The sequence below is a fragment of the Mycobacterium sp. Root265 genome (assembly GCF_001428895.1).
Lineage (GTDB): Bacteria > Actinomycetota > Actinomycetes > Mycobacteriales > Mycobacteriaceae > Mycobacterium.
The window spans coordinates 55,500-113,170 of record NZ_LMJA01000007.1; the positions used below are offsets into that span (position 1 = coordinate 55,500).

At 66.7% G+C, this 57,671-nt stretch carries 48 protein-coding genes and 1 tRNA gene (1 of these 49 only partly in view); 35 read left to right on the forward strand and 14 right to left on the reverse strand.

Annotated elements, in window-relative coordinates; translation table 11 throughout:
* Window positions 1–11: 11 nt before the first annotated feature.
* From ASE48_RS09120 to ASE48_RS09165, 10 genes are all read left to right on the forward strand, one after another.
* Window positions 12–998: an ABC transporter substrate-binding protein gene (locus tag ASE48_RS09120; protein ID WP_057166752.1), complete on the forward strand. Its 987-nt coding sequence runs from the start codon at window positions 12–14 to the stop codon at window positions 996–998.
* 103 nt (window positions 999–1,101) lie between these two features.
* The gene (locus ASE48_RS09125; RefSeq protein ID WP_235570968.1) at window positions 1,102–1,872 is read left to right on the forward strand and encodes an ABC transporter ATP-binding protein; all 771 of its coding nucleotides are present in this window, start codon (window positions 1,102–1,104) and stop codon (window positions 1,870–1,872) included.
* Window positions 1,869–2,720 (forward strand): ABC transporter permease, encoded by an 852-nt coding sequence (locus ASE48_RS09130; protein ID WP_057166754.1) that lies wholly within the window; start codon window positions 1,869–1,871, stop codon window positions 2,718–2,720. Before ASE48_RS09125 ends, ASE48_RS09130 begins: the two co-directional genes overlap by 4 nt.
* The gene (locus ASE48_RS09135; protein ID WP_057166755.1) at window positions 2,720–3,514 is read left to right on the forward strand and encodes an ABC transporter permease; all 795 of its coding nucleotides are present in this window, start codon (window positions 2,720–2,722) and stop codon (window positions 3,512–3,514) included. The genes ASE48_RS09130 and ASE48_RS09135 overlap by 1 nt, the downstream gene beginning before the upstream one ends.
* A 62-nt stretch (window positions 3,515–3,576) precedes the next feature.
* Window positions 3,577–5,817, forward strand: coding sequence for a xanthine dehydrogenase family protein molybdopterin-binding subunit (locus tag ASE48_RS09140; RefSeq protein ID WP_082614080.1), 2,241 nt, complete (start codon window positions 3,577–3,579; stop codon window positions 5,815–5,817).
* Window positions 5,814–6,698, forward strand: coding sequence for an FAD binding domain-containing protein (locus ASE48_RS09145; protein WP_057166757.1), 885 nt, complete (start codon window positions 5,814–5,816; stop codon window positions 6,696–6,698). The genes ASE48_RS09140 and ASE48_RS09145 overlap by 4 nt, the downstream gene beginning before the upstream one ends.
* Complete coding sequence (locus tag ASE48_RS09150) at window positions 6,688–7,212, forward strand: (2Fe-2S)-binding protein (protein ID WP_057166758.1); 525 nt, start codon at window positions 6,688–6,690, stop codon at window positions 7,210–7,212. Before ASE48_RS09145 ends, ASE48_RS09150 begins: the two co-directional genes overlap by 11 nt.
* A gap of 26 nt (window positions 7,213–7,238) precedes the next feature.
* Window positions 7,239–8,297 carry an FUSC family protein gene (locus ASE48_RS09155; RefSeq protein WP_057166759.1) on the forward strand — a complete coding sequence of 353 codons (1,059 nt, stop codon included), beginning with the start codon at window positions 7,239–7,241 and terminating at the stop codon, window positions 8,295–8,297.
* Window positions 8,275–9,510 carry an amidohydrolase family protein gene (locus tag ASE48_RS09160; RefSeq protein ID WP_057166760.1) on the forward strand — a complete coding sequence of 412 codons (1,236 nt, stop codon included), beginning with the start codon at window positions 8,275–8,277 and terminating at the stop codon, window positions 9,508–9,510. The genes ASE48_RS09155 and ASE48_RS09160 overlap by 23 nt, the downstream gene beginning before the upstream one ends.
* 178 nt (window positions 9,511–9,688) lie before the next feature.
* Entirely contained in the window at window positions 9,689–11,863 is a 2,175-nt protein-coding gene (locus tag ASE48_RS09165; RefSeq protein WP_057166761.1) for a thiamine pyrophosphate-dependent enzyme, read from the forward strand.
* Window positions 11,864–11,887: 24 nt separating this feature from the next.
* On the opposite strand, the gene ASE48_RS09170 is transcribed toward ASE48_RS09165, so the two are convergent.
* The 3 genes from ASE48_RS09170 to ASE48_RS09180 form a co-directional block, all read right to left on the reverse strand.
* The gene (locus tag ASE48_RS09170; RefSeq protein WP_057166762.1) at window positions 11,888–14,752 is read right to left on the reverse strand and encodes an FAD-binding and (Fe-S)-binding domain-containing protein; all 2,865 of its coding nucleotides are present in this window, start codon (window positions 14,750–14,752) and stop codon (window positions 11,888–11,890) included.
* Window positions 14,753–14,844: 92 nt separating this feature from the next.
* Window positions 14,845–16,269, reverse strand: coding sequence for a 2-oxoadipate dioxygenase/decarboxylase (hglS, locus tag ASE48_RS09175; RefSeq protein WP_057166763.1), 1,425 nt, complete (start codon window positions 16,267–16,269; stop codon window positions 14,845–14,847).
* 124 nt (window positions 16,270–16,393) lie between these two features.
* On the reverse strand, window positions 16,394–16,858 hold the full coding sequence (locus ASE48_RS09180; RefSeq protein ID WP_235570970.1) for a RidA family protein: 465 nt from the start codon (window positions 16,856–16,858) through the stop codon (window positions 16,394–16,396).
* Window positions 16,859–17,060: 202 nt separating this feature from the next.
* On the opposite strand from ASE48_RS09180, the gene ASE48_RS09185 reads away from it, so the two are divergent.
* The 5 genes from ASE48_RS09185 to ASE48_RS09205 all read left to right on the forward strand — a co-directional run bounded on the left by ASE48_RS09185 (window position 17,061) and on the right by ASE48_RS09205 (window position 26,353).
* Window positions 17,061–18,101: a YlbL family protein gene (locus ASE48_RS09185; protein ID WP_057166804.1), complete on the forward strand. Its 1,041-nt coding sequence runs from the start codon at window positions 17,061–17,063 to the stop codon at window positions 18,099–18,101.
* Between the two features lie 102 nt (window positions 18,102–18,203).
* Window positions 18,204–21,209 (forward strand): UPF0182 family protein, encoded by a 3,006-nt coding sequence (locus tag ASE48_RS09190; protein ID WP_057166765.1) that lies wholly within the window; start codon window positions 18,204–18,206, stop codon window positions 21,207–21,209.
* 107 nt (window positions 21,210–21,316) lie between these two features.
* Window positions 21,317–24,748 carry a BTAD domain-containing putative transcriptional regulator gene (locus ASE48_RS09195; RefSeq protein ID WP_235570973.1) on the forward strand — a complete coding sequence of 1,144 codons (3,432 nt, stop codon included), beginning with the start codon at window positions 21,317–21,319 and terminating at the stop codon, window positions 24,746–24,748.
* Window positions 24,749–24,831: 83 nt separating this feature from the next.
* Window positions 24,832–26,217, forward strand: a complete 1,386-nt coding sequence (locus ASE48_RS09200; protein WP_057166766.1) for an FAD-binding oxidoreductase — start codon at window positions 24,832–24,834, stop codon at window positions 26,215–26,217.
* Window positions 26,218–26,279: 62 nt separating this feature from the next.
* Window positions 26,280–26,353: transfer RNA gene (locus ASE48_RS09205), tRNA-Met, on the forward strand.
* 72 nt (window positions 26,354–26,425) lie between these two features.
* Here ASE48_RS09205 and ASE48_RS09210 read toward each other — a convergent pair.
* Complete coding sequence (locus tag ASE48_RS09210) at window positions 26,426–26,854, reverse strand: PPOX class F420-dependent oxidoreductase (RefSeq protein ID WP_057166767.1); 429 nt, start codon at window positions 26,852–26,854, stop codon at window positions 26,426–26,428.
* 333 nt (window positions 26,855–27,187) lie between these two features.
* Between ASE48_RS09210 and ASE48_RS09215 the strand changes: the two genes are divergently transcribed.
* A complete protein-coding gene (locus ASE48_RS09215) occupies window positions 27,188–27,634 on the forward strand; it encodes an MmpS family transport accessory protein (RefSeq protein ID WP_156409123.1) in 447 nt (148 codons plus the stop codon).
* Entirely contained in the window at window positions 27,631–30,567 is a 2,937-nt protein-coding gene (locus ASE48_RS09220) for an MMPL/RND family transporter (protein WP_057166769.1), read from the forward strand. The genes ASE48_RS09215 and ASE48_RS09220 overlap by 4 nt, the downstream gene beginning before the upstream one ends.
* Before the next feature lie 7 nt (window positions 30,568–30,574).
* Here ASE48_RS09220 and ASE48_RS09225 read toward each other — a convergent pair whose 3' ends face one another.
* A complete protein-coding gene (locus ASE48_RS09225) occupies window positions 30,575–31,054 on the reverse strand; it encodes a hypothetical protein (RefSeq protein WP_057166770.1) in 480 nt (159 codons plus the stop codon).
* Between the two features lie 153 nt (window positions 31,055–31,207).
* Between ASE48_RS09225 and ASE48_RS09230 the strand changes: the two genes are divergently transcribed.
* Both ASE48_RS09230 and ASE48_RS32640 read left to right on the forward strand, forming a co-directional pair.
* On the forward strand, window positions 31,208–32,350 hold the full coding sequence (locus tag ASE48_RS09230) for an NAD(P)/FAD-dependent oxidoreductase (RefSeq protein ID WP_057166771.1): 1,143 nt from the start codon (window positions 31,208–31,210) through the stop codon (window positions 32,348–32,350).
* A 115-nt stretch (window positions 32,351–32,465) separates the two neighbouring features.
* Window positions 32,466–32,852, forward strand: coding sequence for a hypothetical protein (locus ASE48_RS32640; protein ID WP_156409124.1), 387 nt, complete (start codon window positions 32,466–32,468; stop codon window positions 32,850–32,852).
* Window positions 32,853–32,874: 22 nt separating this feature from the next.
* Here the strand turns inward: ASE48_RS32640 and ASE48_RS09235 are convergent, their stop codons facing one another.
* The gene (locus tag ASE48_RS09235) at window positions 32,875–33,468 is read right to left on the reverse strand and encodes an NAD(P)H-dependent oxidoreductase (protein WP_057166772.1); all 594 of its coding nucleotides are present in this window, start codon (window positions 33,466–33,468) and stop codon (window positions 32,875–32,877) included.
* Window positions 33,469–33,576: 108 nt separating this feature from the next.
* Between ASE48_RS09235 and ASE48_RS09240 the strand changes: the two genes are divergently transcribed.
* Window positions 33,577–34,137: a TetR/AcrR family transcriptional regulator gene (locus ASE48_RS09240; RefSeq protein ID WP_057166806.1), complete on the forward strand. Its 561-nt coding sequence runs from the start codon at window positions 33,577–33,579 to the stop codon at window positions 34,135–34,137.
* Window positions 34,138–34,288: 151 nt separating this feature from the next.
* Here ASE48_RS09240 and ASE48_RS33390 read toward each other — a convergent pair whose 3' ends face one another.
* Window positions 34,289–34,507, reverse strand: coding sequence for a hypothetical protein (locus ASE48_RS33390; RefSeq protein WP_235570975.1), 219 nt, complete (start codon window positions 34,505–34,507; stop codon window positions 34,289–34,291).
* A 133-nt stretch (window positions 34,508–34,640) separates the two neighbouring features.
* Between ASE48_RS33390 and ASE48_RS33095 the strand changes: the two genes are divergently transcribed.
* On the forward strand, window positions 34,641–34,781 hold the full coding sequence (locus ASE48_RS33095) for a hypothetical protein (RefSeq protein ID WP_200962118.1): 141 nt from the start codon (window positions 34,641–34,643) through the stop codon (window positions 34,779–34,781).
* 12 nt (window positions 34,782–34,793) lie between these two features.
* The gene (locus tag ASE48_RS09250; protein ID WP_057166774.1) at window positions 34,794–36,551 is read left to right on the forward strand and encodes a zinc ribbon domain-containing protein; all 1,758 of its coding nucleotides are present in this window, start codon (window positions 34,794–34,796) and stop codon (window positions 36,549–36,551) included.
* Between the two features lie 6 nt (window positions 36,552–36,557).
* Here ASE48_RS09250 and ASE48_RS09255 read toward each other — a convergent pair whose 3' ends face one another.
* The 7 genes from ASE48_RS09255 to chvE are packed head-to-tail and all read right to left on the reverse strand — an operon-like array spanning window position 36,558 to window position 43,806.
* Window positions 36,558–37,535: an aldose 1-epimerase family protein gene (locus ASE48_RS09255; protein ID WP_200962120.1), complete on the reverse strand. Its 978-nt coding sequence runs from the start codon at window positions 37,533–37,535 to the stop codon at window positions 36,558–36,560.
* 4 nt (window positions 37,536–37,539) lie between these two features.
* The gene (locus tag ASE48_RS09260) at window positions 37,540–38,631 is read right to left on the reverse strand and encodes a galactokinase (RefSeq protein WP_057166775.1); all 1,092 of its coding nucleotides are present in this window, start codon (window positions 38,629–38,631) and stop codon (window positions 37,540–37,542) included.
* Window positions 38,628–39,710 (reverse strand): galactose-1-phosphate uridylyltransferase, encoded by a 1,083-nt coding sequence (gene galT / locus ASE48_RS09265; protein ID WP_057166776.1) that lies wholly within the window; start codon window positions 39,708–39,710, stop codon window positions 38,628–38,630. Before galT ends, ASE48_RS09260 begins: the two co-directional genes overlap by 4 nt.
* The gene (locus ASE48_RS09270) at window positions 39,707–39,934 is read right to left on the reverse strand and encodes a DUF3263 domain-containing protein (RefSeq protein ID WP_057166777.1); all 228 of its coding nucleotides are present in this window, start codon (window positions 39,932–39,934) and stop codon (window positions 39,707–39,709) included. The genes galT and ASE48_RS09270 overlap by 4 nt, the downstream gene beginning before the upstream one ends.
* 4 nt (window positions 39,935–39,938) lie before the next feature.
* On the reverse strand, window positions 39,939–41,168 hold the full coding sequence (gene mmsB / locus ASE48_RS09275) for a multiple monosaccharide ABC transporter permease (protein WP_057166778.1): 1,230 nt from the start codon (window positions 41,166–41,168) through the stop codon (window positions 39,939–39,941).
* The gene (gene mmsA / locus ASE48_RS09280) at window positions 41,165–42,676 is read right to left on the reverse strand and encodes a multiple monosaccharide ABC transporter ATP-binding protein (RefSeq protein ID WP_057166807.1); all 1,512 of its coding nucleotides are present in this window, start codon (window positions 42,674–42,676) and stop codon (window positions 41,165–41,167) included. The genes mmsB and mmsA overlap by 4 nt, the downstream gene beginning before the upstream one ends.
* A gap of 29 nt (window positions 42,677–42,705) precedes the next feature.
* Complete coding sequence (gene chvE, locus ASE48_RS09285; protein ID WP_057166779.1) at window positions 42,706–43,806, reverse strand: multiple monosaccharide ABC transporter substrate-binding protein; 1,101 nt, start codon at window positions 43,804–43,806, stop codon at window positions 42,706–42,708.
* A gap of 286 nt (window positions 43,807–44,092) precedes the next feature.
* On the opposite strand from chvE, the gene ASE48_RS09290 reads away from it, so the two are divergent.
* The 13 genes from ASE48_RS09290 to ASE48_RS09350 form a co-directional block, all read left to right on the forward strand.
* A complete protein-coding gene (locus ASE48_RS09290; RefSeq protein WP_057166780.1) occupies window positions 44,093–45,076 on the forward strand; it encodes an ABC transporter substrate-binding protein in 984 nt (327 codons plus the stop codon).
* Window positions 45,076–46,611, forward strand: coding sequence for a sugar ABC transporter ATP-binding protein (locus tag ASE48_RS09295; protein ID WP_156409125.1), 1,536 nt, complete (start codon window positions 45,076–45,078; stop codon window positions 46,609–46,611). The genes ASE48_RS09290 and ASE48_RS09295 overlap by 1 nt, the downstream gene beginning before the upstream one ends.
* Window positions 46,608–47,702 carry an ABC transporter permease gene (locus ASE48_RS09300; RefSeq protein WP_057166781.1) on the forward strand — a complete coding sequence of 365 codons (1,095 nt, stop codon included), beginning with the start codon at window positions 46,608–46,610 and terminating at the stop codon, window positions 47,700–47,702. Before ASE48_RS09295 ends, ASE48_RS09300 begins: the two co-directional genes overlap by 4 nt.
* Window positions 47,699–48,700 carry an ABC transporter permease subunit gene (locus ASE48_RS09305; RefSeq protein WP_057166782.1) on the forward strand — a complete coding sequence of 334 codons (1,002 nt, stop codon included), beginning with the start codon at window positions 47,699–47,701 and terminating at the stop codon, window positions 48,698–48,700. The genes ASE48_RS09300 and ASE48_RS09305 overlap by 4 nt, the downstream gene beginning before the upstream one ends.
* The gene (locus ASE48_RS09310; RefSeq protein WP_057166783.1) at window positions 48,697–49,725 is read left to right on the forward strand and encodes a LacI family DNA-binding transcriptional regulator; all 1,029 of its coding nucleotides are present in this window, start codon (window positions 48,697–48,699) and stop codon (window positions 49,723–49,725) included. The genes ASE48_RS09305 and ASE48_RS09310 overlap by 4 nt, the downstream gene beginning before the upstream one ends.
* Window positions 49,722–51,389, forward strand: coding sequence for a ribulokinase (gene araB, locus ASE48_RS09315; protein WP_057166784.1), 1,668 nt, complete (start codon window positions 49,722–49,724; stop codon window positions 51,387–51,389). Before ASE48_RS09310 ends, araB begins: the two co-directional genes overlap by 4 nt.
* Window positions 51,386–52,096, forward strand: a complete 711-nt coding sequence (locus tag ASE48_RS09320; protein WP_057166785.1) for an L-ribulose-5-phosphate 4-epimerase — start codon at window positions 51,386–51,388, stop codon at window positions 52,094–52,096. Before araB ends, ASE48_RS09320 begins: the two co-directional genes overlap by 4 nt.
* Window positions 52,093–53,604: an L-arabinose isomerase gene (gene araA, locus ASE48_RS09325; protein WP_057166786.1), complete on the forward strand. Its 1,512-nt coding sequence runs from the start codon at window positions 52,093–52,095 to the stop codon at window positions 53,602–53,604. Before ASE48_RS09320 ends, araA begins: the two co-directional genes overlap by 4 nt.
* Window positions 53,601–54,611 (forward strand): zinc-dependent alcohol dehydrogenase, encoded by a 1,011-nt coding sequence (locus ASE48_RS09330; protein ID WP_057166787.1) that lies wholly within the window; start codon window positions 53,601–53,603, stop codon window positions 54,609–54,611. The genes araA and ASE48_RS09330 overlap by 4 nt, the downstream gene beginning before the upstream one ends.
* 59 nt (window positions 54,612–54,670) lie before the next feature.
* Window positions 54,671–55,531 carry an alpha/beta fold hydrolase gene (locus ASE48_RS09335; RefSeq protein WP_057166788.1) on the forward strand — a complete coding sequence of 287 codons (861 nt, stop codon included), beginning with the start codon at window positions 54,671–54,673 and terminating at the stop codon, window positions 55,529–55,531.
* A gap of 85 nt (window positions 55,532–55,616) precedes the next feature.
* Window positions 55,617–56,207: a TetR/AcrR family transcriptional regulator gene (locus tag ASE48_RS09340; RefSeq protein ID WP_057166789.1), complete on the forward strand. Its 591-nt coding sequence runs from the start codon at window positions 55,617–55,619 to the stop codon at window positions 56,205–56,207.
* Window positions 56,204–57,412: a cytochrome P450 gene (locus ASE48_RS09345; RefSeq protein ID WP_057166790.1), complete on the forward strand. Its 1,209-nt coding sequence runs from the start codon at window positions 56,204–56,206 to the stop codon at window positions 57,410–57,412. Before ASE48_RS09340 ends, ASE48_RS09345 begins: the two co-directional genes overlap by 4 nt.
* A gap of 163 nt (window positions 57,413–57,575) precedes the next feature.
* Window positions 57,576–57,671 carry the beginning of an NAD(P)-dependent oxidoreductase gene (locus ASE48_RS09350; RefSeq protein WP_057166791.1) on the forward strand. Its footprint extends 750 nt past the window's final position, so 96 of the gene's 846 nt are visible here — the first part of the coding sequence; its start codon is at window positions 57,576–57,578; the stop codon falls past the right edge of the window.

Consider the following 57,671-nt stretch of genomic DNA (forward strand, 5'->3'; position numbering starts at 1 on the left):
GAGGTGCTTTGATGTTGCGTCTGACCAAGTGCGTGACTGCGTCACTCACAGTCTTCGCCGTACTGGCCACCGGTGCGTGCGCCGACGAGGGGGCGGCGCCCCAGAGTGGATCCGGCAGCAACACGCTGAGCATCTCGGCCACCGGCGTCGACAGCCTGCCGTTCATGGCCATCCTGCAGGCCGGCATCAACAAGAAGTGGTTCGAGGAAGAGGGCCTGGCCGTCGACCTGTTCTCGGGCGGCGGCGGTGGTAACACGCTGCGAGTCGTCACCAGTGGCGACGCCGACGTCGCCATCGCGGGCAACAGCTCGGTCCTGCTCGCCGCCCAGCAGCCCAATTCCAATCTCAAGGTGATCGCGCCCTGGTTCCAGGTCAACGACTTCTCCTGGATCAGCCCGCCCGGACGAAGCCTGGAGGGCGCGACCCTGGGTTTCAGTTCCGCCGGATCCTCGACCGAACTGATCGTCAAGGGCCTGCAACGTGAACTCCCCGGAGTGCAGGCACAGGCAGTCGGCCCGATGGGCGACAACTGGACGGCGGCGAAGGCCGACCAGATCACCGCAGGCTGGGCCATGCAACCCTTCATCGCCGACAAGCAGGCCACCGACAATGCCGAGGTGCTGGTGAATTCCCGGGAGTTGCTGGGTGACCTGCCCGCCGATCTGGTGGCAGTCAACACCGCATACGCCGAAGCCAACCCGGAAAACTTGCGCAAGTTCTTCAAGGTCGCCGACCGGCTGAACCAGTGGGTGGTGGAAAGCCCGGATGAAGCCGCGACCGAACTGGCGCCGCTGGTCGGTGTCGGTCCAGAAGTGATGAAGGCAGCCTTCCGTGACAATCCCGACCTCGCCAAAGGCTACTCGCTCAAGGTGGACACCGAGGGCCTGAAGAACCTGTCGGACCTGATGGTGGAGGCCGGGCAGATCTCCGAACCCGTCAACTGGGCGGAGACATTGGATCAGCAGTACCTGCCCGACGACGCCCAGTCCACGTTCTGAGCCCGCAGCGACCGCGTGAACCGAACCCGTTGATGTCCGACAGCCTTGAAAGAGAGCGAAATTCGTGAGCAATCAGGGAATTCAAATCGAGAACGTGTCGGTCGTGTTCGACACGGCAGCCGGGCAGGTGACGGCGGTCAAGCAGATCGATCAGCACATTCCGCCCACCAGCTTCGTGTCGATCGTCGGCCCCAGCGGCTGTGGCAAATCGACTCTGCTCGCCGTGATCTCCGGATTGCAGAAGGCCACCAGTGGAACGGTGAGTGTGGCGGGGCGACCGGTGAGCGGGCCGGACCCCAAGATCGGCGTGGTGTTCCAGGAGGACTCAACGTTGCCCTGGCGCACCGTCGAGGAGAACGTGGCGTTCGCGATGGAGATGATCGGGACCGAGAAGGCGGCCAGACGCCGACGGGCTCAGGAGGCGATCGAGCTGGTCGGTCTGCGGGGGTTCGAGAAGTCCTATCCCTCACAACTTTCCGGTGGCATGCGCCAGCGAGTGGCATTGGCGCGCACGCTCGCGGTCCAGCCCGAGGTGGTGCTGATGGACGAGCCGTTCGCAGCACTTGACCAGCAGACGCGCTTGTTCCTCGGTGCCGAGGTCCGCCAGATCTGGGCCCGCACGCATCAGACCATCATGTTCGTCACGCACGACATCTCGGAGGCCATTCTGCTGTCCCAGCAGGTGTGGGTGATGTCCTACCGGCCCGGAACCATCATCGATGTCGTTGACATCGACCTGCCCGACGAGCGTGACGCCAGTGTTGTCTCGACACCCCGGTTCAACGAGTTGCACAACCGGATCTGGAGTTCCCTGCAGGCGGAGTCGATGCGCGGGTTCCAGCAGCAGGACACCAAGGAGAAGGCGTCGAAGTGACCACCTCCTATGTGGCGGCCGACGATCTGCCGTCGGAAACTCTGCACGGGTCGCAGCGGGAGCCGGAGAACAGCACACCCGCGTGGCGTCCGGGCAAGCTCACGGTGAGTGTGTTGTCGACGGTGGGTCTGTTCGCGGCATTCATCCTCTTCTGTGAGATCGGTGCGCGCGCCGGATGGTGGAGCGCGGGCATCCTGCCGGCCCCGTCGGTCATCGTTGCCGAACTGGGCGTCCTCCTCACCGAGCCGCAATTCTGGAGTGACGCGGGCCGCACCGGATTCGAGGTGGCACTGGCCATTGTGTTCGGCGGGCTGCTGGGATTCGCTGCCGGCCTGGTCTTCTGGAAGATTCCGCTGGTCGGCCGGATCTTCGAACCGTATCTGGTGTCGTTCTACGCCGTCCCGTTGGTTTTGTTCTACCCGGTCATGATCGTCCTGGTAGGCATCAACGCCATGTCGGTGATCATCCTGGCGACCATCATGGCGGCCATCCCGATGGCGCTCAACACCGCGGTCGGTCTCAACACCATGCCCCCCGTCTACATGAAGCTGGCTCGATCGTTGAAAGCCTCACCGCGACAGACGCTGTTCGCCATCGCCATCCCAGCGGCCGGACCTTTCATCGTCGCCGGTCTGCGACTCGCCGTGGTGTACGCCCTGATCGGGACCATCGCCATGGAATTCACCACGGCCCAGGCAGGATTGGGATACCGCATCCGCTACCTCTACGAAATCTTCGACAACGAACTGATGTTCGCCCACATCGTGATGGTTCTCGTGCTCTCCGGCATTCTCACCATCCTGCTGGCCGTGGTAGAGCGGGCACTGCTGCGCGGAAGGAATCTGTGATGACCACCATCGCCGGCCGGCACGCGGCCACCGAGCCGCCGGCGCGGCCCGACAGGTTCCAGGCCCGTGCGATCGTGACCAGCCAGGCTTTCGGGGCCGTGATGCTGGGATTCGTGATACTTGCCGTCTGGCAGGTGATGTCGGGTGTCACCTTCGTCATCCCTTCGCCTGCGCACACGGTGGCCGTGCTGTTCTCCAATCTCGCCGATCCTGCCTACCTTTTCGATCTGCGGGTCACGGCCCAGTCGGTGCTGATGGCATTCGTGATCGGCACCGCGGTGGGCGGCGGCATCGGCCTGCTCCTCGGACTGTCGCCACTTCTGCGAACGGTCCTCGAACCGTCGATCATCATCCTCAACGGTATCCCCAAGATCGTGCTCTACCCGGTGCTGCTGCCCATCTTCAGCCTGTCGGGGTCCAAGGTGGTCATGGGCGTGTTGTTCGCCCTGTTCCCGGTTCTGATCAATGTCTCGACCGGCGTCCAGGAGATCCCGCGGGTGTACTGGAAGCTCGCGAAGTCGGTACGGGCGAACTCCTGGCAGACGCTGGTGCACATCATCTTTCCTGCCATTCGCCGTCCGCTGCTGACCGGCATCCGGCTCGCGGTGAGCCTGTCGGTCGTGGGCGTCGTGCTCTCGGAGTTCTTCGCCACTCGTCGCGGGCTCGGTCGAGTGGTGCTGCAGTCTTACAGCCACGGTGAATACCCGGCGATGGTCGCCACCATCATGCTGCTCATCACGATCTCCTTCGGTATCTCGATCGCGCTGTGGCAGTGGGAAAAGCGACTCCATTGAGTTCGGAAACGGGCGGCGGACGCTACATCGGGACGTCGGTCCGTCGGCGTGAGGACGACCGCATGCTCAGCGGGCGGGGCCGATTTCTGGCCGACCATGCCGCCGGTGCCCACCACATCGTGTTCGTCCGGTCGAGTCAGGCACACGCACGGATCACCCGAATCGACACATCGCGGGCGGCGGAGATGCCCGGGGTGCTGGGGGTGTTCCTCGCCCACGATCTCGGTCTGGCGGACACACCGATCACCGGATTGACCACTCCCGATCCGGGTTTCACTGCGGCGACGTCGTGTGTGATCGCTGAGCAGCGCCTACCGATTCTCGCCACCGACCGGGTGCACTATGTCGGTCACCCGATCGCGGTGGTGGTGGCCGATGACCGTTACCGGGCCGAGGACGCTGCCGAGAACGTCGACATCGAATACGAACCGCTTCCCGTCCTCACCGATGCGACGGCCGCACTCGAACCAGGGGCGCCGGTGCTCTTCGATCACCTGCCCGACAACGAGGCCGCCCGGATGCACTACGCGTTCGGTGATCCCGACGGTGCGTTCAGCCGTGCCCACCGCATCGTCGAGGGCAGCTACCAGATGAGCCGGCACGGCGCGGTGCCGTTGGAATGTCGGGGCGTGGCAGCCAGTTTCGATGCCAGATTGCAGCGCGTGGACATGCTCACCTCCACCCAGGTTCCGCACATGGTGCGTAACGCGATCTGCGCAGCCACCGGCTGGACCCGGGAGGACATCAAGGTCTCGGTACCCGACGTGGGCGGTGGCTTCGGGACGAAGGCCAACGTCTACGGCGAGGAGATCATCGTCCCGGTGGTGTCCCGATACACCGGCTACCACGTTATCTGGGTGGAGGACCGGCAGGAGCATCTGGTCGCCAGTGCCCAAGGCCGCGATCAGCTGCACAAGACCAGACTGGCGGTGGACCGCGACGGCCGAATACTCGCGTGGCAAGACGATTTCGTCGTCGATATCGGTGCCGGCAGCCTGTGGGTCGCCGGAATCGTCGCCAACACCGCCATCCACCTGCTCGGGTCCTACCGGGTTCCGGCGGCGCGCATCAGTGGCCGGGCAGCATTGACCAACAAAACGCTTGTCGCCCAGTACCGGGGAGCGGGTCGGCCCGAGGCGACGTTTGCCCTGGAACGCAGCATGGACGCGGCGGCGAGGGAACTCGGGCTCTCGACGGTGGAGATACGCCGCCGAAATCTGCTGACCGCCGACGACCTACCCTATCCGCGGCCGATCCCTTATCGCGACGGCGTACCGATCCTCTACGACGGCAAGGACTACACGGCTTGCCTGGAGTCCGTGCTGACCTCCCTTCCCCAGTCGGAGGCCGACGAACTGGCGGACACCTATCCGGATCACCGGATCGGTTACGGCTTGGCGTGTTACATGGAAGCCACCGGCCGCGGTCCGCACGAGACCGCCCGCGTGAGGGTGTTGCCGAACGGCCAGTTCGAAGCTACCGCCGGCGCGGCCTCGGCCGGGCAGGGGCACGAAACCACATTTGCGCAGATTGCTGCGGACGCCCTGGAGGTGCCGCTGGAGCGGGTGCGGTATCTGGCTTCCGACACCGAACGCCTGCCCGACGGTGTGGGCACCTTCGCGAGTCGGTCGGCGATCCTGGCCGGATCGGCGATCCATCAGGGCGCCCGCGAACTCATCGACCTGGCTCGGGGGCGGGCGGCCGGTCTGCTCGGCTCGGCCGACGTGGTGTACCGCGACGGACGTTTCGAGGCCGACGGCAAGGCCGTCGGCTGGGGCGAGCTGGCCGCTGCGGTCCGGGACGGCGCGCCACTCGATATCAGCACGGTGTTCCGGGTGAACACCGTCACCTGGACGATGGGGGTGCACGCGGTGATCCTCGGGGTCCATCGGCATACCGGGATCGTGACGGTGCTCCGGTATGCGGTATCGCACGAAGGTGGGCGGGAGATCAATCCGCAAATCGTCGAGGGACAGGTGATAGGCGGTGTTGCGCAGGGCATCGGCGGCGCGTTGTTCGAGAAGTGGGCGTATTCGCCCGGCGGCGAACCGCAGTCGACCACCTTCGCTGCATACCACCTACCCCTGAGTACCGATGTTCCTCGGGTGCGGGTGACGCATCTGCATGTCGACACGCCGTGCAACCCGATCGGCGTGCGTGGAGCAGGTGAAAGCGGCGCAATCGCGGTATACGCCGCTGTCGCGGGTGCGATCGATGACGCGGTGGGTGGAAACATCCACATCGACCGCACGCCGATCAACACCGGTGACATCTGCCGAGCCCTGGACGCGGTGGCGTCATGAAGCCGGCCGACTTTGATTACGTCCGGCCGCATACGGTTTCGGACGCCCTTGACCTGCTCGCCGAGAACCCAGATGCGAAGATCCTCGCCGGCGGCCAGTCGCTGCTGACGCTGATGAACCTGCGGTTGGCCCGTCCGACGATGCTGATCGACATCGGCGCACTGGAAGAACTGCGCAGGGTCTTCGATGACACCGACGATCTGGTGCTGGGGTCCCTGATCACCCATCGCACCGTCGAGACGGATCCTCTCATCGGTGCCCGCGCGCCGTTACTGGCCGATGCCGCGCGCTATATCGGTCATATCGGCATCCGGAACCGGGGAACCATCGGTGGCTCGGTGGCACATGCAGACCCCGCTGCCGAGATGCCACTGGCCACTCTCGTTCTCGACGCCACATTCCACATCGAGTCGGCCATGTCCGGCCGCCGCGAGTTGTCCGCCGAGGACATGTTCGTGTCGTTCTACACCAATGCCCTGGAGCACCACGAGATCATCACCTGGATCTCGATTCCGAGTGCCCGACCCAATGAGGGCTGGGGATTCGTCGAATATTCCCATCAGCATGGCGATTACGGCATGGCCGGTGCGGGGTGTGCGCTCACGTTGAGCCCGGATGGCCGGGTCTCGGCACTGCGCGCCGGCGTTCTCGCCGCGGCCGACCGGCCGCTGCTTTTCGTGGGGGACGAGGCCGTGGGAGCCGTGCCCTCGGAGAAGCTGTGGGCCGACCTCGCCCACGAATGGGCGGCGCGCACCGAACCTGCGGCTGATGATTCCGACTATGCGCGCCGGCTGTGCGCAACGGCGCTACGCGAAGCGCTGACCATGGCAGCGCATCGAACCATCGACCAATCAGAGGAGGAGGGCAGCTATGGCGGCTGATTCTCGGGACTCGAATGCGGTTCCGGTGTCGATCTCGGTCAACGGTCGCAATTTCCGGCGGACTGTCCCGGCCCGACTGACACTTGCCGACTTCCTGCGGGACCACCTCGGACTGACCGGAACTCATCTCGGCTGCGAGCACGGGGTGTGCGGCGCCTGCACGGTGCTCGTCGATGGCCACAGTGCCCGATCGTGCCTGATGCTGGCGGTCCAGGCCGACGGAGCTCGGCTTGACACGGTCGAAGGGCTCGGCCGATACGAGCAGTGTGACCGGCTACGCGAGGCGTTCTCCCGGAACGGGGGATTGCAGTGCGGTTTCTGCACGCCGGGCTTCCTGGTCACCGCGCTGGAATTGCTCCGCGATCCGGACACCGAGAAGCCGCTCTGCGAGCAGTCGGTACGGGAAGCTCTGTCCGGCAACATATGTCGATGCACTGGCTACCAGGGGATTGTGCAGGCCGTCCTCGACGCGGCGGAACCTCCGGATCCAGGTCCTGAGGTCGAGCCCGACTAGTGCGCCGCTCACCGGTGTGCCCGTGTGTGGCCGAGCTGGTGCGCCCGGTCGGGCAGGCGCAGTGGGCGATGGCGACATGTCTGGCAGTGACGCTCGGCGCGATTCTCACGATCACCGCGGCCGTCGGCCACGCGGAGCTGGGCTCGGCGGTGGGACTGGGTTTCGTGCTGACCGCGGTTCCTTCGCTGCCGCAGGAGTTGGCCGCGGGACTGAGATTGATCGCTTTACGCACGGCCACGGTGATCGTCGGTGCGGGGTTCGTGGTGGTGACCGTCGAGGTTCCCGGTGCGCACGCGGTGGCCGTCGTGGTGGCGGCAGTGTGTGGTTCGCTGATCGAAAAGATAGGCGCGACAGCGGGTTTGGTGGTCATCTTGACCGCCATCGATGTCGGGGCATCGGGCGCCACGCACGTCCCGTGGTGGAATGTGTGGCCTTACGCCACAGGTTCGCTGACGGTGTTGATGGCCTGGCTGGCATGGTGGTGCGTTGCGCGTGTCAGAGGCTCGGGACCAGAGCCCGCCGTGTCTCCCTCAGTCGGCACGACGGTCGTACCGTACCGGCATGCCGCGCGGGTGGCGGTAGCCGTCACGGCGGCCGTCCTGGTTGCCCAGGCGCTACCCGATGATCTGGTGGGCGGGCACTGGCTGATCACCAGTGTGCTGCTGACCATTCAGCCGCAGCGGGACCAGACGCGCACCCGGATCGCGCAGCGGCTCGGCGGAAACGCGGTCGGAGCGTTGATCGCGGCCGCCGTGCTCGGGGTGCAACCACCTGCGCCGGTGGTCATTTCCGTGGCCGTCGCGTTGTTCCTCCTGGCCATGGCGCTGCGGCCGGTCAACTACACCTGGTGGGCGGTCACGGGGCCGCCGGTCCTGCTGATCGTCAGCGAGTATCCCGCGCTGTTCCCCTGGTATGAGGGCGGTGTGCGGTTGGCGATGAACCTCGCCGGTGCGGTGGTTGTCGTCCTGGTCGTGTTCGGCCCGACTCTGCTGATGCGCCGGGACCGTGCACGTGCATCCAATAATCGGATAGTGTATCCAAAATGGAGAGAAGGAGCCGCGGGTGACGACCCTGTTGATCGATGACATCGGCCTGCTGGTGCACGGTGACAGCTCGAAGTCTCCGATCCGAGACACGACTGTCGTGGTCGAGGACGGTGTCATCACCGGTATCGGAAGCCGCCATCCCGCACCCGATGCCGTGCTCTCCGCGGGCGGGATGACGGTGATGCCCGGCCTTGTCGACGGCCACGTCCACCCCACCTTCGGTGAGTGGACACCGGCGCAGAACTCCATCGGGTGGATCCACAACTATCTGCACGGCGGCACCACATCGATGGTGTCGGCGGGCGAACTGCACATTCCCGGACTGGACTTCGGCGCACTGACACCGGAACTCGTGCTGAGCATCGCGATCGTGTCCAAACACACGACCGGCCGGATGCGGCCCTCCGGGGTGAAGGTGAATGCCGGTACCGTGCTGCTCGTTCCCGGCATGACCGAGGCGCACTTCGACCGGGCGGCCGCAGAGGGCATCGATCAGCTCAAGTTCATCTTCTACGACTGGAACCGGTTGGGCGACGGCGAAGCTCAGCAGTATGTCGAGTGGGCGCATCAACGGGGCATGACGGTCAAACTGCACTCGGGCGGCGTCTCCCGTTCGGGCAGCAGCCGAGTCGCCGGACGCGATGTCGTCGCCGCGGTTCAGCCCGATATTGTCGGGCACATCTCCGGCGGCCCGATCCCACCTCCGGACGCGGACATCATCGCGATCATCGAGGACGTGCCCTCGGCAAGCCTGGAAGTGTGCAGTTCGAACAATTACCGGGCTACCAAGCTGGTCATCGATGAACTGACGGCCCGCGGTCAACTCGGACGCCTGACCATGGGTACCGATACCCCCGGTGGAACCGGGGTGATCCCACGCGGCATGATGCGCGCATTGTGCTTCCTGGCCTCGGTGTGCGGAGTCGACCCGGTGACCGCCGTGGCAGCAGCCACCGGACAAACCGCACGGGCGCACGGGTTGAACACCGGTGTGATCGCCGAGGGCATGCCCGCTGACCTGTTGGTCCTCGGGCCGATCACCGGATCCATGGCCCGCGACGGGCTGGAATGTCTGGCACTGGGCGATCTTCCGGGTATCGCGACCGTCCTTGTCGACGGTGTCCCGCTGGTGCCCACCCGCAGTGAGCAGACCCCGCCGCCGAGCCGGTCGGTCACCTGGCGTGGATCGCCGGAGACCATGGTGCCCGCCGCGCCGGTTCCGGCCGGCGCCCCGCGCCCGGGTTGCTGCTGACCCACCGCTGAACAGAAAGGGCGACTCATGACCAGAGCGCATCCCGTCATCTGGGCGGTAGGCAGTCTGGAATCCGCGTTGCCCCACGGGGGCACGAGCCAAATGCCTACGCTGGTTGCCTGTCACGCCTGCTCCGGCGGGTCCGCGTTCCGCTGAATCGCGAAGTGAGGGTTGCCCGGTGGTCGAACCTATAGATACCTACTTTCTCGACACGATCGCCGGCGCCACCGCGGGCCCGGGGGAGCGCGAACAGGGGCCGCTCGGTGACCAGCTCCGGCTGGATCTGTTCGACGCGCAGTTGGGCAGTCGCCACCTCGATCTGGTGGCGCGGTGGCTTCGATCGAAGGGCAAGGGCTTCTACACGATCGGGTCGTCCGGGCACGAAGGTAACGCGGCGGTGGCAGCGGCGCTGCGCCCCACCGACCCGGCACTGCTGCACTACCGCTCCGGTGGTTTCTTCGTCGCCCGGGCCCAACAGGTGATCGGTAGTGACCCGTTGCGGGATGTTCTGCTCGGATTGGTCGCTGCGACCGAGGAACCCATCGCCGGTGGGCGGCACAAGGTTTTCGGCCGCCGCGATCTCAATATCATCCCGCAGACGTCCACCATCGCCTCGCACCTACCGCGCGCAGTCGGGGTTGCTTTCTCCATCGCACGCACCAGGAAACTGGGCGTCGCGTGTCCGTGGCCGGCGGACGCGCTGGCGGTCTGTAGTTTCGGGGACGCCTCGGTGAACCACTCGACCGCGGTCGGCGCCATCAACACCGCGGTGCACACCGGCTATCAGGGGGTACCACTGCCGCTGCTGTTCGTCTGCGAGGACAACGGCATCGGTATCAGCGTGAAATCCCCGCCTGGCTGGATCGCGGCGAACTACGCCCACCGCACCGGACTGGAGTACTTCAGCGCCGACGGCTCCGATCTCGCCGAGACCTACGCCGTCACCGCGGCGGCGGCACAGTGGGTGCGCGCCGAACGCCGCCCGGCGTTCCTGCATCTGCGCACGGTGCGGTTGATGGCTCACGCCGGGTCGGACTTCGAGCCGGCGTATCGCTCGCCGCAGGAAATCGCAGCGGACTACGACCGCGATCCGGTGTTGTGTACGGCTCTGGACCTGGTCGAGCGCGGGCTGCTGACATCCGATGAGGTGTTGGAGCGATATCAGGCAAAGCGGGCACGGGTACTGGAGATCGCCGCCGAGGTGGTCGAGCTCGAGCAGCTCGGTAGCGCCGAGACGGTGATGCGCCCACTGCATGAAGGCCTCGACAATGCCATCACCGTGTCGGGCTACCCGCCTGCGAGGGACGAAACCGGCGCGCGCACCGACGAAACCCCGCTGACGCTGGCACTGTCGATCAACCGGGCCTTGGCCGAGGCGCTGGCGCGCCATCCCGAAGCGGTGCTGTTCGGTGAGGATGTCGCGGGCAAGGGCGGCGTGTACGGAGTGACTCGCGGATTGCAGGCCGGCGCCGGCCGGGCCCGGGTCTTCGACACGCTGCTCGACGAGCAGGCCATTCTGGGACTGGCGCTGGGCGCCGGGGTGTCGGGACTTCTCCCGCTACCCGAGATCCAGTACCTCGCTTACGTCCACAATGCCTCCGATCAGATTCGTGGTGAAGCCGCCAGCCTGCAGTTCTTCTCCGATCGGCAGTACCGCAACCCGATGGTGATCCGCATCGCCGGCTACGGCTACCAGAAGGGCTTCGGCGGGCACTTCCACAACGACAATTCGATTGCCGCGCTGCGCGACATCCCCGGAGTCGTCATCGCTTCACCGGCGCGACCCGACGACGCCGCGGCCATGCTGCGAAGCTGCGTCGAAGCGGCGTCGTCCACCGGGGCGGTCTGCATCTTTCTGGAACCGATTGCGCTCTATCACACCCGCGATCTGCACGAAGACGGAGACGAAGGTTGGCTCGCGCGGTATCCCGGTGCCGGCAGTCGCCTCGACGGGCGGATCGGGCACGCACGCGTGCACGGTGACGGCACCGACCTGACCCTCTTGACCTACGGCAACGGCTTGCGGATGAGTCTGCGGGTTGCGCGGCGGCTGGAGCGACGTGGTATCGGTTGCCGCACCGTGGATCTGCGTTGGCTTTCCCCGCTTCCGGTCGATGACATGTTGCGTGAGGCGACGGCCACCGGCCGGGTGCTGATCGTCGACGAAACCCGCCGGTCCGGGGGCGTCGGGGAGAGCGTCCTCGCCGAACTCCTGAGCGGTGGATTCGCTGGGCGCATCGCCCGCGTGTCGAGTCAGGACAGCTTCATCCCGCTCGGCGACGCCGCACGTCACGTGCTTCTCGACGAGGACACCATCGAAGCCGCCGCGATCGACATCGTCGGAAACTGCTGAGCGGCAACCGAAAGCGCGCCGATCTCAGTCCGCCCTGCGTTGCGGCGCGATCTGCCCGGCGCGCGTGGCCGTCCGGTCGAGCCGGGCGGCCAGAAGCTGTGCGAGGTGCACCCCGTGGCGATCGGTCAGGTCGGACAGCTGGGTTCGACACGAGTAGCCGTCGGCGAGGATGGTGGTGTCGGCGGCCGCCTGCGCGACCGCAGGCAGCAGCTGCTGTTCGGCGACGGCCACGGACACCTCGTAGTGCCCCTTCTCGACACCGAAGTTGCCGGCCAGGCCGCAACACCCGCCCAGTCGTTGCACCTCGGCCCCGGCCCGGCGTAGTAACTCGGCATCCGCCTTCCAGTCCATCACCGCGTGGTGGTGGCAATGTGGTTGAGCCACCACAGATTGTCCGTCCAGACGAGGTGGTTGCCAGCCGCTCTGGACGAGCACCTCGGCCAGCGTGCGAGTGTTGTCCGCAACGGGTGCGGCGGTGCGCGGGTCGAGCAGTTCCGCCGCGTCCGAGCGGAGCACCGCCGTGCACGAGGGCTCCATGCCGATGATCGGCGTTCCGGCGGTGGCATATTCGGTCAGTGTGCGGACGGTGCGACCCAGGATTTTCTTGGCTGCGGTGAGTTGACCGGTGGAGATCCAGGTGAGCCCGCAGCACAGCGACTCGGCGGGCAGCTCCGGCCGGAACCCGGCATCCTCCAGCACGCGAACCGTTGCTCGCCCGATGTCGGGCGTGAAGTAGTTGGTGAAGGTGTCCACGAACAGCACGACAGCGTTGCCGGACTGCCTGCGCTCGGCGGCTGTCCCCTCGAACCAGTCCCGAAAGGTCTGCTGTGCCAGCGGGGGGATGCTGCGGCGACGGTCCACGCCGGCCATCGAGAGTGCCAACCGGCCTGCGCCCGGCAGCCGGGTAGTGGCGTTGGCCAGCCTCGGTGCACGGCTGGCGATGCGAGCCCATCGGGGTAGCCAGCCCAGCGAGTAGTGGGAGGCCGGGCGGATCCGGTTCCGGTAGCTCTGGTGCAGAACCTCGGACTTGAGAGACGCCATGTCGACCCCGGTCGGGCAGTCCGACAGACAGCCCTTGCATGAGAGGCACAGATCCAGCGCATCGTGCACCTCCGCTGCGCGCCATCCCCCGGTGATCTCGGAGCCGTTGATCATCTCCTGAAGGACCCGGGCGCGACCGCGCGTGGAGTCCTTCTCCTCCCGGGTGGCCTGGTAGGACGGGCACATGACGCCACCCGCCGAGGTGTTGTCCGCCCGGCACTTTCCGACACCTGTGCACCGGTGCACTGCCTGGTTGAAGTCACCCGCGTCGTGGCGGTAGGCCAGCGCCAGATTCCGGCCGACGGCCGACGGGACGGGTGCCCTCAGGTCGGCGTCCACGGCCCGGGGGTCGACGACCACGCCTGGATTGAGGATGTTGTCGGGATCGAAGACGTGCTTCACCGCGGAGAACAGGCGCAGTGCAGCAGGGGAGTACATCAGTGGCAGCAACTCGCTGCGCGCGCGGCCGTCGCCGTGTTCGCCGGATAGCGAACCGCCATAACGGGATACCAGGGTGGCGGCCTCGACAAGAAATCGGCGGAAAATCTGGGTGCCGCCGGGATCGTCCAGTGGGAGATCGATACGGATGTGCAGGCAGCCGTCACCGAAGTGGCCGTACGGCAGCCCGGTCAGCCCGAAATCGTGCATGAGAGACTCGAACTCGCGCAGGTAGGCCCCGAGGGATCCGGGCGGCACCGCGGCGTCCTCCCAGCCGGCGTGCGCAGGCAGACCTGCCGGGCTGCGGCCGGCCAGCCCGGCTCCGTCGGCGCGGATCCGCCATAATGCCGCCGCGTTGGCGACGTCCGTGACGATGAGGAAATCGGTCGCACCGCAACCGATACCGACTTCGCGGGCACGGTCCACGACATCGTCGAACTGGTCACCGGCCACTTCGACGAACAGCCACGCGGCACCGTCGGGGAGATCAGGAACCGCGCCGGGTCCGCGCCGCATGCGTACGACGTCGACGATGCGGGAATCCAGGCCCTCGCACGCGGTGGGGGAGAACGCCAGCACGGCAGGTGCTGCGTCACCGGCAGTGGCGATATCGGGATAGCCGAGTACCACCATCACTCGGTACGCAGGCTCTTCGACCAGACGCACGGTCGCGCTGGTGGTCACCGCCAGGGTCCCCTCGCTGCCCACCAGCATCCGGGCGACGTCGAACTTGTGTTCCGGCAGCAAATGTTCCAGCGCATAACCGGACACCTGGCGTCCGAAGGTGCCGAACTCGGTACGGATGGTGCCGAGCCCGGCGCGGGTGACCGCTTGTAGTTGCGAGAGCGTGGGCGAGGAAACCGCTCGGGCACCCGATTCCAGGCTCAGCGTCTCGCCGGTTCCGGTGAGAACTTCCAGGTTGAGCACATTGTCGGAGGTGCGGCCGTAACCCAGCGTCCGGGAACCGCAGGCATTGTTGCCGATCATCCCGCCGATGGTGCATCGGGTGAACGTCGACGGGTCGGGTCCGAAGCGCAGACCGTGCGTCGCCGCGGCGTGCTGCAGCGCGACCTGGATGGTTCCGGGTTCGACAGTTGCGGTGCGCGCGTCCGGATCGATCGACAGCACCTTGGTCATGTGCCGACTGAAATCCAGCACGAGGCCGGTCCCGATCGCATTGCCGGCGACCGAGGTGCCGCCGCCGCGGCTGACTACCGGAACGCCGTCCGCACGGCAGATCGACAGTGCGGTGGCGACCTCGTCGGCATGCCGGGGTCGGGCGATCACCATCGGCCGCACCCGGTACAGCGATGCATCCGAGGAGTAGGCGGCACGAGACGTGTCGTCGGCCAGTACGTCGGCTAATCCGGCACGGCGTAACCGGTCGGCCAGGAAGGTGGCTGAGGTCACGGCGAGGTCCGCGTGGGCCGAACTGCTCCGCCGATGCCCGGTGGTCGAGCCTCGAGTTCCATGCCGATCTCCTGTGGGCTGTTTGTGACGAATTACGCAGTGTCGGCGGGCATCCCAAAGGATGTGCTGAGTCGATCGGTGATCCCGAGTTCGCCCGCGGCTGCCGCCAGGGACCGGGAGCGTTGCGCGGAATAGAGATCGTTGGGGTCTGCGACCTGACGGTCGAGAATGTCGGACATCCAGCCGATGTCGCGTGCCGATCCCGCCAGCGAGGTGTCTTTTCTGCCTTCCGAGGTCAGGTTCGACTGGAAGATGCCGGCCGCCGAACGTGGCAGGAAGTCCTCATAGACGATCGGTTCCGGGATGACCCAGCGGTGTTCGACAAGGCTGGTCAGATTCGGTTCGGCGGGTCCGGTTCGGGCCGATTCATCCGCGACGCGGAAGGTGAAGTAGGCGAGATCCTGTGCCGCGAGCTCCTGTTCGGTGCGCGGGAGATGCTCGGTCCAGACCGCTCTGGCGATGTCCTGCCGGCTCGAGTCCGGATTGTCGGCCAAGCGCGCATCGGTCTTGGCCACCATTGCGTCATAGAGGTCTCGGCCCGCCGGTGTCAGCGCGACGCCACGGGCCTCGACTTCGCCGAATCGCACGCGCAGCGAACCCGTGGAGATGTGCCCGTCGTCGTCGCGGAACCGGCGGGGCTCGGCGAGTGCGCGAAACGACGTCTGGCGCAACAACACATCGGGTCCATCCCACTGCGGGGGGCCCTGGATCTCGTCGATCATCGTGATCCCGCGGCTCTGCATGCGCGCGTAGAGCTCATCGATATCGAGCACCCGGGGCGTCAGATGGTTGATATGGGTGCTGCGCACGCCGCCGATGTCGGCCGCGACCGATGAGATGGCGTCCAGCGTTTCGTACCACGATCGGTCCACCGGCTCGGCGGACAATTCGAAGGCCGCAGTGGCCAGCGCGACGAACCGGGCGGCGTGGGGCTGGTCGAGGCCGCCGTCCGCCTCTGCCTGGCCGGCGAGTTCGAGTACCTCTGGTGTGAAGAGCCGACGCTCGCCGAGGAACGCGGTCAGGCGCTCGGAGATCTTCGGTGAGAAGAACCGGCGGTCGTCCACCACGAGCATCGAGGTGAACACCCGGAACGGGTTGAGGGCGAGTTGGTCGGTGTCCACGGGCCGGAAGGCGGTGGACACCACCGGCACGGCGCTGGTGGCGGCGTCGCGAAGGTCGTAGAAACCGACGGGGTGCATTCCGAAGCCGGCGAAAATCGTTGCCACCTGGTGCATTTCCTGGGGCGTGCCGACGCGGATCGCGCCGTGGCGTTCCTCGGCCACCCGATCGGCGGTGCCCAGTCGTTCGGCGTCGGCGCCGTCGCGGATCAAGACGTCGCGGTTGACCTCGGCTGCCACGTCAACCAGTTCGTTGTACGCCGGCACTTCGGTGCCGTACATCCGGGACAAGGACTGGGCGAATGCGGCCCGTAGTTCCCAGGCACTGACAAATGTCATTCGGCAGGTCTCCTCTTCGCGGCGACGCGGAAGTGCCATGGGTGCTCACCCACTTCTCGGTCGGGAAAACTCAACAAAGTGTATATCGGATCCAATTGCGGGAAAAGCCGGTGTGGCGGGTGGCTCAGCGGTCCACGGCAGCGACGAGGTCGAGTTCCACGCATGCGCCGCCCGGTAGCGACGCAACGCCGATCGCGGTGCGGGCATGGGCGCCGACCTCCGCGCCGAAGACGGCCAGAATGAGGCCGGATGCTCCGTCGATGACCGCCGGGTGGTCGGCCAGCGTCGGCGCGCCCCGCACGTATCCCCGCAGATGTAGCACCGCGGTGACGGCGTCGAGGCCGACCGCGGCATCGATGGCCGCGATCAGATTGAGCGCGGCGACCCGGGCCTGAGCCTGGGCGTGTTCGACCGTCACGTCGTCACCGACGACGCCGACGGTGCCGGGGCCGGCTGGGGTCCGCGCGGTGGCGCCGGAAACCCACAGCTGTCCGTTGTGCAGGCGGACGGGAAAATAGTTGCCCTTCGGGGGTGGGGGAGGCGGAACGGAGAGTCCGAGATCCGTGAGCCGGGCGTGTGGCGAGGTCACTGGGATGTTCCTCCGTGGTCGATCGGTCGACATGGCAATATTGGATACTATATTCAACATTGCCTCGGCGTCCCGTTTGGCGGCATCCCTGCCCTGAAGGGGCAATCCCCGCTGCCGAATGTCGTTGGCGGGCGCATCGGCAAAGCTCGTCCGGCCCGCCGGGTGCGGGCCGACCTGGCCCCGAACCTCTACTGTGGGCGGCGTGAACAGGCGGATTTTGACGCTGGTGGTCGCGCTCGTGCCCATCGTGGCGTTCGGGTTGCTGCTGTCGGTGGTGACGGTGCCCTTCGTCGCGTTGGGGCCCGGTCCGACGTTCGACACACTCGGTGAGATCGACGGCAAGCAGGTCGTGGACATCAAGAGCACCGACGGGGTGGCCGGCGACATCACCCATCCGACCTCCGGTCACCTCAACATGACGACGGTGTCCCAGCGCGACGGTCTCTCCCTGGGCCAGGCCCTGGTGCTGTGGATGTCGGGCCGCGATCAGCTGATCCCGCGGGAGCTGGTGTATCCGCCGGACAAGTCGAAGGACGACATCGACAAGGGCAACACCGCCGACTTCAAGCGGTCCGAGGACGACGCGGAGTACGCCGCCCTGTCCTATTTGAAGTACCCGAAGGCCGTCACCGTCGAGACCGTGGAGGACAAGGGCCCCTCGGCGGGCAAGCTGCAGCCCGGGGACGCCATCGACATGGTGAACAACGTCGAGGTGCCCGACCTGAACGCCTTCCAGGAGGTCGTGAAGAACACCAAGCCCGGCGAGCAGATCGTCATCGACTACCGCCGCAAGAACGCCCCCGCCGGCACCGCCACCATCACCCTCGGGAAACATCCCGAAGGGGATCGGGGATATCTGGGCATCGGGGTGCTCGACGCGCCGTGGGCCATGTTCGACATCGAGTTCAACCTGGCCAATATCGGCGGACCGTCGGCGGGCCTGATGTTCAGCCTTGCGGTCGTCGACAAGCTGACCACCGGAGAACTCAACGACGGCAAGTTCGTCGCCGGCACCGGCACCATCGACGCCGAAGGCAAGGTCGGCTCCATCGGCGGCATCACCCACAAGATTCTGGCCGCCCGGGAGGCCGGGGCGACGGTGTTCCTGGTCCCGGCCGAGAACTGCGCCGAGGCCCTCACCGCGCACGAGGACGGCCTGCAACTGGTGAAGGTCGACACGCTCAGCACCGCGGTGGACGCGCTGAACACGATTTCTGCCGGTGGCGAACCCCCTACATGCTGAGAGGTTCCTTGGCGGGTACTGCGTAGAGTTGGGGCAAGTAGTGGCCCCTCTACAGGGATTCAGACTTGCTGAGGCCACAGACCATGGACTGGAGTTGAAGAGTTGGGTATGCGGCCCGCGGCACGAATGCCGCAGCTGACACGTCGGAGCCGGGTTCTTATCGGCGTCGCGGTAGCTGTAGTCCTGTTGTTGTTGGTGGGCCCACGGTTCATCGACGGGTATGTCGACTGGCTGTTCTTCGGCGAGCTCGGGTACCGCTCGGTGTTCACCACGGTGTTGTTCACCCGCATCGCACTGTTCCTGGTGGCCGCGGTGGTGTTCGGCGCGGTGGTCTTCGCGGCCATGACGCTGGCCTACCGCACCCGCCCGGTGTTCGTGCCGACGGTGGGACCCAACGATCCGGTGGCCCGCTACCGCACCACCGTGATGAGCCGGTTGCGGCTGTTCGGTATCGGCATCCCGGTCTTCATCGGTCTGCTGGCCGGCATCATCGCGCAGAGCTACTGGCCGCAGGTTCAGCTGTTCCTGCACGGCGGCGAGTTCGGCATCACCGATCCGCAGTTCGGTATCGACCTCGGTTTCTACGCCTTCGATCTGCCCTTCTACCGCCTGATTCTGAACTACATGTTCTTCGCGGTGTTCCTGGCGTTCGTGGCGAACCTGTTGGGCCACTACCTGTTCGGCGGTATCCGGCTGTCCGGGCGCTCCGGCGCACTCAGCCGTGCGGCCCGCATCCAGCTGATCGCGCTGGCCGGCACCCTGGTGCTGCTCAAGGCCGTCGCCTACTGGCTGGACCGCTACGAACTGCTGAGCAACACCCGCGCCGGTAAGCCCTTCACCGGTGCCGGTTACACCGATATCAACGCGGTGCTGCCGGCCAAGTTGATCCTGCTGGCCATCGCCGTCATCTGCGCGGTGGCGGTCTTCTCGGCACTGGTCCTGCGTGATCTGCGAATCCCGGCCATCGGTCTGGTGCTGTTGCTGCTGTCCTCCCTGGTGGTGGGTGCGGGCTGGCCACTGGTCGTCGAGCAGTTCAGCGTCAAGCCCAACGCGGCGCAGAAGGAAAGCGAATACATCAGTCGAAGTATCGACGCGACCAGACACGCCTACGGGCTGACCGATGAAGTGGTGACCTACCGCAACTACAGCGGTGATGCCGCGGCGACGGCCCAGCAGGTCGCCGCGGACCGGGCCACCACCTCGAACATCCGGCTGCTCGATCCGACGATCGTCAGCCCGGCGTTCACCCAGTTCCAACAGGGCAAGAACTTCTACAACTTCCCCGACCAGCTGTCGATGGACCGCTACGTCGGCCCGGACGGCCAGATCCGCGATTACGTGGTGGCCGCGCGTGAGCTGAACCCGGACCGGTTGATCGACAACCAGCGCGACTGGATCAACCGCCACACCGTCTACACCCACGGCAATGGCTTCGTCGCCTCGCCGGCCAACACGGTGCGCGGTATCGCCAATGACCCGAACCAGAACGGTGGCTACCCGGAATTCCTGGCCAGTGTGGTCGGCGCCAACGGTGGTGTGGTGTCCCCGGGTCCGGCGCCCCTGGATCAGCCCCGCATCTACTTCGGCCCGGTGATCGCCGGTGCCCCCGAGGATTACGCGATCGTCGGCAAGAACGGCGATGTCGACCGCGAGTACGACTACGAGACCAACACCGAGACCAAGAACTACACCTACGGTGGCACCGGCGGTGTGGGGATCGGCAACTGGATCAACCGTGGAGTGTTCGCGGCCAAGTTCGCCGAGCGGAACTTCCTGCTGTCCAACGTGATCGGCGAGAACAGCCGGATCCTGTTCAACCGGGACCCCGCGGATCGCGTCAAGGCGGTGGCGCCCTGGCTGGACACCGACAACGGTGTCTATCCCGCGATCGTCAACAAGCGCATGGTGTGGATCGTCGACGGTTACACCACGCTGGACAACTACCCGTACTCGGAGTTGACCACGCTGTCGAACGCCACCATCGACTCCAACGAGGTCGCGGTCAACCGGTTGCTGCCGGACAAGCAGGTGTCCTACATCCGTAACTCGGTGAAGGCCACCGTCGATGCCTACGACGGCACGGTGACGCTGTACGCCCAGGACGAGACCGACCCGGTGCTCAAGGCCTGGATGTCGGTCTTCCCGGACACCGTGAAGCCCAAGTCGGAGATCTCGGCGGACCTGCAGGAGCACCTGCGCTACCCCGAGGATCTGTTCAAGGTGCAGCGCTCACTGCTGGCCAAGTACCACGTCGACGATCCGGTGAAGTTCTTCACCAACGCCGACTTCTGGGATGTGCCACTGGATCCCAACCCGACGGCCAGCAGTTTCCAGCCGCCGTACTACATCGTGGCCACGGACCAGGCGCGTCAGGACGGCACCCCGTCGTTCCAGCTGACCAGCGCGATGAACTGGATCAGGCGTGACTTCCTGGCCGCCTACATCAGCGCGAGTTCGGACCCGGACACCTACGGCAAGCTCACGGTGCTCACGGTGCCCGGTCAGGTCAACGGTCCCAAGCTGGCCTTCAACGCGATCAGCACCGACACCGCGGTGTCCACCGAGTTGGGTCAGATCGGCCGCGACAACCAGAACCGGATCCGCTGGGGCAACCTGCTGACGTTGCCGATCGGCAACGGTGGCCTGCTCTATGTCGCCCCGATCTACGCCTCGCCAGGTGCCAGTGATGCGGCGTCGTCCTACCCGCGCCTCATCCGGGTGGCGATGATGTACAACGACAAGGTCGGCTACGGCCCGACGGTCCGTGACGCGCTGGATGAGATCTTCGGCGCCGGTGCGGGTGCAACCGCGACGGGCCCGGCGCCCGCCGAGGGACAGCCGGCAGCACGCCCGCCGGCCCAGCCTGCGGCCAATCCGCAGGCCACTCCGCCGCAGCAGGGGAGTGCGCCCGCGGCGACGCCGCCGCCTGCCGCGGTGGTGCCGGGCGGTCCCGTGCAGTTGTCGGGGGCGAAAGCCGCTGCGCTGCAGGAGGTCAATGCCGCGCTGGACAATATGCAGCAGGCCCAGACCGGTGGTGACTTCGCCGAGTTCGGTGCCGCGCTGCAGCGCCTCGACGATGCGATGAACAAGTACCGCGAGGCCAGGTAGCTCCTTTCCCTTCCCGCGAGCGTGCGTGTCTGCGGCCGGACACGCCGCGCCAGGCCCTGACTTTGCGCACGCTCGCGGCGGGGGGATGCTCGGATTAAGCTGCTGCCGTGCACTATCGGCTGCTCGGACCGCTGCAGGTGCTGCGTGACGGTTCGCCGGTCGATATCGGCCCGCCCAAACAGCGTGCCGCGCTGGCCGTCCTGTTGCTCGCCGACGGTGGAGTCGTCTCGGTCGACCGGCTGATCGATGCGATCTGGGCCGACGATGTGCCGGCCAGTGCCACCGCGAGTCTGCAGGCCTACGTCTCCAATCTGCGCAAGGCGTTGCGCGCCGATGATGGCGCGGTCACCTCGCCCATCGTCCGGCAACCCCCGGGTTATTACCTCGATGTCAGCGCCGCGACGGTCGACACCGCGGTGTTCGCGACCGCGTGTGCCCGGGCGGCCGGCGCGGTCGCGACAGGCCGGTGGGATGACGCGCTGGTGGCCGCGGAGCAGGCGCTGTCGCTGTGGCGGGGACCGCTGTTGGAGGATCTGCGCGACGAGCCGTGGGTGGCCGCAGAAGCCGTGCGCCTCGACGAGTTGCGCAGCGAGTGCCTGGACGCGCGGATCACCGCACTGCTCGCGCTGAACCGGCCCGCCTCGGCGTTGGCCGACATCGCCGCCCTGCGGGCCGTCGATCCGTACCGTGACCGGGGATGCTGGCTGCACATGGTGGCGCTGTACCGCTCCGGTCGTGCCGCCGACGCGCTGGAGACCTACACCCGGCATGCCCGCGCGCTCGATGATGAGCTGGGTCTGGAACCCGGGGCCGAACTGCGTGAGCTGCAGACTGCGGTGCTGCGTCAGGCCCCCGAGTTGGCGGCCTGGCCGCGGCCGCCGGGCTGGACGGGTGCCGAGGACATCCCCACGCCCGCCGCGGTGCACGCCGCGGACACCGCGCCGCCGTCCAGCGCGCAGGACCTCGTCGGACGTGATCGCGAACTGGGCACGGTGGCAAGCATTCTCGCGTCCGCCGAGGCCGGGTCGACCCGCTGGCTCGTGCTGTCGGGGCCACCTGGAATCGGCAAGACCCGGCTGGCCGAGGAGGCCGTCGCCCGGGTGCGTGCCGCCGGAGGTGACACCGTGTGGGTCAGTTGTCCCGACGAGCGGGGGACACCGCCGTGGTGGCCGATGCGCCAGCTGGTCCGGACGCTCGGTGCCGACGCCGACGAGCTGCTGGCGGTGCCCGCGCACGCCGACCCGGACACCGCCCGATTCGCGGTGTACGAGCGGGTGCAGACCCTGCTCGAATCGGCGCCGCGGTTGCTCGCCGTCGTGATCGATGATGTGCAGTGGGCGGATTCGGCGTCGGCCGCCTGCCTGGCCTATATCGCCGGCGCCCTACGGGACCGTCCGCTGGCGATGATCCTGACCGTCCGCGACGGCGAGTACCCGTCGGATGTGTTGCGGTTGTTGGGGACTGCGACACGTGGCGTGGCCAACCGGCATATCCAGGTGCCCGCGCTGTCTGCGGCCGACGTCGCAACGCTGGCGAACCAGATTGCCGACGATCACGTGGCGGAGGCCGAGGCCGCCGCGCTGGCCGACCGCACCGGGGGCAACCCGTTCTTCGTGTCCGAGTATGCGCGCCTGCCCCGGGCCGAGCGGCTCGGCGGGGAGATCCCGACCGCGGTGAAGTCGGTGCTGGAACGCCGGCTCGGTGCGCTGGATCCCGCTGTGCTGCAGACATTGCGGACCGCCGCCATCATCGGTGACGCCATCGACCGCGACGCGCTGCCGGTGCTGGCCGGTGCGACCCGGCTGGACCTCGACACCCTGGCCGACTACCTCGACGAAGCCGCCGACGAGCGCATCGTGGTGGCCGCACCCACCGGCGACGGCTACGTCTTCGCACATGGGCTGCTGCGGGCCCAGCTGATCGCGGGCATGCCCGCGCTGCGCCGCCAGCGTGTGCACGCCAAGGTCGCCGAGGTGCTTGCCGGCGCCACGACCGACGAGGCGCTGACCCGTCGGGCCGGGCACCTGATCGCGGCACAGCCCCTGGTGGAACCGCAGGAGGTGGTCGCCGCGTGCCGGCTCGCCGCCGAACGGGCCACCGCGAGTTGGAGTTCGGACATCGCTGCGCGGTGGTGGCAGGCCGCGCTGGACGCCTATGACCGGCTGCCGCAGGCGCAGCAATCCGATACCGAGCGTGACGCGCTCACGGTGTCGATGCTGGAGGCGCACTCCCGTGCCGGACGCGGCCGGCTGGTCCTGGACGCAGTGGAGCGCTACCTGGTGCAGGCACTGCGGGCGGGCCGGGCGGCGACGGCGGGCCGGGTGGCCAGTGCGCTGCTGCGCGCCAGCGGCGGGTGGCCGTGGTTGGCTCCGGGCGAGGATCCCGGAGCGGTGCTCGCTTTGCTGGATCGCGCTGCGGCACTGTGTGACTCGGACTCTGCTGCAGGCGCCCGGGTGCGGGCGGCCTTGGCGGTCGGGCACTGTTACGACAGGGACCCCACGGTGGCTGCCGATATCCTGGAGCGCGCCGAAGCGCTGGCAGCCCGCGCCCACGATCCCGATGTCACCGCCGACGTGCTGATGGGGCGGCTCATCACCTACTCCGGGGTGACGAGCTCCAGCGCGGAAAGCCTCGCCTGGATCGAGCAGCTGAACGCATTGCGGCACAGCCGGTCCCGGGAGGACAACGTCATCGCCGCATCGGTGGCCACCATGGCTGCGATGTCGCTGGGCGATGTGGAGGGCGCGGTACGCCATCTCGCGGCGGGTATCGCCGGCAGCGAGGAGTTGCAGCTGCCGGTCCTGCGTGCGCAGTTGCGGTGGATGGAGGCGGTACTGGCGATCTGGCGCGGTGACTTCGCTGAGGCGCGCCGGCACCACACCATCGCCGCGCACGTGCATGAGCAGACCGAACTGTATGTGGCGGGCAGCGGCATGGTCGCCGAGGCCAGCTTGCTGTGGGAAATGGGCGGACCCGTACCCGATCTGCCGGATGTGGCGACCCAGGCTGCCTCGGGCGGCCAGAGCCTGGTCGATCTGGTGCGCGCGGTGGCACTGGGCCTGCAGCAGGGTCCGGTCGCGCGCGAGAATGCGCGGGCACTGTTGGCCGAGCGGTTCGGCCCGTCTGCCACCCGGGCTCAGATCTGGACGACGCTGGGCCACAACACCTTCCTGGCGCACCTGGCCGCCGAACACGGCCTCACCGAGTTTGCCGGCAGGTTGCTCACCGAGCTGGAGCCGTTCGTCGACCGGATCGCGGTGATCGGGCAGGTCGGCTCGGCCGGTCCGGTGGCGCTCGGGACAGCCCGGCTGCACGCACTGGCCGGTGACCGGGCCCGGGCCTTCGAGCATCTGGCGCAGGCGCGGGAACTGGCCCGGCGGACCGGTGGGGTGCCGTCGCTGGTGCGCTGCGACCTGCTGGCCGGCGAGCTGGCAGACCCGGCGGATCGCGCGGTGTGGGCGGCACGGGTCGACGCCGACGCGCGCCGCCTCGGCATGGCCGGAGTTGCCGAAAGGGCTGCTGAACTGGGATCGAGGTGACTTGGGGCCGGCTCCAAGAAGATGCCAAGTGGGCCGGGACATCGTGGGTCCCGATGAACAGCCCTGCCCGAAAGGACCCTCGAATGACCCTGGCCGAATCGGTCGACAACAGCGTGGTGTCGACACTGCCCGACCATGTCAGCGCCCTGGTCGCGCTGCCCGGCGAGCCCGGCTATGAACGCTGCACACCGTGGAACGTGGCCGTGCCAGTCCGTCCGGCCGCCGTGGTGTTCGCCACCTCACCGCATCACGTCGCTGAGGCCGTCCGGTTCGCCGCAGGCCACGGTCTGAAGGTCACCGTGCAGGCGACCGGCCACGGCGCGATCCCGGTGGGTGCAGATGCCATCCTGGTGCAGACCGGTGCGATGACCGACTGTGTCGTCGACCTACCCGCCCGGACCGCCCGGGTCGGGGCGGGCGCGCGGTGGCAGCACGTGCTGGACGCGGCCGCACCGCACGGGCTCGCGTCGCTGTGCGGATCGTCACCGAATGTGGGTGTGGTCGGATTCCTCACCGGTGCCGGCGTGGGCCCGCTGGTGCGCAGCGTCGGGGTGTCCTCGGACTACGTGCGTTCCTTCGATCTTGTCACCGGCGCGGGGGAGTTGTTGCACGTGACGCCCGAGGAGCACGCCGAGTTGTACTGGGGGCTGCGCGGCGGCAAGGCCACTCTCGGCATCGTCACCGGTGCGGAGATCGACCTGCTGCCCATCTCCGAGTTCTACGGTGGCGCTTTGTATTTCGACGGCGCCGATGCCGCGGCGGTGCTGCGCGGCTGGCAACAGTGGAGTGCCGGACTGCCGGAGAACATCAACACCTCCGTCGCCTTCCAACAGCTGCCGCCGTTGCCCGGGGTGCCCGAGCCGCTGGCGGGCCGGCTGACCCTCGCGGTGCGCTACACCGCATTGGACGACTTCTCCGAGGCCGCAGCACTTCTGGCGCCGATGCGGGAAACCGCGACGCCGGTGCTGGACACCGTCGGGGTGCTGCCGTACGCCGCGATCGGAGCGGTGCACGCCGACCCGGTCGATCCCATGCCTGTGCACGAGGAGCAGGTTCTGCTGCGCGAATTCGGCGCGGACGCAGTCGATATCTTGCTGGCCGCCGCGGGACCGGGTTCGGCATCGGTGCAGACCATCGTAGAGGTCCGGCTGCTCGGTGGGGCGATGGCACGACAGGCGCCGCACCGCAGCGCGTTCTGCCACCGTCAGGCGGCATACGCGGTGACCGTCATCGGGGTGCCCATGGGCCCGTCCGCCGAACTGGTGCCCGCACAGGCGCGCGCGTTGACGCATGCCCTGGCGCCGTGGTCGACGGGCGGTCTGCTGCCCAACTTTGCGCCCGCGGCGGACCCGGCGCGCATGGCAAGGGCCTACGACGAGGACACCCGGCACTGGCTGGCCGCGCTGGCGGACCGATATGACCCGGCCGGCGTACTGAAGACCGGTCTTGTGGTGCGGTTCTCGGCCTGAAAATGGCGCTGACCACCCGATTTGGTGGTCTGCACCCCCTTGGGTAATCTTGTGTTTACCGACGCGGGGTGGAGCAGCTCGGTAGCTCGCTGGGCTCATAACCCAGAGGTCGCAGGTTCGAATCCTGTCCCCGCTACTACATGGAACGTCCCCCGGAGATTTTCTCCGGGGGACGTTTTCGTCGTGCGGGGCGAGTTGATCGACGGTGCTAGCCGCTGCCGTCGGGCTGATCGTTGTTCTTGTGGGCGCCCCACCCGTGCACCCGGTCGATTTCTATCAGAGCGCTGACCCGGGGCCGGTCCCGGTCCGGGTACGGCTTTCCCTGGTAATGCTCGGACAGCGCATCGATGTCGGTGAGGCCGTCGTCCTCGTAGATGTCGGTGACATGACCGATGGCGGTGACGTGGGTGTACCAATCGTCGCCGTCGATGACGGTCAGCGAGACCCGTGGGTCTCTGCGCATGTGTTGCAGACGTTTTCGGCCGACGTCCATGTTGACGAGCAGGTGATCGTCTCGGAAGAGGTACCACGTGGCGGCGGATACCGGTTGTCCGTCGCGCCGGGTGGTGCTGATGACGGCGGGGTTGGGCTTGCCCAGCATCTGCTTGGCGTCGTCGGTCAGTGGCGAGGATGTCATGGGATTTCTCCGGGTTGGCCGAACGTAAGGACACCTGTGGGATGCCCCGCAGCTGTCCGTTCTAAGCCAAGCGGTGCAACGTCCAAGGGCATAGCTCAGTGGACTTCAGTCGACACATACACCTGGACGCCAAATGCTCACTACCAGAAGCATGTTCGCCCTGACAGCGGTACGTTCTGTCAGGTTGCTGTGAATAGCAAGGGTCGGAAGGGTGCCCGCGTCGCCCGGTGTTGTGGAGTCCGGTCCGGTGTCGTACCGTCAACCTAAATCGTTAGCCTTGCTATAGGAAATAGTGGACCGTCCGCGCCTGTCGGCCCTCATGAAAGGTCACGGATGCAGCGGGTTTCGTTCAGCCGGAGACTCGGCCGGCGCTGGATGCCGTTGGTGGCAGTGGTGGTGATCGCGGTGGCCGGATTCGCGGTGTATCGGCTGCAGGCGATCTTCGCCTCGCAGGACGTGACGTCCACGGCCAGCGGTTCCGGGAACGAGATCGTTCCGTTCAATCCCAAGCACGTGGTGCTGGAGGTCTTCGGCCCGCCGGGCACGGTGGCCACCATCACCTACCTGGACGTGGACGCGCAACCGCAGCGCGCCGATGCTGTCGCACTGCCCTGGGCCTATGACGCGACCACCACCCAGCCGGCCGTTTTCGTCAACGTCGCCGCTCAGGGTGACAGCGACTCCATCGGCTGCCGCATCAAGATCGACGATGTCGTGAAGGACGAGAGATCAGCCGAGAACGTGAACGCGTACACCTTCTGCCTGGACAAGTCCGGATGAGTACCCACCAGGCCGACCGTGAGGTTCACACCCCCACGAAGCGGGACCGCATCCCGGATTTCATCCGCCGCTTCGCCGTGCTCATCGCGCTGTTCTGGCTCGTCCTGGCGGTGATGACGAACGTCTTTGTGCCGCAACTGGAGACCGTCGCCGAATCGCACAACGTGTCGCTGAGCCCGCATGACGCGCCGTCGCTGCAGGCCAGTTTGCATATCGGCAAGGTGTTTGACGAGTTCGACTCCGACAGTTCGGCGATGATCGTCTTGGAGGGCGATCAGCCGCTCGGAGCCGATGCCCACCAGTACTACGACGGGCTGGTCGACAAGCTCTCCCAGGACACCAAACACGTACAGCACATTCAGAACTTCTGGGGCGATCCGCTGACGGCTGCCGGATCGCAGAGCGCTGATGGCAAGGCAGCATTGGTGCAGGTGTATCTCGCCGGCAATCAGGGCGAGTCGCTGGCCAATGAGTCCGTCGATTCGGTGCGCAGCATCGTCGACAACTCCACGCCGCCGCCGGGCGTCAAGGCCTATGTCACCGGCGCCGCACCGCTGGTCACCGATCAGTTCGAGGTGGGCCGGCACGGCACGCTGAAGACCACCTTGATCACTCTCGGCGTGATCGCGGTCATGCTGTTCTTCCTCTACCGCCGGCTCACCACGGTGTTCCTCGTGCTGTTCACGGTGATGATCGAGCTGACCGCATCCCGTGGTGTGGTCGCGGTGCTCGCCAATGCCGGCATCATCGAGCTGTCGACCTATTCGACCAACCTGCTGACGCTGTTGGTGATCGCCGCCGGAACCGACTATGCGATCTTCATTCTCGGCCGTTTCCACGAAGCGCGTCACGTGGGGGAGGACCGGGTTTCGGCGTTCAACACGATGTACCACGGGACGGCGCACATCATCCTGGGCTCTGGGCTGACGATTGCCGGCGCGGTGCTCTGCCTGATGTTCACCCGGCTGCCGTATTTCAACAGCCTGGGCATACCGGCCGGAATCGGCGTCCTCGTCGCGGTGGCTGCCGCCCTCACCCTGGCGCCGGCGCTGCTGGTGATCGGCCGGCATTTCGGGTTGTTCGAACCCGCTCGCCCGATGCGTACCCAGGGGTGGCGGCGCATCGGCACGGCCATCGTCCGCTGGCCCGGGCCGATCCTGGCGGCGACGATTGCGATCGCCCTGATCGGGCTGCTCGCGCTGCCGCAATACGAGACGAGCTATGACGCTCGTCCCTACCTGCCCGCCAGCGCCCCAGCCAACGTCGGTTACACCGCAGCCGAACGGCATTTCACGCAGGCGCGGCTGAATCCCGAACTGATGATGATCGAGGCGGACCATGATTTGCGCAATCCCACCGACATGATCTTGCTGGAGCGGGTCGCCAAGGCGGTCTTCCACACCGACGGCATCGCGCAGGTGCAAGCAATCACCCGACCGCTGGGCACGCCGTTGGACCACAGCTCGATACCGTTCCAGATCAGCGCGAGCAGCGCCGCGCAGATCAACAACCTGCCCTTCCAGCAGGCCCGCGGCGCCGATCTGCTCAAACAGGTCGATGTGATCAACAACTCGATCGACATTCTGCGCCAGCAGTATTCGCTGCAACAGCAATCCGCTGCCGTCACCGACGAGCAGACCAAGGCATTTCAGAACACGGTCGCCACCGCGCAGGACCTGCGCGACAAGATCGCCAACTTCGACGACCAGTTCCGGCCGATACGCAATTACTTCTATTGGGAGCCGCACTGTTTCGACATCCCGATGTGCGCGGCGCTGCGGTCGGTGTTCGACGCGCTGGACGGTGTCGATCAGCTGACGGACCAACTGTCCGACGTCGCGGGCAGCATCGCCAAACTCGATGCGCTGCAACCACAGTTGGTCGCACTGATTCCGCCACAGATCGCCAGCCAGGAGGCCAACCGCGACCTGACGCTCACCAACTACGCCACCACGTCGGGTATCAACGACCAGACGGCTGCGGCGCTGGAGAATTCCACCGCGCTGGGCCAGGCGTATGACGCGTCGAAAACCGATGACTCCTTCTACCTGCCGCCGGAGGCCTTCACCAACCCGGAGTTCGAACGCGGGATGAAACTGTTCATGTCGCCGGATGGCAAGGCGGCCCGACTGATCATCACCCACGACGGCGATCCCGCTACGCCCGAGGGCATTGCACACATCGATGCCATCCGGCACGCCGCCCAGGAGGCCGTCAAGGGCACGCCGCTGGCCGGGTCCAAGATCTACATCGCCGGTACCGCGGCCACCTACAAGGACATTCAGGACGGCGCGAAGTACGACCTCATCATCGCGGCGATTGCGGCGATGAGCCTGATTCTGCTCATCATGATGTTCATCACCCGCAGCATCATCGCCGCGTTCGTCATCGTGGGTACGGTGGCGCTGTCGTTGGGCGCCTCATTCGGGCTCTCCGTGCTGATCTGGCAGGACATCCTGGGTATCCAGCTGTACTGGATTGTGTTGGCGCTGGCGGTGATCCTGCTGTTGGCGGTGGGCTCGGACTATAACCTGCTGCTGATCTCGCGGTTCAAGGAGGAAATCGGCGCCGGCCTGAACACCGGGATCATTCGGGCGATGGCCGGATCCGGTGCCGTGGTGACCGCGGCCGGGCTGGTGTTCGCCGCCACCATGGCGTCCTTCGTCTTCGCCGACCTGCGGATCCTCGGCCAGATCGGCACCACGATCGCGCTCGGCCTGCTCTTCGACACACTCATCGTGCGGTCGTTCATGACCCCGGCCATCGCCGCGATGCTCGGTCGCTGGTTCTGGTGGCCGATGCGGGTGCGTCCCCGTCCCGCGAGCCAGATGCTGCAGCCCTACGGCTCACGTCAAGCGGTACGTCAACTGTTGCTGTGGGAAGACGGAGACCCCGTCGCCGGAGCGCCGGGGCACACCACATCGCAACCGTGAGAACGGCTCAGGGCCTGCCGGCCGCGGCGAGCTCGTCGGTCTGGTCGGATTCCAGCACGGAAACGTCGCGCAGCTTTCGCTTCAACCACGCGACCTTGCGCAGTTGCACGGCCATGTTGATGGACGTCAGCATCGGGATACCGCCGATGAACGTGCGAAAAGAGGGCTGGCCGCCGTCCAGGTGAAGCATGAAAAGGCAGCCGACCACGTAGAAGAACCCGATGGTGAACAGCGCCGCGGGGATCGCGTATGCGAGCGGTGATCGCGCATCATCGACCAGCTCGGTCGCGTAGTCCACTTCGTCGCGCGACATCGGTTCACGCTTACGGAGTTTCGCCAGTACCGCCTTGTGCGCGCCGACTTGTTCCCCCAGCGGATGGGATGTCCGCCTCTCCAGCCGGCTGATGTAGACGAATACACAACTGGCGAAGATCACTTCCATCACAGCAGCGAGGATCGAGAGATCACCCCACGGACCGAGATTCACCCTGGTGCTCCTCTGTTCTCTGTGCGCTCACAACCAAGAAAACATTACCGGACCTAACTAGTTTTGCCGGATCTCACAGCAACAAGACAGGTTGTGCGGTTCTGCGAGCCATCCGAACGGGTAGCTCGGGCCGGCGCTGGGTACCCGCGCCCCATGCAACGTGGATTGATCGTCGTCGGCAGTGGCCCGGCAGGTGTCAGCGCCGCCGCAACATTTCGTGAGCACAACTCCGAACTACCGGTACAGATCGTCACCGACGACCCTGACCATCCCTATGCGCGGCCACCGCTGAGCAAGGAGTATCTCCGCGCGGAGACCGACGATGTCGAGCTGCACGAACCGAAGTGGTTTCCCGAGCGCAACATCGAGGTGCTGCACCTCGGGCCGATCGACCGGATCGATATCGCCGCGAAGACCGTCGCGGTCGGGAGCAAGACGATGCCCTATGGCTCGCTGGTGCTGGCCTGTGGCAGTGGTCCGAACGCGCTGCCGGTGCCCGGCGGCGAATCAGCGCTGCAATTGCGCTCGTTGTCGGACGCCGCTCGGCTGCGCGCCGCCGGCAGCGACGCGAATTCGGCGGTGGTGATCGGAGCCGGCTTCATCGGCTGTGAGGCGGCCGCCTCGCTGGCCATGCGGGGAGTGAAGACCACCCTGGTGGCGCCCGACGCAGCGCCGCAGGCCAAGCGGCTCGGCAGCGAGGCCGGTGCTCGACTGCGCACGATGCTGGACGAGGTGGGAGTGCGTTATCTGGGTGGTGTGTCGGTCGACTCGCTGGAAGACGGCGTGGTGCACCTCGACAACGGCGACGCCATCGACACCGACCTGATTCTGGCTGCCACGGGGGTCACGCCACGCAGCGGTGTGGCGGCGGACGCCGGACTGGAGGTCGACGACGGGCGCATCGTGGTCGGCCCCGACATGCGCACCTCCGTCGGCGACATCTACGCCGCCGGTGACGTCGCCCTGGCGTTCAATGCCGGCGCGGGCCGCCGGCTACCGGTGGAGCACTGGCAGGATGCCGACGATCAGGGCGCGGTAGCCGGTCGGAACGCCGCCGGAGGATCAGCCACCTGGGATGCGGTGCCGGGCTTCTGGTCCACCATCGGGGAAGCGACGATCAAGTACCACGCCTGGGGTGACGGCTATGAGCACAGCCGGTTCATCGACCATGGCGACGGTTTCACCGTCTGGTACGAGGCGCAGGGTGTGGCCGTGGGGGTCCTCACCCACAACTGCGATGACGACTACGACCGTGCCGAAGAGCTCATCGCCGAGGGTAGGCCCGCCCCACGGTGACGCATATCGCCGATCGCGCCACCAGAGTCGGCAAACTTGGGATCGGTAGCGATCCGTCGGTCCAGACTCGATCACAGCAGGCGCCGCCGAAAGGCGCCTTTTCGAGGAGGACACCATGTCGCGAATTCTTGTCGCCGCCGTTGCGGCCACCGCCCTGATGACCGGTGGCCTGGGGGCTGCTGCGGTGGGGATGGCTGCCGGGACGGCCCAGGCCGCTCCCCAGTGCTCACCGGGGGAGGCGAATACCCCTCGCTGCGCGCCGCCGGAAGGGCCACCGGCCTGCAACGCTTTCGGCGACTGCGGTCAGATCTGGTGCCCGGCGTCGGGGATGAACTCGGTTCCCGGTTGGGATCTCAATACCTGTCACACCTTCCACTTCGACCCGAACGCGCCGTTGAACAGGCCGATCATGATCTCGGGCAACCCTCCGGGACCCGCGGCGCCGCCACCGCCGCCGTGCATTCTGTTCATCAACTGCCTGCCGGGGCTGACGCATCCCTGATCGCACCGGTGCACCGGAAGGGTCAAACTCGGCATCGGGCCGCCAGCACGTCGGCGACCACCGCGGCGACGGTATCCGCCAACGGGATCGGGGCGTCGACCTCGGTGTCGTAGAGGAAGTGCGAGGACGCGACGTGGGTCCCGCAGTATTCGAAGATGCCGTGTTCGATGCCGGTCCGCATGGACTCGGTGTAGCCGTGCCGTTCGTAGGTGCCGGGGTCGGTGCCGGCGAGTGCCAGTAGGTGAATGTCACGACGGGTGAGGGCATCGCCGGGGGCGGCCTCGTCCCCATAGGCCCAGCCGTAGTTCAGCACGCGGTCGATCCAGCCCTTGAGCAGGCCCGGCATGCCCCACCAGTAGACGGGGTAGACGAGCACGACGGCGTCGGCGCGTTCCACCCGCTGCTGTTCGCGCCGCACATCGTCGGGATACGGTCCCTTCCCACGCATCGCGGCCAGATCGTCGGCGGTGAAGCGTGGATCGAACTCTTCGGTGGCCAGATCGGCAACCTCGGCGGTGTGGCCGAGTGGGGCGCTGAGTTCCGCGGCCAGCATGTGCGCGGCGGAACCGGTCAGCGACTCGGGTTGCGGATGTGCGTACAGAACGAGCGTGTGCATGCTTGCTCCCGGTATCGTCGGCATGAGATTAGTTACAGTTGGTAACTTACGAATAGTAACTTAATTGCGGCAGGAGGTGCAGGCGTGGCGGAGGTGACGCGAAAGCGCATGTCGAACGCGGAGCGCCACGCTCAGTTGCTCGATATCGCCCAGGAACTCATCCGTGTCGACGGCAGCGACGCACTGACCCTCGCTCGGATCGCGGAACGAGCCGGGGTGGCCAAACCGCTCGTCTACAACCACTTCGGCACGCGCGCCGCGGTGCTGGCCGAGCTCTACCGCGCCTTCGACGAACGCCAGCATGCCGCTCTGGACGCGGCTCTGGCCACCTCGCCCGGCGATCTGGACACGGTGGCGCACACGATCGCCGACGCCTACGTCGGTTGCGCGCTGAGCGAAGGCACGGAGCTGCCCGGACTGATTGCCGCGCTCGCCGGCTCACCGGAACTCGAACGCCTACGCCGCGACGCCGATCAAACCTTCGGCAGCAAATGCCGAAAAGCGCTGCTGCCCTTCGCCCGCAGCGGCGAGATTCCCGACGCGGCCATCCACGCGATCCTGGGTGCGGCCGACGGTATCGCGCGGGCGGTCATCGCGGGGGAGATCTCTGCCGAGGATGCGCACGCGGCGCTGTCCACCGCGATCGCCGCGCTGGTCAGCCCACGCTGATCAGCACCACCCCGGCCAACACCACGGCCGATGCGATCGCGCGCCGGCCGCCGAGCTTCTCGCCGAGGAACACCGTCCCGATCAGTGCACCGAAGACGATGCTCGTCTCCCGCAGCGCGGCGATCGGCGCCAGTGCCCCGCTGGTCTGCGCCTACAGCACGATCGAGTAGGCGGCCAGCGAGATCACTCCTCCCGTGATCCCCGCCCCGGCGGACTCGCGGAACGCCGGCGCGAGTCTGCCGCGCCGCCGTATCACCGCCAGCACCGCGATCGGCGGGCCCCGCAGCAGAAACATCCACCCGATGTAGGCGGCCAACGGCGCCTCCCGCACCCCGAGCCCGTCGACGACGGTGTACGCGGCAATCATCACACCGGTGAGCGGCTCGATGACGCAGCGGCCGCAAGTTCACGGTGGTGCGGGTGGGGTGGCGGGACCGCCCGGCCCTGGTCGGGGTGGATGACGCGAGCGGTACTTGTCGGTGTGCGGGGTTAGCGTCGGGGCAATGCGCGAGCGTGAGGGCAAGTCGCTGCTGGAGGAGCTCATGGACAACTTCATGGCCTTGTTGGCGTCGTTCTCCGGCCGCTTCTATCAGTCGCGGTCCCGAATTAACAGCGCCTGCTCGATGCTGCTGCCCGTCGGCTGAGTGAGTGCTGACATGGTGATTCAGTCGGCGGTGCCGTTGCGGATTGCCGCGGCGGTCGAGGATGCCACCGGTGAGGTCGTCGATATCGACGCCAGGGTGGGCTGGCTGCTGGACCTGATCCACCAGATGAGCGTCGAGTTGATGCAGTCATGCTGGCGGCCCGAGGCTTTCGCTGCGCTTCATGCCGGGGTCGACGGGCTTGGCCGCAAACTTCCGTTGTCGGCGGCGGTGGTCGCAGCGCGGCTGGGCTGGGTGCCGACGCAGCTGGCAGGAGTCTACGTGCCCTCCCGGGTGGTGCGCCTGGCCCAGGCCAATGTGGTTCCTGTGCTTAAGTCGCTGACGTTTCGGGACGCATTGATCCCTGCGGCGCTCGCTGCCCTCGATGACGGGGGCCGCCTGGATCGCCGGGGCTTGGGCCAGGGCCAGGCCCGACATGTGAGTTCGGCGTTTCTGCGCAACTTGTGCCGTCAGCTGCGCCGCGTCGGTGCTGGGTCCGTCACGTCGATCACCGAGATCCAGGGCCCACCCGCAGTGGCGCGGATCGCGCGGCTCGGGGCGGCCGATGTCCAGCTGGTCGAGCTGGACGACTCTGATCCGGCCGGTGTGTCGCTACGTATCAAATTGCCCAACAGCCCGCAGCCCGAGGGGCGTGGCGATTGGTCCTGGTACCGGTTGTGGTGCCCGACCCCACCGCATCTGAAGCAGCGCGACATAGCGCGTTGGCACCTGCCGGTAGTCTGCATCCAGCGGGGAAAACCGTTGTTGCGGTTCACGATCACCGAAATGGTCCCGGAACCGGCCACGGCCACCGCGACAGCCGCCCTGGGGATCGACTGGTCACCGGCTTCCCTGGGTGCGGCCACGATGGTCGTCGAGCGTGGCGGCCAGCTGGTCACCGACGCCCGAACCCACATGTACGACGATCGGGGTCTGGGTGTGCGGTTGACGAGGCTGCAGACCGAGGGGCAGGCGCTGACCCGCAAGATTGCCCGGCTTACCAACCTCGCCGCCAACGCACCCGAACCCACGCAGGCCAGACTCGCCACGAAAATCGCGGTCATGCGCGAGAACCGCCGCGCGGTGGGGGCCAAGCGAGCGCGGATCAACCGGGGCATGGCGTTCGATTTCGCCGCGTCCATGACCACGATGGCCACCGCATCGGGGGCCGAAGTGATCGCCGTGGAAGACCTGCGTGACCTCGAAACTCGCAAGCATGGCCGGACCAACAACAACCGCGCCGCCCAATCCGCCCGCCGGCGTGCGGTCGCCGCGCTTGAGCACACCGCCGCCAAGGCTGGGCTGGAGGTGGTGATGTGCCCACCCCGGGGCACCTCCGCGAACTGCCCGGGCTGCGATCAACAACTCACCCGGCCCGGCGGCTACCACACCGCCACCTGCCAAGCGTGCGGTATCCGCGCAGCGAACCGGGACCAGGTCGCCGGGCAGAACATCGCCAAACGCGTCCTGCTAGCCAAGACGAAAGTCAAACGGCCCAAGGGCAAACCGAAACGAGTAACCGCCGTCGAACACCAGCCAGTGCGCAAGACCCGGCACAAAACCACGGCCACACCCAAACAGCGTCGGCACAAACGAGCCCGACACACCCCGACCACGCTGGCCCGCAGTCAGCGCCATCCAATCATTCCTGCACGCACAGCGTCCGTGTGGGACAGAGATCAGCCAGCTGCCATCCCGGCGGGAAGCACCTCTGCACAACCGATCCCCGACACCCGCGACACCCAGGTGTCAGCAAGTGCCAGAGACCGATAGACGCTTTTATCCGTTCAGATGAACGTTATCGACAGCGACGGTACTCGCAGGGTCTGTACACCGGAGCGCGCCGTCGTCATAGTCAATGCCCCACGACGCGGACAGCGTCGCGTCGGGGGCCAGCCAGCGCAGACCGACCCCGTTGTTGAACGCATCGGCCGGTGCGGTCATCGGTTCGAGTGCCACCGCCGTCGCGAACCTGTCTGCGTAGGGGAACTCCCGGGTGATGAAGACGTGCACGAATCCGAAGCTCTCGTCGGCCCACAGCGCGACGGTGCGACCGTCGGGGGAGCGCAGCGTGTGCACGCTGCGACCCTCTGGCGGTATCGGGACCGACCACGCGTCGTCGAGGTCCAGATCGGCAATGAGGCGTCCACTGCGCAGGTCCCACTGCGTGCCCGCCACGGCGGTGCACCCGGTCGGGATGAGCCGGTCGTCGACGTCGATGTGATGCGACCCGTCCATGGTGAGCGTCAACGCCTCGGTGGGGACGTCGCCGATCTTGAGAAAGGGATGGGCGCCGATCGCCACTGGGGCGCAGTCCGATCCGAGGTTGCGCACCGTGTGCGTCACACTCAGCCCGTCGGGCACCAATCGGTAGGCGACCTCGGTCTGGAGATGGAAGGGATACCCGGGCTGCGGAACCACCGGCGCAGCGAGGGTGATCGCCGAGGCCGACCGCGCGATGACCTGATGAGTGGTGTCGCGCAGCAGCCCATGTAGTGCGCTGCCGTGACACGGATCGGTGACATCGAGTTGGTGGGTACGCCCGTCGTGGACCCACCGGCCGTCGCGCACCCGATTGGGCCACGGAATCAAGACGGCACCGCAGCTGAAGGGCACGGGCGTGTGGTCGTCGACACCGGCGGTGATCTCCACGCCGTCGACGCACAGCCGCCGAATGGCCGCGCCCTCCGCGGCGATCACCCCGCGCACCGTGCGCCCATCGAGGTGCAGGGCGAGCTCGTACCCAGCGCCTGCCATGGGACTAGCCGCCGGCGCCGTGGCCGGCATGGGTCGCCACGATCGTCGGTTCGTGGTGGCCGTGGCGACGCATCGCGGCGCACACCGCGTCACCGACGGACCCCGATCGCTCGGTCTCGACCAGCGCGATCACACAGCCCCCGAAGCCGCCGCCGGTCATCCGGGCACCCAATGCTCCTGCCTGCACCGCGGTTTGGGCGATCCGGTCGATGTGATCGGTGGTGATCTCGAAATCGTCTCTCATCGATTCCTGTGACGCGGTCAGCAGTCGGCCGACCTCGACGAAGTCGGAACGATGCAGCGCCTCGACGGTATCGAGCACCCGCTGGTTCTCGGTGAGGATGTGCCGGGCGCGCCGGCCGTCCTCGGAGTCCGGTAGCTCGCTGAGCACCTGTGGTCCCCGGTCCTGCAGATCGCGCAGCGTGGGAACACCCAGCGCGGCCGCGGCGCGCTCGCAGGAGGCGCGGCGGTCGGCGTATTCACCGCCGGCATGCTGATGTGCGGCATGGGAATTGATGAGCAGCAGGGTCATGCCGTGGGCCTCGGGCTCGAACGGCACCGAGCGGGCGCTGAGGTCACGGAAATCGATCAGCTGGGCGCGTCGCCGTTCGGCGAACAGGATCGCCAGCTGATCCAACAGCCCTGTCGGCGCACCCACATAGTCGTTCTCCGCGCGCTGTGCGATCCGGGCCTGCTCGACGCGGTCCAGCCTCCGGTCGGTGGCCGACAGAATCGCGCCCAGTACCGCGCACTCCAGCGCGGCGGACGACGCCAGGCCGGAGCCCGTGGTGACACCGCCGGTGACTGCCATCGCGCCGCCGGGGACGGGATGCCCCGCGCTCTGCAACGCCCACACCACACCGGCCACGTACGCGGCCCAGCCGCCCACGTCGCCGGGCACCGTGTTCAGCGCCAACCGGACCGGCGCCGCCTCCCGGTCGCTGCGCACGACGAGTGCGTCGGTGTCATCGGGTGCAAACGTCACCGTGGTGCGTTCGGGTAGCGCGATGGGCAGCGCGAAACCGTAGTTGTAGTCGGTGTGTTCGCCGATGAGGTTGATCCGGCCCGGTGCGCTGTACTCGACTGGTCGTGTCATAGTTCCCGCAACCTGCCGGCGACGATCTCGGGGGTGGTGTCGTTGATGAAAGCGCCCATCGCCGATTCCGAGCTGGCCAGATACTTGATCTTGTTGGCGGTGCGCCGTATCGAGAGCAACTCGACGTGGAAGTACCCCTCGCGTTGCGCGTCGTCATCGGTGTACTGGTGCAGTGCCGACATGTACGGCAGCGGCGCGTCGTACAGCCGGTCGAACCGTCCCAGCACGTCGAGATAGATCCGTGCGAAGCTCTCGAGTTCCGCATCGTCGAGTTCGGTCAGGTTGCGCACGAACCTGTGCGGATAGATGTGGACCTCCAGCGGCCACCGTGAGGCGAAGGGGACGAAGGCGGTGAATGCCTCGTTCTGTGCCACGATCCGGCTGCCCTGGTCGAGTTCATCGGCGAGGATGCGGGCGAACAGGTTGGTGCCGTGCCGGTCTCGATGTAGTCCGGCTTGGCGCAGCATGGTGGCGGTGCGTGGTGTCAGGTACGGGTAGGCGTAGATCTGACCGTGCGGATGGGTCAGTGTCACGCCGATCTCCTCGCCGCGGTTCTCGAAGCAGAACACCTCTTCGATACCCGGTCGCGCCATCAACTCCGCGGTGCGGTGCCGCCAGGCCTGCACGACCAGCAGAGCGTGGGCGGCATCGAGATCGGCGAACCGGCCGGTGTGGTCACTGGAGAACGCGATGACCTCACAGTGACCGGTACCCGGTGCGGAGGTGAACCCGTCGGTGGCGTCGGGAAGCCCAGACGTGCTGTCGCCGGCCAGACTGGGGAATCTGTTCTCGAACACCACGACGTCGTAATCGGGTGCCGGGACCTCGCTGGAGATCCCGGAGGGTCCCGGGCACAGCGGGCACTGGTCGGGAGCCGGCTTGTAGGTGCGGTTCTGGCGCAGGGCCGCGATGACCACCCATTCGCCGGTCTGGCGGTCCAGCCGTAACTCGGTGTGCGAGCCGGCCCGGCCCGGCAGGGTGCGACGGTCCGGATGCGGTTCGGCAGCATGTCCGGGCAGCGAGAAGAACAGCAGTTCGCGTTCGTCGGCCAACGGCCATCGCAGCGGCTCGATCGTCATGTTCCGATCATCCGGGCGCGTTCGCGCGAGGCCTGGACGCGCTGCCAGGGCTGCGCGAGTTCCTGGAAATGCCGGGCATTCTCGGCGGCGATGATGTGGTTGACCCGCTCGGCGAGCTGGCCCGGCGTCAGGCCGAACTCCGCGAGAACCTCGTCTGAGGGCGGGCCGCCGTAGGGGGACCAACTGCGTACGTAGTCGAGGATCTCGCGGTCGAACCGGTCCATGGGGCTACGAGCCGCCCTTCTTCTTGTTGTAGACGTCGAATCCGACCGCGGCCAGCAGCACCAGTCCCTTGATGACCTGCTGGACATCGCTGCCGATGCCGATCAACGACATCCCGTTGTTCAACACGCCGAGCACGAAGCCGCCGATGATGGCGCCGAACACGGTGCCCACGCCGCCGTTGGCCGAGGCGCCGCCGATGAACGCCGCGGCGATCGCCTCCAACTCCATGCCGATGCCGGCCTGCGGGGTGGCCGAATTGAGCCTCGCCGCGAACAGCAGACCGGCCAGGGCTGAGAGCAGACCCATGTTCACGAAAACCAGGAACGTGACGCGCTTGGTCTTCACCCCGGAGAGCCGGGCGGCGGCCACATTGCCGCCCACCGCATACACCTGCCGTCCGAACACGCTGCTACGCATGACGAATGCGTAGATGACGAATGCGACCGCCAGGATGATCCCGACCACCGGTACACCGCGGTAGCTGGCGAGCAGCAGCGTGAAGGCGGCCAGGGCGGCAACGATGGCTGCGCATTTGAAGACGAACCATCCGAAGGGCAGGACGTCGAACTCATAGCGGGTCTGGGCGTTTCGCTGGCGAACCTGCTGCCACACCGCGGCGACCATCACCAGCGCACCGAGGATCATCGTGGGCCAGTGGTAGAGGCTGCTGCCGCCGACCTCGGGCAGGAAGCCACTGCTGACCTGACTGAAGCTGCGGGGGAACGGTGCAATCGACTGACCCTCGAGCAGATACTGGGTCGCGCCACGGAACACCAGCATGCCGGCCAGCGTCACGATGAACGACGGAATCCCGACGTAGGCGATCCAGAACCCCTGCCACGCACCGATCAGCGCGCCCAGCAGCAGGCACAGCCCGACCGCGACCGGCCACGGCATGTCCTGTCGGATCATCAACACCGCCGACATGGCACCGATGAAACCGGCGATGGAACCGACCGACAGGTCGATGTGGCCGGAGATGATGACGATGACCATCCCGATCGCCAGGATCAGGATGTAACCGTTCTGCTGAACGATATTGGTGACATTGAGCGGTTTGAGCAGGATCCCACTGGTCCACAGCTGGAACAGGATGACGATCAGAACCAGCGCGACGACCATGCCGTACTGCCGGAAGTTCTTGCGTACGGCCGTCACCAGTCGCGCTGCGCCGGATTCCGGCGGCGGCGCCGGTGCGCTCGAGGCCGCGTCCACCGTGGAACTGGTGGTCATGAGGTCGATCCCTTCATCATGTAATGCATCAGTGTTTCCTGCGCGGCGTCCTCGCGGGCGACCTCACCGGTGAGCCTGCCCTCGTTGAGGGTGTAGATGCGGTCACACAGGCCGATCAGCTCCGGCAGCTCGGAGGAGATCACGATCACCGATTTCCCCTGGGAGGCCAGCGAATTGATGATCGTGTAGATCTCGTACTTGGCGCCCACATCGATACCGCGGGTGGGTTCGTCGAGGATCAGCACGTCCGGGTCGGCGAAGATCCACTTGCTCAGCACCACCTTCTGCTGATTGCCGCCCGACAGGTTGCCGGTGGTGGCCCGCACCGACGGAGCCTTGATGTGCATGTCCTTGCGGAAGCGCTCGGCGACGACGGTCTCTTCGTGTTCGTTGATGACGGTCGCTCTGCTGACCTTCGGCAGCGAGGCCAGGGTCACGCTGCGGGCGATGTCATCCATCAGGTTCAGTCCGTAATGCTTGCGGTCCTCGGTGGCATAGGCGATACCGTGCGCGATCGCCTCGGACACGGTGCGGGTGCGGATCTCCTTGCCGTCCTTGAAGACCGAGCCGCCGCCCTTCTTCCCGTAGCTGCGCCCGAAGACGCTCATCGCCAGCTCGGTGCGCCCGGCCCCCATCAGCCCTGCCAGGCCCACCACCTCGCCGCGTCGCACGCTGATCGACACCCCGTCGACGACCTTTCGCTCCTGATCGAGCGGATGGAAGACGGTCCAGTCCTCGATCGCGAAGGTGACCTCGCCGACGGGATGGGGAGTGCGCGGCGGGAAACGGTCGACCATGTCCCGACCGACCATGCCGCGGATGATGTGTTCCTCGGTGAGTCCGGCTTCGACGGGCCGGGTCTCGATGGTCTGACCGTCGCGCAGGATGGTGATGGTGTCGGCGACCCGCATCACCTCGTTGAGCTTGTGCGAGATGATGATGCAGGTCAGGCCCTGGCCGGCGAGCTCGACGATGAGGTCGAGCAGGTGCCTGCTGTCCTCGTCGTTGAGGGCCGCCGTCGGTTCATCGAGGATGAGCAGCTTCACCTTCTTCGACAGCGCCTTGGCGATCTCGACGAGTTGCTGCTTCCCGACTCCGATATCCGAGATCAGGGTCTGCGGGTTCTCGTTCAGACCCACGCGGTCGAGCAATTGCTGGGCGTGACTGGTGGTCTCGTGCCAGCTGATGATCCCGCCCGAGGCGTGTTCGTTGCCGAGAAAGATGTTCTCGGCAATGGACAGCACGGGCACCAGGGCGAGTTCCTGGTGGATGATGCCGATGCCGCGGCGCTCGCTGCTGCGGATGTCCTTGAACTCGCCCGGCCGGCCGTCGAAGACGATGTCGCCCTGGTAGCTACCGTGCGGGTAGATACCACTGAGCACCTTCATCAACGTGGACTTACCGGCGCCGTTCTCCCCGCAGATGGCGTGGATCTCACCGTGGCGCACCGTGAGGTTGACCTCGCTCAGTGCGGTGACGTTGCCGAATCGCTTGGTGATGTCGCGCATCTCGAGCAACGGCGCGGCCGTCGCCCCGCTCACGCGAGTTGTGCCGACGTGTAGTAGCCGGACTCGACGAGCACCTTTTCGTAGTTGGTCTTGTCCACGCTGACGGGGTCGAGCAGGAAGGCCGGGACGACCTTGATGCCATTGTCATAGGTGGTGGTGTCGTTGGTCTCGGGTGTCCCGCCGGTGAGCAGCGAATCCACCATCTGCACAGCGGCATTGGCCAACTCGCGGGTGTCCTTGAACACGGTCTGGGTCTGCTCGCCGGCGATGATCGATTTCACGGATGCGAGCTCGGCATCCTGCCCGGTGACGATGGGCAGCGGGTTGGCCGGTGTTCCGTAGCCGGCGCTCTTCAGCGCCGAGATGATGCCCAGTGACATGCCATCGTAGGGGGAGAGCACCGCGTCGACGCGTCCGCTGGTGTACGCGCGGCTCAGCAGGTTGTCCATGCGCGACTGTGCCAGCCCGCCGTCCCAGCGCAGCGTGGCCACCTGGTCGAAGGAGGTCTGACCGCTCTTGACGACCAGCTTCCCGTTGTCGATGTAGGGCTGCAGCACGCTCATGGCGCCGTCGAAGAAGAACGTCGCGTTGTTGTCGTCGGGGGAACCGGCGAACAGTTCGATGTTGAACGGGCCCTTGCCATCTGCGACGCCGAGCTTGTCGACGATGTAGGTGGCCTGCAGCACGCCGACCTTGAAGTTGTCGAAGGTCGCGTAATAGTCCACGTTCTCGGTGCCGCGGATCAGCCGGTCATAGCTGACCACCGGGATGTCGGCGTCAGCGGCGCGTTGCAGGATGTCGGTCAGCGAGGAGCTGTCGATGGGGGCGATGACCAGAGCCTTGACGCCCTTGGTGATCATGTTCTCGATCTGCGAGACCTGGTTCTGCACGACGTCGTCGCCGTACTGCAGGTCGGTCTGGTAGCCCAGTTTCTGGAACTGCGCGGCGATGTTGTCGCCGTCGGCCACCCAGCGTTCGGATGACTTGGTGGGCATCGCGATGCCCACCGTGCCGGTGCGTTCACCGCCGCCGCCGGCCGCGTCCGGCGCGTCCGGGCGACCACAACCGGCGCTGGTCAGTGCCGCCACCACGGCGAGTGCGCCGAAAGCGCGAGCAAGGCTCTTACGCATGAAATCCTCCGAATGGGTTCTGCTCAAAACGCGCGGCCGGCGTGACCGGCGCGCGGTGATGTGAGCGCTAACATCGAGAAGTGTGTGACCGGGCTCACGGCTTTGTCAAGCCCTCGGAACAATCGATGTGAGCGCTCACAAGGTCGTTGACAACCGCTGAATGTGAGCGTTAACATTCGCTCGGTGTAACGCCGGTCACATCGAAAATCCATCCCTCGGCCGGCCTCAAATCTCCGCACATCGCGGCCCGATCTCGGCAAACAGCGAAAAAAGAGGAGTTACCGTCATGAGGTTTCGCACTGTGGTCGTAGCCGCGGCGTCGGCCGTCCTGTTGGCCGGATGCGGCAGCGGGCAGGCCCCCGGCGGCGGGTCCGAATCCGGAAGCGACGGGGGACAGCTCACCATGGGCTTCTCGCAGGTCGGTGCCGAGAGCGGCTGGCGCACCGCGAACACCAAATCGATCCAGGAGGCGGCCAAGGACGCCGGGGTCGACCTGAAGTTCTCCGACGCCAACGGCGAGCAGGAAAATCAGATCTCGGCCATCCGGTCCTTCGTGCAACAGGGCGTCGATGTCATCGCGTTCAGCCCCGTCGTGCGCACCGGCTGGGATGCCGTGCTGCTCGAGGCCAAGAACGCCGGCATCCCGGTGATCCTCACCGACCGCGCCGTCGACACCCAGGAGCCCGATGTCTACAAGACCTTCCTGGGCGCCGACTTCGTCGACGAGGGCCGGCGTGCCGGCGACTGGGTGGTCCAGCAGTACGCGTCGGCGCCCGGACCGGTCAACATCGTGCAGCTCGAAGGCACCACCGGCGCCGATCCGGCCATCGATCGCAACTCCGGCTTCGCGGACGCCATCTCCGCCAACCCGAACCTGAAGATCATCGCCTCGCAGAGCGGGGACTTCACCCGCTCGGGCGGCAAGCAGGTGATGGAAGCGTTCCTGAAGGCACACCCGCAGATCGACATGGTGTTCTCGCAGAACGACGATATGGGCCTGGGCGCGATGGAGGCCATCGAAGCGGCCGGGAAGAAACCCGGTCAGGACATCAAGATCGTCACCATCGACGCCACCCACGACGGGATGCAGGCGTTGGCCGACGGCAAGTTCAACTACATCGTCGAGTGCAACCCGCTGCTCGGCCCGCAACTGATGGACCTCGCCAAGCAGGTCGTGGCCGGCGAGCAGGTACCGGAGCGGGTGGTCACCCCCGACGAGGCCTTCGACCAGCAGCAAGCGGCCGCCGTGCTGCCGGACCGCAAGTACTGATGACTGCGTCGCTGTCGGAAACCGTTGTGCAGCCGGTGATCCAGCTGACCGGGGTCACCGTCGAGTTCCCCGGGGTCAAAGCCCTCGACGGTGTCGACCTGCGGCTGCTTCCCGGCGAGATCCATGCGCTGATGGGTGAGAACGGCGCCGGGAAGTCCACGTTGATCAAGGCGCTGACCGGCGTCCACGACATCGCTGCGGGGACGATCACCATCGACGGCGAGGAGCGCCGGTTCAGCACTCCGCGTCAAGCACAGGACGCCGGCATCAGCACGGTGTATCAGGAGGTCAACCTCTGCCCGAATCTGACGGTGGCAGAGAACATCCTGTTGGGTCGCGAGCCCAGACGCTTCGGGCGGATCGACTACCGCGCCATGAACCGCCGCGCCGCCGAACTGCTCGGTGAGCTCGACCTGACCATCGATCCGGGCGACACGCTGGGAGCGCACCCGATCGCCTTGCAGCAGCTGGTCGCCATCGCCCGGGCGATGGCGGTGTCGGCGCGGGTGTTGATCCTCGACGAACCCACGTCCAGCCTGGACGCCGACGAGGTCGCCGAACTGTTCCGGGTGATGCGCAACCTCCGCGACCGCGGGGTGGCGATCCTGTTCGTCTCGCACTTCCTGGATCAGGTGTACGAGATCTCGGACCGGATGACCGTACTGCGCAACGGACGGCTGGTGGCCGAGTATCTGACCGCGGAACTCGATAAGGTGGCCCTGATCTCCGCGATGCTCGGGCACGAACTCGACCTGCTGGACGACCTCGAGGAGGCGGTCGCCGCCGCGAGCGGCACCGGCGCCGAGGAGACCGTGCTCAGCGCGCAGCAGCTCGGGCGTGCCCCCGGCATCCACCCGACCGACCTCGACATTCACCGCGGCGAGGTGATCGGTCTGGCGGGACTATTGGGTTCGGGACGGACAGAACTGGCCAGGCTGCTCTTCGGCGCCGATCACGCCACCAGCGGACGCATGGTCATCAACGGCAAGGCCGTGCCGATGCGTACGCCGCGGGCCGCCATCGCCAACGGTTTCGCCTTCTCCTCGGAAGACCGCAAGGGTGAAGGCATCATCGGCGAGCTCTCGGTGCGGGACAACATGATCCTGGCGCTGCAGGCCCGCCGCGGCTTCGCCCGGCCCCTGTCGAAGAAAACCAAGGACGACCTGGTGGCTCGCTACCTGGAGGCCCTCGACATCCGGCCCCGCGACCCGTCCGCGCTGGTGAAGAATCTCAGCGGCGGCAACCAGCAGAAAGTCCTGCTGGCCCGCTGGCTGATCACCGCGCCCCAACTCTTCATCCTGGACGAACCGACCAGAGGCATCGATATCGGTGCCAAATCGCAGATCCAGAAACTCGTCACCGACCTGTCGGCCGACGGGATGGCGGTGGTGTTCATCTCCGCGGAACTCGAAGAGGTGTCGCGGATCAGTGACCGCATCCTGGTGCTGCGCGACGGGCACTGCGTCGACGAGGTCGGCAACGACTGCTCGGTCCAGCGGCTGACCGAACTCATCGCCGGGGTGAGCGCGTCATGAGGGCCAAGCTGCTGGCGTCACCGCTGCTGTGGCCCGCGCTCGCGCTGATCGCCCTGCTGGCGGTCAATGTCATTCTCACACCGAGCTTTCTGACGCTACGGATGCAGGACGGCCACCTCTTCGGCAGTCTCATCGACATTCTGCGTAACGGTGCTCCCACCATGTTGATCGCGCTCGGCATGACCCTGGTGATCGCCTCGCGCGGCATCGACCTGTCGGTGGGCGCGGTCGTCGCGATCGGCGGCGCGCTGGCCTGCGCCCACATCGCCGCATCCGCGGACCCGGGCAGTCCCGGCACCGTCGTCACCGCGATGGCGATCGCCCTCGGTGTGGCGGTGGCCCTGGGATTGTGGAACGGGGTGCTCGTCTCGGTCTGCGGCATCCAACCGATCATCGCGACCCTGGTGCTGATGACGGCCGGCCGCGGTATCGCGCTGCTGGTCACCGACGGCCAGATCGTCACGGTGACCAGTGCACCGTTCAAGGTCCTCGGCGCGGGTTACGCATTCGGCTTGCCGGTGGCAATTCTGGTCAGCCTGTCGGTGTTCGCGGTGGTGGCCCTGCTGACCCGGTGCACCGCGCTGGGCATGCTGCTGGAATCGGTGGGCATCAATCCCGAAGCCAGCCGCCTCGCCGGCGTGCGCCACCGCTCCATCGTCTTCGCGGTCTACGTGTTCAGCGCCTTGTGCGCCGGAGTCGCCGGCCTGATGATCGCGTCGAACATCTCCGCGGCCGACGCCAACAACGCCGGGCTGTGGATAGAAATGGACGCCATCCTGGCCGTGGTGATCGGTGGAACATCGCTGCTCGGCGGGCGATTCAGCCTGACCGGCACGATCCTCGGCGCGCTGATCATCCAGACCCTGACCACCACCGTCTACACGGCGGGAATCACGCCGGAGACCACCCTGGTGTTCAAGGCGCTGGTCGTGATCATCGTGTGCCTGCTGCAGGCCCCGAAGTTCCGGGCGCTGCTGTCACGGCGCCGGACACCTCGGCTCCCGAGCACGATCGACCCTCCGGAATCACAGTTGAATTCGTCTGAACGGCCCTCGATCTCGCAGCGCGCCCCGGTGGTGGTGACCAAATGAGCATCCAGACCGCCGTGCGACCCCGCGCCGTCCGCGCCGAACTGATCCGGCGTGCGCGGGGGCGCTACCTGTCACCGCTGGCCTCGCTGGTGCTGTTCATCGTGCTGTTCGTCGCGGTCATCGCCCGCTACGAATTCGCGAGCCCCGCACAGGTCTTCCTGAATCTGCTCGTCGACAACGCCTACCTGATCGTGCTGGCCGTCGGCATGACCTTCGTGATCCTCACCGGTGGCATCGATCTCAGCGTCGGCGCGGTGGTCGCGCTGTCCACCGTGATTCTGGCGACCACGTTGCGGGCCGGGTGGCCCATGCCGCTGGCCGTGGCGGTGGTCCTGGTGGCGGGCCCCGCCCTCGGTCTGATGATGGGGCTGGTCATCGAATACTTCGATGTCCAGCCGTTCATCGCGACGCTCGCCGGGATGTTCCTGGCCCGCGGGCTGTGCTACGTGCTCAGCGTGGATTCGCTACCCATCAGGGATCCCGCCCTGCGCGCGTTCGGACTCAATTACGTCTACCTCTATGACGACAAATTCATCCGCTGGAGCGTCGTCGTCGCGCTCGCCGTCGTGGTGATCGGTGCGTACGTGCTGCACAAGACCCGTTTCGGCCGCACGGTGTACGCGGTCGGCGGCAACCGGCAGTCGGCGCAGCTGATGGGGCTCGACGCCGCCCGGGCCAACGTCTCGGTGTACGCCATCAGCGGGCTGTGCGCGGCGGTGGCCGGTCTGCTGCTCGCCGTGCAGAAACTGTCCGGATACAGTCTCAACGGCATCGGGCTGGAACTCGACGCCATCGCCGCCGCGGTGATCGGTGGCGTACTGCTCTCCGGCGGTGTGGGTTTCGTGCTCGGATCCGTGATCGGCGTGCTGGTGCTCGGTACGATTCAGACATTCGTCACGGCCGCGAACCTCGACTCGTATTGGACGCGCATCATGACCGGGGCTTTGCTGCTGGTATTCGTTCTCGTGCAGCGCCTAGTGGTGAGGAAGTCCGGATGAGCATCCAGCCCAACAGCCCGGTACCCGGAAAGCCGGTCATGGCCGATGTCGCGCGTCTGGCGGGCGTCAGCCACCAGACGGTGTCACGGGTGATCAACGGATCGCCCAGCATCCGACCCGCCACCAAAGAGCGTGTCGAGCAGGCGATCTCGGAACTCGGGTACCGTCCCAACACCGCGGCACGCGCCCTGGTGACCCGACGATCCAGGATCATCGGCATCGTCGGCACCAACGACGCGCTGTACGGACCGTCGAGTATCCAGCGGTCGGTGGAGGAGGCCGCGCGGGCCGCCGGCTACTTCTCCAGCATGGTGCCGCTGGTCGACCTGACCGGTGAGGCGCTGCACGATTCCCTCGATCATCTGGCCCGGCAATCGGTGGAGGCGATCGTGATGATCGCCGCGCAGGAGGGCGCCCTCGCGGTCGCGCATGCCGCCGACGCCGGCGTGCCGCTCATCGTGGTCGAGGGTGACCTCTCCGGGCGCGGGCTCAGCGTCGGCGTCGACCAGATCGACGGTGCCCGCCAAGCCACCCAGCACCTCATCGACCTCGGCCACCGCGTCATCGACCATGTGGCGGGCCCGCCGACCTGGACCGAGGCCAAGGGCCGCCGGATCGGATACGAAGAGACCATGCGCGACAACGGTCTTGCGGTACGGGAGTCGTTGGCGGGGGATTGGACCCCGGCCCGCGGCTACGAGATCGGCTGCGAACTGGTGCGGCGCAACGAGGCGACGGCGGTGTTCGTGGCCAACGACCAGATGGCGATCGGAGTACTGCACGCATTAGCCCAGAACGGGATACGCGTTCCCGAAGATGTGAGTGTCATCGGATTCGACGACATCCCCGAGTCCGCCTACCTGAACCCCGCGCTGACGACCATCCGGCAGGACTTCAAGGCCGTCGGACAGCGCGCGATCGAGCTGGTGATCGCCACGTTGGGCGGATCGACACTCGACGTTCCGCTGCTACCCCCCGAGCTGATCATCCGCGACAGCACCGCCACCATCCAGGAGAGTTCATGAGCACCGAGAAGTACACGGTCGGTGTCGATTTCGGCACCCTGTCCGGGCGCGCGCTGGTGGTGCGGGTCAGCGACGGCCACCCGCTCGCCGCCGCCGAACATGCCTACCGGCATGGCGTCATCACCGACACGTTGCCCGGCAGCACGACACGCCTGCCGGCGCAGTGGGCGCTACAGGTTCCCGAGGACTACCTGGACGTGTTGCGCAGCGCCGTCCCCGATGCCGTCGCGAAGTCCGGTGTCGACGCGAGTGACATCATCGGCATCGGCACCGACTTCACCGCGTGCACCATGGTGCCGGTCCGCCGCGACGGGACACCGCTGTATCAGCTGGCGGAGTTCGAGGATCGTCCGCACGCATACGGCAAGCTGTGGCGTCACCATTCGCCGCAGCCGCAGGCCGATCGCATCAACGCCGTTGCCGCCGAACGCCGTGAGCCATGGCTGTCGCGTTACGGTGGACTGATCTCCAGTGAGTGGGAGTTCGCGAAGGCCCTGGAGATCTTCGATGAAGATCCGCAGGTATACCAGGCGATGGATCATTTCGTCGAGGCCGCCGACTGGATCGTCTGGCAACTGTGCGGGACCTATGTCCGCAACGCGTGTAGCGCAGGCTACAAGGGCATCCGGCAGGACGGCGGATACCCTTCGCCGCAGTTCCTCTCCGAGGTGCGGTCGGGCTTCGGCGATTTCGTGACCGAGAAGCTCGACGCCCCGATCGGCCGGCTCGGTGACCGCGCCGGTGCGCTGACCGCGCAGGCCGCGCAGTGGACCGGGCTGCCGGAGGGCATCCCGGTCGCGGTGGGCAACGTCGACGCGCATGTTACGGTCGCGGCGGCCGATGCGCTGGACATCGGGCAACTGGTCGCCATCATGGGCACGTCGACCTGTCACGTGGTGAATTCCGACGTGCTGCGCGACGTCCCCGGCATGTGCGGAGTCGTCGACGGTGGGATCTCCTCGGGCAGTTGGGGATACGAGGCGGGGCAGTCCGGCGTCGGCGACATCTTCGGCTGGTTCATCGAGAACTGCGTGCCCGAGCGCTACCACGTCGAGGCCCGTCGCCTGGGTGTATCGCTGCACGCCCACCTGACCGAACTGGCGAGCCGCCAGCAGGTGGGAGAGCACGGCCTGGTGGCGCTGGACTGGCACAGCGGCAACCGTTCGGTGCTGGTCGACCACGAGCTGTCCGGTGTCATGATCGGGCAGACCCTGCACACCACCTGCGTCGACATGTACCGGGCGTTGTTGGAGGCCACCGCGTTCGGTACCCGGATGATCGTGGAGACGTTCGCGACCTCGGGTGTCCGCATCGACGAGCTGGTGGTCGCCGGAGGGTTGCTGAAGAACGAGCTGCTGATGCAGATCTATGCCGATGTGGTGGGGTTGCCGCTGTCGACGGTGCCGTCGGATCAGGCGCCCGCGCTGGGATCGGCGATTCACGCCACGGTGGCAGCGGGCGCGTACCTCGATGTGAGCGCGGCCGCCCGGCACATGGGCACGCGGACCCGCAACGCCTATCTGCCCATCGCGCACAACGCCGCCGCCTACGACCGGCTCTACCGCGAGTACGTGGCGGCCTACGAGTGGTTCGGTCGCGGAAACGACATGATGCGCCGGCTCCGGCGCATCGCCACCACGGAACCGGTAGGAGCCACCCGATGACCATCACGTCGGACATCGACCACGTCATTGCCGAACTGCGGCAACAGGTGTGCGATCTGCACGCCCTGCTCACCCAGTACGAACTGGTGATCTGGACCGCAGGCAACGTCTCGGCCCGGGTGCCCGGGCGCGACCTCATGGTCATCAAGCCCTCGGGTGCCGAGTACGCCTCACTGCGCGCCGAGGACATGGTGGTATGCGACCTGTACGGCAATCTGGTCGACGGCGCGCTGGCACCGTCCTCGGACACCGCCGCCCACGCGTACGTGTACCGGCACATGCCCGAGGTGGGCGGGGTGGTGCACACGCACTCCACCTACGCCACCGCATGGGCCGCCCGCGGCGAGCCGATCCCGTGTGTGCTCACCATGGCCGCCGACGAGTTCGGTGGCGAGGTGCCGGTCGGTCCGTTCGCCCTGATCGGCGACGACTCGATCGGGCGTGGCATCGTGGAGGTGTTGCGGGACAGCCGATCCCCGGCGGTGCTGATGCGCAACCATGGGCCCTTCACCATCGGCCGGACCGCGCGCGATGCCGTCAAGGCCGCCGTCATGGTCGAGGACGTGGCGCGCACGGTGCACATCAGCCGGCAACTCGGTGCCGCGCCGCCCATCGACGCCGCCGACGTGACCGCGCTCTTCGACCGGTACCAGAACGTATACGGCCAGAACGAACAGACTTCCGACGTCCACCAGGAGAACCCATGATCGCGTCCCGACTCGCCACCAGCCAGGTATGGCTGATCACCGGCAGTCAATCGTTGTACGGACCCGATGTCCTGGACCAGGTCGCCGACCAGTCACGCCAGATCGCCGAACGTCTCGACGGCAGTGCCGAGATCCCGGTCGAGGTGCGCTGGGTTCCGGTCGTCACCGATTCCGAACAGATCGCCCGGGTGCTCAGCGATGCCAATGCCGCACCGGAATGTGTCGGTGTCATCGCCTGGATGCACACCTTCTCACCGGCGAAGATGTGGATCCGCGGGCTCAAGTCACTGCGTAAACCATTGCTGCATCTGCACACCCAGTTCGGTGTCGAGTTGCCCTGGCAGACCATCGACATGAACTTCATGAACCTCAACCAGGCCGCGCACGGAGACCGCGAGTTCGGGTACATCCAGTCCCGGTTGTCCACCTCGCGGAAGACCATCGCCGGACACGTCAGCGATCCGCGCACCCAGGTGCGGGTCGGGTCGTGGGTGCGCGCGGCACTGGGAGCCGCCGAGCTGTCGACGCTCAAGGTCGCGCGGTTCGGCGACAACATGCGTGGTGTCGCGGTCACCGAGGGCGACAAGGTCGAGGCGGAAGCGCATTTCGGCGCCTCCATCGATGCCTTCGGTGTCAACGATCTTGTCGGCGTCGTTGAACGAGTGCAGTCGGCTGATATCGACAAACTGGTGCGCGAGTACGAACACACCTACCGGGTCGATCCGGACCTGTTGCCCGGCGGTGACCGGCATGTCGCCCTGCGGCACGGCGCGCAGATCGAGCTCGGACTGCGGAAGTTCCTGACCGACGGTGGGTTCCACGCCTTCACCACCAACTTCGAAGACCTCGGCGGGCTCCGTCAGCTGCCGGGGCTGGCGGTGCAGCGGCTGATGGCCGACGGCTACGGGTTCGGCGGCGAGGGCGACTGGAAGACCGCGATGATGCTGCGCACGGTGAAGGTGATGGCCGAGGGGCTGCCCGGTGGCACCTCGTTCATGGAGGACTACACCTACGATCTGACGCCCGGCCGCGAGCGCATCCTCGGTGCACACATGCTCGAGGTGTGTCCCAGCATCGCCGCATCGACCCCCACCCTGGAGATCCACCCGCTGTCGATCGGTGATCGCGACGATCCCGTCCGGTTGCGGTTCACCGCCGCACCCGCCGATGCCGTGATCATCGGGATCTGCGATATGGGCAGCCGATTCCGGCTGGTGGCCAACGAAGTTCGGGTCATCGAACCGACGGAGGAACTGCCGAACCTGCCGGTGGCGTGCGCGGTGTGGGAACCCTCCCCGTCCTGGTCGACCTCGGCGGAAGCCTGGTTGATGGCCGGTGCGCCGCACCACACCGTGCTCACCACCGCCGTCGGCACCGAGGTGTTCGAGGATTTCGCGACCATGACCGACACCGAACTGCTCGTCATCGACGACACCACCACGGTGCGCAACTTTCAGCACGAACTGCGGTGGAACGACGTCTATCACCACGTCGCCGCCGGACTGTGATCGCGGCGCGCCTGCACGCCGTCGGTGATCTACGCGTCGGCACCGAGGACGATCCCGGTGACGCCCCGCCGGGGTGGTCGCTGCTGGCGGTGACTTCGGTGGGCATTTGCGGTTCGGATCTGCACTGGTTCACCGACGGCGGTATCGGGGAGAACCGGATCGAGCATCCCGTGGTGCCCGGCCATGAGTTCGCGGCGCGCGCCGTCACCGGACCGTTCGCGGGCCGACGCGTCGCTGTCGATCCGGCCATCCCGTGCCAGAAGTGCGAACTGTGTCTGGCCGGTCACCACAACCTCTGTCCCACAGTGCAATTCGCCGGGCACGGCACGCTCGACGGTGCGCTACAGGAATATCTGGTGTGGCCGGACCGCCTGCTGCATCCGCTACCCGATGAGCTCAGCGACGATGCCGGGGCGCTGCTGGAACCCCTGGGTGTGGCCATCCACGCGGTGGGCGTGAGCCATCTACGGCGCGGGGACGACGTGTTGGTGGTCGGTGCCGGCCCGATCGGTGTGCTCGCTGTTCAGGTGGCTCTGCGCGCGGGTGCGGCACGGGTTTTCGTGACCGAACCGCTTGCGCACCGGCGAGACACCGCGTTGCGCAACGGTGCAGATGGCGCGTGGTCGCCGACGGAAGGCACCGCCGAGGTCCTGGAGGGCACCGAGGGGCGCGGAGTCGACGTGGTGATCGAGTTGGCCGGGACCGACGCCGGGATCGCCACCGCCGTGGCCGCCGTCCGCCCGGGCGGACGGGTGGCGCTCGCCGGAATCCCCTCAGAGGATCAATCGTCGTTTCCGGCCGCGGCGGCACGGCGTAAGGGCCTGACTTTCGCGATGGTCCGCCGGATGAAGGACACCTATCCGCGTGCGATCGCCCTGGCCGTGGACGGTGTGGACCTCGATTCGCTGGTCACCGGGCGTCATCGCCTGGATCACGCGGCCGAGGCCTTCACCGCGGCGGCGCGGCGCGAGGGCGACAAGGTCGTGGTGGCGGTGTCCGGTACCTGAGCGGTTGGCACGCCAAGTTACCCATCAGTAGGCTCAGAGGTCGACGGGTGGGAGCTGGAGTGATCGAACCGAAGTTCATCGAGATTCATGGCATGCGACAAGCGGTCGTGGACGAGGGTGACGGCGACGAAGTCCTGTTGTTGATCCACGGAATGGCGGGCAGCGCGCAGACCTGGCGCGCCGTCTTGCCGCAACTTGCCAAGAAATACCGGGTCATCGCCCCGGATCTGCTCGGGCATGGCCAGTCATCCAAGCCCCGCACCGACTACTCGCTGGGTGCCTTCGCGGTTGGCCTGCGTGATCTGCTCGACGAACTCGGCGTGGAATCGGCGACCGTGGTCGGCCAATCCCTGGGCGGTGGCGTCGCGATGCAGTTCCTCTATCAGCATCCCGACTACTGTCGCCGGCTCGTGCTCATCAGCAGTGGCGGACTAGGCCCTGATGTCGGATTGATTCTGCGTCTGCTTGCGGCGCCGGGAGCCGAGTTCGTGATGCCGGTGATCGCGCCGTCACCGGTGCTGCGCGCCGGAAACGCCGTGAAGTCCTGGCTGAGCTCGGCCGGTCTGCGCTCCCCCCGGGGCGCGGAAATGTGGAGCGCGTACTCGTCGTTCGGGGACGGCGAGACGCGTCAGGCGTTTCTGCGGACCCTGCGTTCGGTGGTCGATTATCGCGGCCAGGCCGTGAGTGCCCTGAACCGGCTGAATCTGCGCGAAGGTTTACCGATACTCGCTATCTGGGGCGAGGACGACAAGATCATCCCGGTCGACCACGCCTACGCGGCGTTGGAGGCTCGTCCGGACTGCCGCCTCGAAATCCTGCCCGGCGTCGGGCATTTCGCGCAGGTCGAAGCCCCCGATAAGGTGATCGACCTACTCGACGAGTTCATCTCCACGACGGAGCCCTCGGGCCCGAGCCGCTGATTTTCGCCCTCCCGTCCCATGGGCTCGAGGCGGTTCTTATTACGAGACTCTTGAATTCCGGAACTAACTAGTTCAGGATTCAGGTGTGACGACAACCACACCGATCGGTGCGCCCCGCCGGGGCCGACCCCGCGACGAGCGTCTGGACGCGGCGATTGTGGCGGCAGCCGTTGCCGAGGTCGGCGCCAAGGGGTGGGGTGGCGCGACCATCGAGGGCATCGCCGCCCGCGCAGGCGTCGGCCGCGCCTCGATCTACCGGCGCTGGGGCAGCAAGTACGAGCTGTTCCAGTACGCCGCGGTATCGATCACCCAGCCGTCCGACGCGGTGGACACCGGTTCGTTCGCCGACGATCTGTTCGCCGCACTGCTGCCCATCGCGGAGATGCTGACCCAGCCCGAGCTCGCCGCACTGCTGCCCTCGCTGCTCGCCGAGGCCACCAATGACGAGGCAGTGCGCTCCACGGTGCGCACCTTCGCGGGGCGGTGCCGCCAGCAGGCGATCGACGCCGTCGAGCGGGCCCGCGAGCGCGGCGACGTCCCGGCATCGACGAACGCCGACGCCCTGGTGGACATGCTCGCCGGCGGGCTCGTCTACCGCCGGCTGCTACTCGGCGAGGCGGCCGACGCCACGGCCGTGCGCGCACTCATCCGGCAAGCACTAGGGGAGCAGACATGACACACGTCCTGGACGTCGATCTCACCGATCCGGCGCTCTACACGAACGGCTTCCCGCACGAGGTCTTCACCGAATTGCGCAGTCGCGGTGCGATACACCGGCACCTGGCCGTCGAGGGCCGCCCGGCGATCCCGCCGATTCCGTTCTGGTCCATCGTCACCCACCCGGAGATTCAGCAGGCCAACCGCGACTGGAAGACGTTCGCGGCGACCGGCGGGCCAATGATGGAGCCCAACCCGCTGCTATCGGCCGGACGGACCTTGGTCTCGATGGATCCGCCCGATCAGGCGGAGATGCGCCGGATCATCACCTCGGAATTCACGCCGCGCATGATCGGCAGGCTCGAACAGCTCATCGCCGCCCGGACCGCGCAGATCCTGGCGGCGGCGACGGGGGAGGTCTGCGACTTCGTCGCCGATATCGCCTATCAGGTGCCCATGCACCTGATCGCCGACATCGTCGGTATCCCCGAGTCGGATCGGCCGTGGGTGTTCGAGCGGGTCGACCATCTGCTCAAGTCCGGTGATCCCTACCGCGGCTACACCGAGGACGACCGGCTGGGGTTTCAGGTCGAACTCTTCGAGTATGCGCAGCGGCTCACCACGGACAAGCGAGCACACCCGACCGATGACGTCTGGACCAAGCTCGCCGGTCAACTCGACGGGTTCGAGCTGGAGATGTTCTTTCTCATCCTGTCCATCGCCGGCAGCGAAACCACCCGAAACGCGTTGACCCAAGGCCTGATTGCGCTGTTGGACAACCCGGATCAATGGACCGAGCTGCGAACCAATCCGGATGTCGCGCTGACCGCCGCCGACGAGTCCATCCGCTGGGCCAGCCCGGTGCTGTTCTTCGGACGCACCGCCACCTGCGATGTGACCGTCGGCGGGCAGGACGTGAAAGCCGGTGACCGCGTCCTGTTCTGGTATCCGTCGGGCAACCGCGACGAATCCGTCTTCGCCGATCCGTTCCGGTTCGACGTCCACCGCTCACCCAACCCGCACCTGTCCTTCGGCGGGGGCGGTGTGCACTACTGCCTCGGTGCCAACCTGGCGCGCAAGGAGGTCCAGGTGGTGCTCGGTGTCATCGCCGCGGGCTACGACATCGAGCTCGCCGGGCCTGCCGTGTGGGCGGGCGGCGGACCCGTGCACAACGTCGGTATCGGGATCGATTCGCTACCGGTGCGGGTCACCGCGCGCGGCTGAACAGCAGATCGCCGGGTGCCGGCACGGTGTGGCCGCCCACGGCTACCCGGCTAGCCGGAATCCGTGAACGGACGCCAGCCATGGCGACTCGGCGATCGTGGCCGACGATGCTTACGGTCAACGACGGTCGAATCGTGCGACCTTCTATTCAGCGAGGAGCATCATGACGACCATCGGCTTTGTCGGTCTCGGCGATATGGGCTCGAAAATGGTGCCGCACCTGGTGAAGTCCGGTCATCGCGTGATCGTTTACGACGTG

What these genes read in the sequence shown, in the direction of transcription:
- ASE48_RS09120 (WP_057166752.1), top strand. Translation starts at nt 12, where the DNA reads ATGTTGCGTCTGACCAAGTGCGTGACTGCGTCACTCACAGTCTTCGCC.
- ASE48_RS09135 (WP_057166755.1), top strand. Translation starts at nt 2,720, where the DNA reads ATGACCACCATCGCCGGCCGGCACGCGGCCACCGAGCCGCCGGCGCGG.
- ASE48_RS09140 (WP_082614080.1), top strand. Translation starts at nt 3,577, where the DNA reads ATGCTCAGCGGGCGGGGCCGATTTCTGGCCGACCATGCCGCCGGTGCC.
- ASE48_RS09145 (WP_057166757.1), top strand. Translation starts at nt 5,814, where the DNA reads ATGAAGCCGGCCGACTTTGATTACGTCCGGCCGCATACGGTTTCGGAC.
- ASE48_RS09150 (WP_057166758.1), top strand. Translation starts at nt 6,688, where the DNA reads ATGGCGGCTGATTCTCGGGACTCGAATGCGGTTCCGGTGTCGATCTCG.
- hglS (WP_057166763.1), bottom strand. Translation starts at nt 16,269, where the DNA reads ATGACATTTGTCAGTGCCTGGGAACTACGGGCCGCATTCGCCCAGTCC.
- ASE48_RS09200 (WP_057166766.1), top strand. Translation starts at nt 24,832, where the DNA reads ATGACCCTGGCCGAATCGGTCGACAACAGCGTGGTGTCGACACTGCCC.
- ASE48_RS09210 (WP_057166767.1), bottom strand. Translation starts at nt 26,854, where the DNA reads ATGACATCCTCGCCACTGACCGACGACGCCAAGCAGATGCTGGGCAAG.
- ASE48_RS09215 (WP_156409123.1), top strand. Translation starts at nt 27,188, where the DNA reads ATGCAGCGGGTTTCGTTCAGCCGGAGACTCGGCCGGCGCTGGATGCCG.
- ASE48_RS09220 (WP_057166769.1), top strand. Translation starts at nt 27,631, where the DNA reads ATGAGTACCCACCAGGCCGACCGTGAGGTTCACACCCCCACGAAGCGG.
- ASE48_RS09230 (WP_057166771.1), top strand. Translation starts at nt 31,208, where the DNA reads ATGCAACGTGGATTGATCGTCGTCGGCAGTGGCCCGGCAGGTGTCAGC.
- ASE48_RS32640 (WP_156409124.1), top strand. Translation starts at nt 32,466, where the DNA reads ATGTCGCGAATTCTTGTCGCCGCCGTTGCGGCCACCGCCCTGATGACC.
- ASE48_RS09235 (WP_057166772.1), bottom strand. Translation starts at nt 33,468, where the DNA reads ATGCACACGCTCGTTCTGTACGCACATCCGCAACCCGAGTCGCTGACC.
- ASE48_RS09240 (WP_057166806.1), top strand. Translation starts at nt 33,577, where the DNA reads ATGTCGAACGCGGAGCGCCACGCTCAGTTGCTCGATATCGCCCAGGAA.
- ASE48_RS33095 (WP_200962118.1), top strand. Translation starts at nt 34,641, where the DNA reads ATGCGCGAGCGTGAGGGCAAGTCGCTGCTGGAGGAGCTCATGGACAAC.
- ASE48_RS09250 (WP_057166774.1), top strand. Translation starts at nt 34,794, where the DNA reads ATGGTGATTCAGTCGGCGGTGCCGTTGCGGATTGCCGCGGCGGTCGAG.
- ASE48_RS09255 (WP_200962120.1), bottom strand. Translation starts at nt 37,535, where the DNA reads ATGGCAGGCGCTGGGTACGAGCTCGCCCTGCACCTCGATGGGCGCACG.
- ASE48_RS09260 (WP_057166775.1), bottom strand. Translation starts at nt 38,631, where the DNA reads ATGACACGACCAGTCGAGTACAGCGCACCGGGCCGGATCAACCTCATC.
- galT (WP_057166776.1), bottom strand. Translation starts at nt 39,710, where the DNA reads ATGACGATCGAGCCGCTGCGATGGCCGTTGGCCGACGAACGCGAACTG.
- ASE48_RS09270 (WP_057166777.1), bottom strand. Translation starts at nt 39,934, where the DNA reads ATGGACCGGTTCGACCGCGAGATCCTCGACTACGTACGCAGTTGGTCC.
- mmsB (WP_057166778.1), bottom strand. Translation starts at nt 41,168, where the DNA reads ATGACCACCAGTTCCACGGTGGACGCGGCCTCGAGCGCACCGGCGCCG.
- mmsA (WP_057166807.1), bottom strand. Translation starts at nt 42,676, where the DNA reads ATGCGCGACATCACCAAGCGATTCGGCAACGTCACCGCACTGAGCGAG.
- chvE (WP_057166779.1), bottom strand. Translation starts at nt 43,806, where the DNA reads ATGCGTAAGAGCCTTGCTCGCGCTTTCGGCGCACTCGCCGTGGTGGCG.
- ASE48_RS09290 (WP_057166780.1), top strand. Translation starts at nt 44,093, where the DNA reads ATGAGGTTTCGCACTGTGGTCGTAGCCGCGGCGTCGGCCGTCCTGTTG.
- ASE48_RS09295 (WP_156409125.1), top strand. Translation starts at nt 45,076, where the DNA reads ATGACTGCGTCGCTGTCGGAAACCGTTGTGCAGCCGGTGATCCAGCTG.
- ASE48_RS09300 (WP_057166781.1), top strand. Translation starts at nt 46,608, where the DNA reads ATGAGGGCCAAGCTGCTGGCGTCACCGCTGCTGTGGCCCGCGCTCGCG.
- ASE48_RS09305 (WP_057166782.1), top strand. Translation starts at nt 47,699, where the DNA reads ATGAGCATCCAGACCGCCGTGCGACCCCGCGCCGTCCGCGCCGAACTG.
- ASE48_RS09310 (WP_057166783.1), top strand. Translation starts at nt 48,697, where the DNA reads ATGAGCATCCAGCCCAACAGCCCGGTACCCGGAAAGCCGGTCATGGCC.
- araB (WP_057166784.1), top strand. Translation starts at nt 49,722, where the DNA reads ATGAGCACCGAGAAGTACACGGTCGGTGTCGATTTCGGCACCCTGTCC.
- ASE48_RS09320 (WP_057166785.1), top strand. Translation starts at nt 51,386, where the DNA reads ATGACCATCACGTCGGACATCGACCACGTCATTGCCGAACTGCGGCAA.
- araA (WP_057166786.1), top strand. Translation starts at nt 52,093, where the DNA reads ATGATCGCGTCCCGACTCGCCACCAGCCAGGTATGGCTGATCACCGGC.
- ASE48_RS09345 (WP_057166790.1), top strand. Translation starts at nt 56,204, where the DNA reads ATGACACACGTCCTGGACGTCGATCTCACCGATCCGGCGCTCTACACG.